This is a genomic window from Aminobacter ciceronei, assembly GCF_014138625.1.
In the GTDB taxonomy this organism is placed as follows: Bacteria; Pseudomonadota; Alphaproteobacteria; order Rhizobiales; family Rhizobiaceae; genus Aminobacter; species Aminobacter ciceronei.
The window spans coordinates 1-54,741 of sequence record NZ_JACJHY010000034.1; the positions used below are offsets into that span (position 1 = coordinate 1).

Sequence of the window (54,741 nt, forward strand, 5' to 3'; positions counted from 1 at the left end):
GAGGGTTCGCCCGACAGGCCGCGTCATGGCAAGGAGGCGGCGTGCGGACTCTGTCGATCCCCGCGGTGCTGGTACATGATCGCCGATCCATTTGCCCGGGTCAGGAGATGGCATGGACAGGAATGATCTTGCCGACGCACCAAGGCAGATCAGCAGCACCCCGGCAGCAGCCATATCCTTCACTACGCGAATTTCGGGGTGTATTTCCGGGTGCAGGCGATCGACGAGTGTTTCAAGGGCGGAATTGAACAGTTCCGCACCCAAGACAAGTGCAATTGCTAGCCCCACGATGGCCAGCCAAATACTGGAAGCACCGAGGAGCACTACACTCAAGGCAATGATTAGGCCGATCATCACCTGGGCCCGGAAGCTGTATTCACGTTGCCACCCCTCTCGCAAGCCCTGTATGGCAAAACCAAGTCGATTGAGAAAAGGTCTGTTCTTCATGTTCGTGTGCTTATTGGGGACCCTGACATAGTGTCCGGTCGGATGTGTCGGCGATAGCGGGCAAAGTGGGCGTGGGCCGACTTGAATCTGTCAGCCACGGTGACCGCTATTATACACCGTTAGCCTGGAACCGCCTCAGTGATCTTGCCACCGACAAGTTTGATACGACAGTTCATCCGCGCTGCCATGTCGAGATTATGCGTCGCGGCCACGACGGATTTGCCGCCTTAAAACGTGCTCTGACTGTTGCTGTCCTGGCTCCGGTAGCCAACACTATTTCCGTGGGCGGCATCCTCTTGACGACGGCCTATTCGACCTGTCGCCTTCAATCCGATGCGCCGCCCCCGGACACCATTGGCCGCAATTGCTCAATAACTACCTTTGCCCCCCGAGAGAGCTTGTGGTCGCGACGATACATGACGCCAAACGGCACGGTGTGGCTTGTCATGCTTGGGAGAACGCGAGTCAGTTCCTTTGTGTCTTCCCATCTTCTCGCAAAATGGTCAGGGAGGAAGCCAATGTACTTTCCACTGAGAATTAACATCGCTGCTGCCTCCATTGAATGCACGATTGCAGCTGTCCTCAAGTTGTCAATGTAACTTGGCTGCTGGGACTCTCTCAGATAGCCCCTAGATACAAAATCAAAGGTCGCCCCCGAGCGAATAAGCCTCTCTTGTTGGGTTTCCGGCTCAGATAACTCATGATTCTTTGCACAATAAAGCGTAATCTTTTCGCGAAAAATCTCTTGGCAAACGACAGCCTTTGATACGATAGACGTTGGGCCAATCGCTAGATCTATGTCTCCCTCAGCTAGACTGCTTTTCAATTTGTTCGGAGGCATAATATCCATCCGAATTAAGACGTTACGTTCTTGCAAAGACAGAGATTGAATCGCTTTCTGTATTGAGAATTGACGTTCTGAAATTAACCCGTCGATGATACCCAAACACAATTCCTTGCCGATATGGGTTTTGGTGCACCAGGCCTTGTTTTGGAATTGATCTATTGATTGGAAAAGTTCCTCCACTGAAGCGTAGAGCTCTGTTCCGCCAGGCGTGAGCTTAAAACCTGATCTTCCGCGATTGCAGATCTTGAATCCGACCCTCTTCTCGAGGTTCGCCATGTGCGTACTGATGTTGGAGAGGCTCATGTCGAGAGCCGACTGGGAGGTGGAGAGCCCCCCACACTCCACCACCGTCTTGAAGACCGTCAAAAGGCGAAGATCGAAGTCGGACACGGCCCTCATGTGCATTACCCCCCGAAACGCTGTTTTCGGCCGGCCGGCGGCATCGAAACTTAAAGCGGCCCGGGATGCTCACTTCGGTTTGGCCAGAAGTCAACTTGAGGAGATAGGCATTTGTCCGCTTGGGTCAGCCTGACATCAATGCCGGGTCGACCGAATATTCCAGAAAGGTATTGCAATGGCGGACCGCCGATTTACGCCTGTGACCGGAACACAAATGCCCCGATATGCGGGGGCAGCGACATTGATGCGGCTCCCGCTAATTCTTCCCGGTTCATCCGATTGGGACGACATCCAGATTGGGTTGTTTGGAATCCCGTGGGACGGCGGGACGACCAATCGACCAGGAGCGAGGCAGGGACCGCGGCAGGTGCGAGACGCGTCAACTATGGTTCGCAACGTCAATCGCGCGACTGGTGTGAATCCTTTCGCTCTCTGCCGTTGCGCCGATATGGGCGATACACCTGTTAATCCTGCTGATCTCGCAGATTCGATGCAGCGAATTGAGCGTTTCGTCGACGACGTCTGCTCCTCGGGCATAGTTCCCCTTTTTGTCGGAGGTGATCATCTGAGCACGCTTCCGGTCATGCGCGCGATCAGTAAGCACGTAGGTCCCTTGGGAATGGTCCACATCGACGCCCATACGGACACATGGGATTCGTATTTCGACGGCCAGAAATACACGCACGGGACCCCGTTTCGCCGGGCAATCGAGGAGGGGATTCTCGACCCGAACCGCACTGTGCAAATCGGAATCCGTGGCGCTCTTTATGCTGACGGGGACGATTGCTGGGGACGCGATCAGGGCATCCGCGTGATCGACTTCGACGAATACAAGAGGTTAGGAGTCGAACAGGTACTGCGCGAAACCCGCGCTCGCGTGGGCTCGCAAGCGACCTATGTCAGTTTCGACATTGACGTGCTTGACCCAGCCTACGCACCCGGGACTGGAACGCCGGAAATCGGCGGTATGACGACTTACGAGGCCCAGTGCCTCGTCCGTGGCCTTGAAGGCATTACCTGCGTCGGCGCCGACGTTGTCGAGGTTTCACCGCCATTCGATACCAGCGGCAACACAGCTCTCGCGGCGGCCACGCTGATGTTTGAGATCCTCTGCGTGGCCGCTGGCACTGTCTCAAAAGCCAACAGCTAAACCGACCCGACCACACCGAAAAAAAAGATAAACATTTGAGGAGGAACTGATGAATTTCGCCAGAAATCTAGCGGCAGTCGGTGCAATGGCCTTGTCCGCGTTGTCGTTTGCGGGTCCAGCGTCAGCCGAGCAGAAAATCGTTGATGTGGCATATCAATTGACCACCAGCCCCTGGATCGCCCGTCTGGCGGACGGGGCCTTCGAGACAGAGACCGGGTACACGATCAACTGGCACCAGTTCAACACGGGCGCCGAAATAATAAGCGCCATGGCGTCGGGTTCCATCGACCTAAGTGTGCTTGGCTCGAGCCCGTTGGCGGTTGCGTCTACCGCAGGGCTGGACATCAAACTGTTCTGGGTGCTGGAGGATATAGCCAGCGCCGAAGCGCTTTATGTCCGAAACGACAGCGGCATCAGTTCGCCACAGGATCTGGTCGGCAAGCGGCTGGCAGTGCCTTTTGCGAGCACGAGCCACTACCAACTCATGTACGCGCTGAAGAAATGGGGCGTCGATGATCAGGTCACCGTGCTGAACCTGGATCCGAACAAGGCGGCAGCTGCATGGGAACGCAAAGACATTGACGGTGCCTTCATTTGGGGCGCGGCGATGGCGCGTCTTAAACGGAATGGCACCCCCCTCGTTACGGCCGGCCAAATCTGTGAGATGGGGCGCTGCACATTCGAAGGGATGGCCGTCAGTACTGAATTTGCCCGGGATAACGCTGAATTCATGCAGCAGTTTACGAGCGTAATCGACCAGGCCAACCGCGATTACAGAAACAACCCTGCCGCGTGGGCGATCGACTCTGCCAACATCAAGCTTATTTCAGATCTCTTTGGCGCCGATGCCAGCACCGTTACAGAAGACCTATCACAATACAAATATCCGTCGCTGAAGGAGCAGGCTTCCTGTGCTTGGCTGGGCTGTGGCGCCGAAGGCGGCGCAGCCAAGACGCTGAGGCTGACTGCCGAATTTCTAAAGTCTCAAGGCAGGATCGACAAGGTTCTCGACGACTATTCCGGCTTCGTTGCGGATGACTACCTAGCGGCTTCTCGGTAGCCTCGCGCGCCAAGCACTTCACCGCAGGAACCTAAGACATTCGAGCTCTAGCGCTCGAATGTCTCAATGAAGGCTCTTGCTGCCGCCCGGCGCGGCCCAAGCAGCCGAAATCAGGCCAAATGGGCCGGCAGCGGCACTCCGCACGCTAGCTTTGTGAGGATTGTTCAGCTTAGAACTTGTAGCTGATATCGCAGGCATCGCGTATCTGCAGCCATTTATCGATGGCAACAAGCGGACCGGGCGGCTGCATCGGCATGACGACATTGTACGAACTGGCGGATACAAAATACCCCAGCAAAGCCATCTCCGAAGGCTATGCGATCACAGCGCCGTCCTATCTTGTGGCAGCGACCACCAAGAGAGTACCGCGATCTATCGAAATCAGGATGCGGCGACGCCTTGATGACGCAGACGGTGAATTTCTCAGCAGAGTGGTCGATGCGCCGGCAATGATGCCGAACGACTTCGCGACGGAAGCGTTCGCGGATATCGAGGGAGAAGACTTCGATATTATCGTTCAGTCGTTCTCGGACATCATCGAGTCGATCAGCGAAGTGAACTGTGTGGCATATGGCGTGGAGCCCGACACTGTTAAACGATACCACGAGGTAATGGCCAACGTCGGCGGGCCCGCACATCGCTGATCGCAGTCATGTTGCATAAATCGAAATCGTATATTCCCGAACTGAAACAGTCTTTTGCGGAGACAACCATTCTTGCATGAAAGATGCATTAAATGGTTGAAGCTGGTGGTCTTTGCTACCTAATTCCGCACTTTTGCCGGGGATAGATCGCGCCCGCCGCGAGTGGGGTCAAGGGCGGGCGCTGGGCTCGGAGGGCCGCTTGCGAGGGGATGCTTGCGAATGAGCTTGGCCCAACATCAGCTCACCCTGACGCTACGTCAAGCAACGAGCGCTGGCGCGACGGCTGCTAGTTGCAACCAGCCGTAACAGCGCCTGACATTCGGCTCCGACCTCAGTGAAGGTGCACGCGTTTGTTCAGATACGAAGTGTTGCCGTTCTGGATTTCGTCGAAGGACATAAAAGCCACTCGATCACGCCCGCCATGCTTAGCTTCGTACAGGCTCCGGTCAGCGATTTTGAACATTTCCGCGAAACCGGGAAGAGGCGAAAAGGCTGCGCCGCCCACGCTCACAGTCAACACGTGTTCGTTTCCGTCTGGGCGAAAAGACGTTGCTTTTATCTTGGCACGAATCCTCTCAGCGACTCCTGCAGCATCCGTTTCCGACGTGCCCGGTAGAAACACGCCAAATTCTTCGCCGCCGAGACGCCCAAAAAGATCATCTGAGCGGAGTGCCGATTTTATTGCGGCGGAAATCAACTGGAGCGCCTCGTCACCCTGATCATGTCCGTAACGGTCATTGACCGCCTTGAAGTGATCCGCATCAATGACGAGAAAGGACCCGCGGGAACAAGCTGCCCGGCCGTCGCGGCCCATCCGCGCTTCGACCATGGCGGCAAAAGCAGTGCGGTTCAGGCACATGGTCAGGCGATCAGTTGTGGCAGCGTCTTCAAGCTTGTGGTTAGCGACCGCGAGCTCTCGCAACTTCAGCGTAAGATAGGAAAATAGCGGGACGGCCAGGATAACCGGAATTATTGTCGCCGAAACCATGCTGAGGTGAAGAGATTCGCCCCCCATTCTCATGAATACCATGAAGTTGATGGCGGCCGACACGGCAACGCAACCTAGTGTTCCGAAACCGGTCCAGGCAGCCAACTGCCGCCATCCGTGCTTGGATATTCCCTTCACGTCGACCATTGCGCCTCTGCCTCCCAGCTAAGGCGACACGATGACCCAAAAGGGTTGAAAATTGGGATACGGTGGGAAGAAATATTAGCGCTGCTGCAGGTAGGTGACGCGCGGATGCCGTCGCGACTAGGCCGATGGCGCGGTGTTCTTCCAGCGAAATATTCCGTCCACGCGGGCTGTACAGATAGGCCGCTGCGGACAAGGTCCGCCAACGTTGCTCAATGCCGCGAGGCCTGGGTCCCACTGAAACCGAGCATGCATTGTTCGTTTGCGACGTGACGTCGGACCCCGACAAAGAACGACCGTAGCATGTAACCTGTGGCGTCCCAGTTCACGTCCTTTCGCCCGTGCGCAAGCTTGGTCAGCGTCCTGACTATTTCTTCGGCCGCGGCCCTGTCGCCCTCATGCTCTCGACACATCCGGCACAAGGTTTCGCTCGATGCGTGTGCCTCCGCGAGTCCTGTGGGATACGGAAAGCAGAACAGTTCTTCGATCTCGCATACACGGTCGAGTTCTGGCTTAAGAGATGTCGCAACTGTCCTGCACAGGGCGGGCGTGACATGGCGCGGAAGGGAGTCGGCGATGTTCTCCAGCATGTCGCAGAGCATCAGCAGCCGGGTGTGCCGGCGATTGAGTTCAGCCAGCCATCTGGGGCAGTCCGACTTCGACTTGGACATCTACTGGCCCATCAACAGTATGGCAAAGACTACCAGAGTGCACATGACGGCAGCAATCGTGCCAGTCTTTTGAAGTACCCCCATCCGGTACATGAGGCCAGCGAAACCAACGATGATTGGAGTTGCAACGGCTAGACCAATTTGTGCGTCCGACATATCGGCCCCTTTCGACGAATTGTCGCGAGTCCGGCCAGCTCAGGTGCCGGAGTTTAAGCGGTTGCGAGCATATCCTGCCGCGTGACCGCGTCTTTGCGCGATCACAAAGACATTTGCGCCATGACAAAGAAGCTGCTCGCGGTTCAGCACTAGGTCGCAGGATGGAAGCAGCCACACTTGTAACGCACGCCGCTGAGGAAGCGGACGGCAGCGATGATTTTCTCCTTTGGATATTAGTCTGGAGCGAGTTGGCCGCCTTTGGCCTACTGCTCGGCGCATTCCTTGTCGCGGGCGCCATGCAAATTGACCAGTTCGCGGCCGCGCGGGTACACCTCAACACGTCGCTCGCCGCCATTAACACCGGCGTGCTCCTTACGAGCGGCTGGCAGGCTGCCCTGGCAACGTCGGCCAATGCATCCCGGGACCGGGCGAGGTGGGCACTCATACGCGCCGCCCTCTTGGGCTTCTTGTTCGCGGCCATCAAGATTGCCGAATACAGCGGCGAGATCGGCTTTGCCGGAGACGATGCCTATGGCGTGTTCTTCGAACTCTATTTCCTGCTGACAGGCTTCCACCTGATGCACGTTGTGTTTGGGGCTTTCGTGTTGCTGGTGGTGAGTGTGCGGTTTGCGCCGGCGAACACGCATCTCATCGCAACGCTCTGGCACACTTTCGACCTGATATGGATCGTCATGTTTCCGATCGTGTATCTGGTATGAGCAGCGTGGACCCCAGCAACCCGAGGCGACTGACGTTCGCATGGCTTGCGTTGCTTGCCCTGAGTGGCGCGAGTGCATTTGCAGCACAGCTGTCCTGGCCCGTCATCGGTCTTGTGTTCGTTTTGGGGCTCGCCTTCTTGAAGGTGCGTCTTGTAGCGAGGGATTTCATGGGCCTGCGCGGCAGCAACCCAACAATGCTGCGTGCGTTGCTCTGCTGGTGTCTGGTCCTTGCGCTTGGTGCACTGGCGAGAACGCTCGTCGTCTCCGTCGCGGCAGGCTGAAGCAGTCCGCTTTTGTTTGCCAAAACGCAAAGAACGTCTTCCCCAAACTCATAGAAGGGTTCGGACCGGACGGCATCCGGAGAGCGGTGGCTGGCCCGCCGGGATGAAACCGTTCGAACCATACCGCGCCCGCGGAATTCTGACTGGGAAAGGAACGCGTGATGGCAGAACGCCTCACAAAAACGGGGGCTCGAAACGTCTTTTACGGCGGCTCGATCTTCTTCTTCGCAATCTTCGTCGGGTTAACGGCCCACAGCCATTATTACATCCGCACGACCTCGACGGACGAGAAGACGCTGACGGACTCCGTGGCGCGCGGCAAGCACGTCTGGGAAAAGAACTCCTGCATCAACTGCCACACGATCCTGGGCGAGGGCGCCTATTTCGCGCCCGAGCTGGGCAATGTGTGGAAGCGCTATGGCGGCGAAAGCGACCCCGACGGCGCGCGCGACACGCTCAAGGCCTGGATGGCGGCGCAGCCTTCGGGGATCGAGGGCCGCCGCCAGATGCCGCAGTTCCACCTCAGCGACGAGGAGCTGAACGATCTTGCCGATTTTCTCGAATGGACCAGCCGCATCAAGACCCAGAAGTGGCCCCCGAACGAGGCAGGCTGAGGCGCCAAGGAGAGAGATATGAAATACCAAACGCAAAAGGTCGCGATGACCTATTTCTACGGCGCGCTGGTCCTGTTTTTGGCTCAGGTCGCCTTCGGCGTTCTCGCCGGGACCATCTATGTGCTGCCCAATACGCTGTCCGAGCTTCTGCCGTTCAACATCATCAGGATGATTCACACCAACGCGCTGGTGGTCTGGCTTTTGATGGGCTTCATGGGCGCGACCTACTATCTGCTGCCAGAGGAAACCGAGACCGAGCTCTTCAGCCCGAAGCTGGCGATCATCCAATTCTGGATGTTCTTCATCGCGGCCGGCGTCGCCGTGGTCGGCTACCTGTTCCGCATTCACGAGGGCCGCGAGTTTCTCGAGCAGCCCTTCGTCATCAAGGTCGGCATAGTCGTCGTGGTCCTGATGTTCCTGTTCAACATCACCATGACGGCGCTGAAGGGCCGCAAGACGACGATCACCAACATCCTGCTGTTCGGCCTTTGGGCGCTGGCGATCTTCTTCCTGTTCTCGTTCTACAACCCCTCCAACCTCGCACTCGACAAGATGTACTGGTGGTATGTCATCCATCTCTGGGTCGAGGGGGTGTGGGAACTGATCATGGCGTCGGTGCTGGCGTTCCTGATGATCAAACTCAACGGCGTGGACCGTGAGGTCGTGGAGAAATGGCTCTACATCATCGTCGGCCTGGCGCTGTTCTCCGGCATTCTTGGCACCGGCCACCACTACTACTGGATTGGCGCGCCAGGCTACTGGCAGTGGATCGGTTCGCTGTTTTCGACGCTTGAAGTCGCGCCCTTCTTCTCCATGGTCGCGTTCACCGTCCATATGACCTGGAAGGCGGGCCGGAACCATCCCAACAAGGCGGCATTGCTTTGGTCCATCGGCTGTTCGGTGATGGCATTCTTCGGCGCCGGCGTCTGGGGCTTCCTGCACACACTTTCGTCGGTGAACTACTACACCCACGGCACGCAGGTGACTGCCGCGCATGGACACCTCGCCTTCTTCGGCGCTTACGTGATGCTTAATCTCGCCATGATGGCTTACGCCATCCCCGAGATTAAGGGACGCGCACCTTACAACCAGTGGCTCTCGATCGTCAGCTTCTGGATGATGGTCACGGCCATGTCGGTGATGACCTTTGCGCTGACCTTCGCGGGTGTCGTCCAAGTGCATCTCCAGCGTGTGCTGGGCGAGAGCTTCATGGACGTGCAGGACCAGCTCGCGCTGTTCTACTGGGTGCGCCTCGGTTCCGGCGTTGTCGTGGTCGTCTCCGCGCTGATGTTCATGTGGGCCGTGCTCGTGCCCGGCCGCCAGCGCAGCGAGAAGCCGGCCCGCATCCTGCAGCCAGCCGAATGACTTTCCGTACATGGCCCCGGAGCATTCCGGGGCCATGCACCCCATGCCTGCCTGCCTCCTCCGGAGTTCCTCCCATGACAATCGCATTACCTATCCGTCCCGCCGCCGACGCGCCCGCCTACTACAGCCCCTCGGCCAATGAATGCAGCTTGTTCGAACGCGCCTGGGCACGGCGCTTGCCGCTACTGCTCAAGGGGCCAACTGGCTGCGGGAAGACTCGTTTCGTCAGCCACATGGCGGCGAAGCTTGGGCTGCCACTCTCGACCGTATCCTGCCACGACGACCTGGCCGCTGCCGACCTCACCGGGCGCTACCTGTTGATGGGCGGCGATACCGTCTGGGTAGACGGGCCGCTCACCCGCGCAGTGCGCGAGGGCGGCATCTGCTATCTCGATGAGATCGTCGAGGCACGCAAGGATGTCGCCGTGGTGCTGCATCCCCTGACCGACGATCGCCGCATCCTGCCGCTGGAACGCACGGGTGAGCAATTGGCGGCTCCGGCGAGTTTCATGCTCGTCGTGTCCTACAATCCCGGATACCAGAACCTCCTGAAAAGCCTGAAGCCGAGCACTCGTCAGCGTTTTGTCGCCATCGAGTTCGATTTCCTGCCCAAGTCTGACGAAATCGCCGTGGTGTCGGCCGAAAGCGGCCTCGCTGACGCCCAGGTGGCGCCGCTTGTCGAATTGGCCCGGCGCATTCGCGCGCTGAAAGGACATGACCTCGAGGAGGGCGCGTCGACCCGTCTGCTTGTCTATTGCGCCAGCCTGATCGACGCCGGCGTGCCAGTGCGCGAGGCGGTGCTTGCCGCGATGATCGCGCCGCTGACCGACGAGCCTGACGTCAAGACAGCCCTGACCGAACTGGCCGATTCCCTGATCCGCTGAGGCGCATGTCATGCTGGATTTCCTTGAGCTGGAGGAAACGGTCGGCCGCGCCTGGCACCGCCTGATCGGCCACGTCCAGACCTGGCCGCGCCACCCGGAACATGCGGTGAAGCTGGCTGCAGTGCAGCCTGTGCTGGCGATCTGCTTCCGTGGTTTCGGCGGCGAAGGGGCGGTCCAGGTCGCTGCAGTTCGCGGCAAGACTTCTGGCCACCGCCTCGGTTGGTGGCAGCGCATGGGGCTCGGCGAGGAAAAGCTCGCCCAGCCAGCGCGCGACCGCTCGTCCCTTATGCTGCCTGCATCGATCGACCTGTTTCCGGACAGGGCACTCAACCGCGACCTCTATATCTGGCTGGCTGCCTATATGGCGGTGATGCCGCTGGACTCCATCGTGGAAACGGACCCCTTGCTGCGCGACCTTGCAGTGCTTCGGCGTGCGGAAGAGACGACGGCCAGAGTGGTGGCAGCTCTTCCGGGACTTGGACGGCGCTATAGCCGACTTGCGGCGGCAACGCTTGCTGCCCGCCAGCGCGGTCCGCTTCCCACGGTTGAAGCGCAGGTCGAAGGGCGCGTGACGGGCCTGCTGAGACATCAGGCAGGACTGCTCGACGATACGCTGCCCGTGATCTTTCCCCACCGTGCACCGGCGGGTTACTTGCCGATGCTGCCCATACCGTTATGGCCCGACGCCTTGCTGCGCGCCGAGACCGCGCCGCGCCGTGGCGAAGACGAACCCGTCGCTGGCGGCCGCGAGGCTGATGGCGCCGAAACCGAACGAAAGGTCGCCGTCCGCGAAAACGCGGATGCACGGACCGACGAGCGCAGCCCTTTCATCCTCAATCGCTTCGAGAAGATCCTTGCGATGGCCGAGATGGTCAATATTGACCGTCCGTCCGACGACAGCGACGACGACGCCAAGGCGGCCGAAGACCTTGACGACATGACGTTTGGCGAGCGGAAGGGCCGTCCGGCATCGCGCTTTCGCTTCGACCTCGATTTGCCGCCGGAAGCGCTGGACCGGACGCCGCTGACGGCGGAACGGACCTATCCGGAATGGGATTTCCGCTCGGGCACCTACCTACCCGACCATTGCCGGGTGCTGGCAGCACCTGCTTCGGCGCTAGGTAGCACAGCCGAGCCGGACATCGAAACGAGACGCCTCATTCGACGCGTGCGTCGCCAGTTTGAAGTGTTGCGGCCACGCCGCGAAGTGCTGCGCGCTCAACTCGACGGTGCCGACCTCGACCTCGATGCGGTGGTACGCGCCCGCACCGACCTGGCCGCCGGCGGGCAGGGCAGCGACCGCATCCATCTGATGAGCCGGCCGCAGGTGCACGACCTTGCCGTCACCATCCTCGTCGACGTTTCGCTGTCGACTGACGCCTGGTTCGACAACCGACGCGTGCTCGACGTCGAGAAGGAAGCCTTGCTGATCCTGGCCAACGGGCTCACCGCCTGTGGCGACAATCACTCGATCCTCACCTTTACGTCGCGCCGCCGAGATTGGGTCCGGATCGAGTCGGTGAAGGCTTTTGATGAGCCGATGGGGGCGACGGTAGAGGCTCGCATTGCGGCCTTGAAGCCGGGCTATTACACCCGCATCGGCGCGGCCATCAGGCACGCGAGCGCCGAGCTCGACAAGCAGCCCAACCGGAAGAAGCTGCTTCTGGTGCTGACCGACGGCAAGCCCAACGACATCGATCACTATGAGGGGCGGTTCGCACTTGAGGACAGCCGCCGCGCGGTGATGGAGGCGCGACGCATGGGGCTCGGCGTGTTCGGCGTGACGGTCGACCGCGAGGCGAAATCCTACGTTCCGGCGATGTTCGGCCAGAACGGTTATGCGCTGGTCTCTAACATCGGGCGGCTGCCGGCAGCGCTTCCCGCCATTTATCGCAGCCTTGCAGGCTAGGGGGACAAGGCCGCGATACTGAAAGGCCCGGCGCTCCCACGCCGGGCCTTTTTGTTGGGTCCTCCAGTTGGATGACAGCGGTCGTCAGCCAACTGGATCGCGATGGCATGCCCCGCGGAGCCAGCTGTCCCGGCACAGTCGCTTGGTCAGGAAGCCTGGGAATTGCGCAGAATCGCCTGCGCCTTGTTCCATTTCCGGAGCCGCCTGCGGGCATTGTCATAGGGAGACGAAGTGTTGAACTGGATCATGCGCCCCATGGACCATTTCTCATACCAAACGCCTCCATAAAGCTGTTCGTCGCTGCGCGTTTCGATAAGGGCAACGATCTGGCGCTTGGCAGAATCCAGACGGTCAAGGAGCTGCTGATATGGAATGTCGTCATAGTCGCGATAGAATTTTTGCGCGAGCTTCCCAAGTTCGTTCCACTTGTAGCCCGAATCGGGAAAATCGATCGGTTGTCCGGCTGCGTCTTTGGCGAGCCATTTGAGCACAAGCTCGTTCCAGCCGACTAGATACGCTAACAGGTTGGACACGCTCATCAGCGACCCGGTCACGTGACCGTCGAGCGATCGCTGATCAACCAGGTCCTCCGGAACTGCGTTTAAATCGCCAATAAGATTGCCAAAATTGTGCTCAATAGCCTTGAGAAGCTCACCCTTGTTCTGCGGTACTGGCATCTCTCTCTCGGCTCTATCCGTTCTAATCGGTAGCAGCTTCAGGCTGCCTGGCTGTGCGTCCGCGTCGACTGGTCGATATATGCGTCGAAGGCCGCAGCGACTGCACGGATGACAAAACGATGTTCTTGACTGACGCGGAGCATGCTGCCCGTATAGTGAACCACAGCATCGTCGGCCAGATGCGCCAGCCTTTCGTTGGTGGTAAGCAACGCTGACGCATTGAAACCGTGGGTTCGGCTGACCGCCGCGATGTCGACCTCGAAGTCGCACATCAACCGCTCTATGATCTCGGCTCTCACTTTGTCCTCGTGGGTAAGCCGATAGCCCTTGGCCGTAGCCAGCTTTCCGTCGGCTATATGCTGGGCATATAGTCCTGGCGCCACTTCGTTTTGAACATAGCCGTGCTTCATGCGGCCGATGGCAGAAGCGCCGAAGCCGATGAGCGTCTCGCAATTGTCCGTGGTATAGCCTTGGAAATTGCGCCTCAGATTGCCCGACTCCTGCGCCTGTACCAGGTCGTCTCCGGGCAGGGCGAAATGGTCGAGGCCGATTTGCCGATAGCCGGCGGCGACCAGCGTCGCGGCAATCGCTTCCGCCTGTTCGTTGCGCGCTGCCCCGTCGGGCAGGGCATTTTCGTCGATCATGCGCTGATGCTTCTTGAAGGAGGGGATATGCGCATAGCCGAAAACGGCGAAGCGGTCCGGCAGCATTTCAATTGCTGCATTGGCCGTATCGATGCAGGACTGCACCGTTTGATGGGGAAGCCCGTAGATCAGGTCGAAATTGATCCCCTCAACGCCGGCGCGCCGGAGGTTGTCAGTGGATTCCGCCGTTTCCTTCCGGGTCTGGATTCGGTTGATTGCCTTCTGCACCACCGGATCGAAGCTTTGTACGCCGAGACTGGCGCGGGTGACGCCTGCGTGCCCCAGCGTGTGTGCCATTTCGGGCGTCAGCCGACGCGGATCGATTTCGACAGCGATCCCGGTCGTGTCGGAGAAGGCGTAGCGCTCCCTCAAGAGCCCGATGAGTGCCAGGAATTCCGCGGGCGAGATGATGGTGGGCGTGCCACCGCCGAAATGCACCTCGCCGACTGGCAGGCGGTGCGGGATGCGTTCGGCAACCATTCGGATCTCGTCACGCAGCACGGCGAGGTAGTCGAGGATGGGGCGGTCCTGCCGGGTGATTGTCGTGTGACAGCCGCAATACCAGCACATCGATCGGCAGAACGGGATGTGCAGGTAGAGCGAGACGGGGTCCTTCTTGGCAAGCTGCTCGAGCCAGTCACCATAGGAGTCAACGCCGATCATTGGCGAGAAGCGGGGCGCGGTTGGATAGCTGGTGTAGCGGGGGAGGCGAGCCTCGCCGTACTTTTGCAGGATAGACTGGGACATCGGGCACCTATTGTTTCGCCGATTGTCTTACCCGCCTCGTCGATCTGCCATCGTTGTTCCAACGCAATAAGCGTCGCCTGGACTGCTGTTTCTTCCGGTTGTTTGCGCTTGGACAATCTGCGGCCGCGCATGCCGCATTAAGTTGCCCGCGCCTGTCGAGAATGGAACTGGGCCCCTCTCGGCATGGGTTTAGTTGGAAGGCCGCAGGACAAAGCTACATGGCAGTTGCAGACAACGATTCCATCCCCGTCATCGACGTTCGGGCCATCCCCCGTCCCGAGCGGCATCCCCGGATTTTTGGACAGATCGAATCCTTGGCCGAAGGCAGCTGTTTCGTGCTCATGAACGATCATGACCCGCGTCCGCTGCACTATCAGCTGGAGGTGAGATATCCCGGACTTTTCGATTGGGAATATCTGGAGCAGGGCCCAGAAACCTGGCGCGTCCAAATCGGACGACGCGTTCAGTCGGGCTGCGGGTGCTGCTGCGGCGACGACTGACAGATTGCGGTGCGGGCGCGCAATTGGCCCCGCACCGCTCCACTGCCTACTGCACCGAGACCAGTTCTTCCAGACTACGGCCATTGGGACAAAACTCAGCATAGGTCGCCGCGAACGACGAGTCCTTCAGGCGGGCACTGCAGCGCCGCCGCTCCGGGCAGAGCATGCACGTCCTGCGCATGTCCTGGTTCCATTCCGGGTGGCGGGCCTCGAACTTGTCGTAATCCACACCCACTGACCTGAACGCCTCCGGCAGTAGAATACGTGAAGCAAAGGCATACCGCATTGCGGTTGAGAAATCTGTGGTTGTCAGGCCGACCTCGAGAAGCAATCTGCTGCGCTCGCGTTGATCTAGACCTTCCACTTCGCGCAAGGCCCTTCGACGCTCCCGCCAATCCTGGTAGCGCTCAACGGCCGAACTCCAGATCGCATACGCTTTAACAATCGGAACAGTCATGGAAGCCTTCTCCTCCTTGGGTCACCATGGCAACTCGAATTGCCGTTCCTAGCGCGTCCCAGACATCCTTTCCTTGTGATGAAACAAACACTCATGATTCCGGTCGGCGAAGGCACAAGGGGAAGCATCGCCTATCTGGTCCAGCGCCAGACTTCTCGAAGCCACCAGCGGGCGACGAGGAATCGGATCCTGCTGGAGCGCCGCCTGGTCCTCCGGAGTTTCAAGACCGCCTGTGAGGAGGCGTTCAACATCTAAATTGCTCGCGAGATGTCTGAATGGGCAGGCTGGACAAGATGGATCTCCTTTTTTCCCATCCTACGGGAACAGCCTCCAAGCTCTTTGATGCAGCGCAAGGAAACGCACATCGAATCCTGATGCGGTGGCGACGACAAATGGGAAATCACCATGGGCTTGACGTACGATGTCCGGAAGTTGCCAGCTGCTCTGAAAAAGGCAGCAGTCTTGTCGGCCTTCGACGGGCTGTATCCCGGCCAATCGTGTGTGGTCATCTGCGATTTCGACACTTCCCGGCTCGAAAGTCAGTTCAAGGCTTTCTTCGACGACGAGCATAGTTGGGTGTGCTTGCAGTCCGGGCCACCCCATTGGCATATTCAGATCGGTAAACGCGCCACCGATACGCAGCGCAGCTGACCCTTGTTTTTCGGCAGCCAGCCATTTCGTCCCTTTTTCGCCGTCGCTTCGCTGGATGCGCTTTTCGGAGCCGCGATTTGGACCCCCGCGTTGTCATGGGCACAGCCTTGGCTTGCGGGCCCGTCGGCCGGCGACTGGCATCGCCAAGCTCTGCTGTACGGCACGTTTCCTGCCATGCTCGCGGGCTTCCTCTTGACTGCCCTTCCGCGTTGGACTGGGAAGGCAGGGCCGCGGAACGCGGTGACGAAATTCCTTCTGGCGCTGTGGTTCGCCGCGCGCGGATCTTACGTCCTTGGGCCGCACGGCACCGGGCCAGCTATCGCGGCAGTTTTCCTGTCTGCGCTCACCCTGACGACGGCGGGGTATGTTATCTCCTCGAGGGATCGTCGGAACTACAAGATAGTCCTGCTGCTGTTCGGCTTCTCTGCCAGCGCAGCCATGACCGCGGCATCATATCCAGTTGATCTCACGCTGCGTCTGTCGCTCGCGACGATGACAGGTCTGCTGATGGTCGTGGGCGGTCGGGTCATTCCTGCGTTGACCGCCGCGTATCTCTGCAATTCCGGTGCTCCGTCAGTGCCTGCTCCCTTGGCTGTGATGGAGAAGGGATCGGCGGCAGCTGCGGCATTGGCGCTGTCTTTTTGGATCGCAATGCCCGACGCGCAAGTCACCGCCGTCGCCTGCGCGGCATGTGCCTCGCTCCAGCTGGCGCGGGCGACGCAATGGCGAGGCTGGCAGGTTCGTTTGCCCGCAGCGGTCGCGGCGCTCCATGTGGGATACTGCTGGATCGGGCTGGGCTTCGCCTTGCTGGCCCTGCACATATTGGTGCCGTTGCATGTCAGCACGGCGGCCGCGGTGCATGCCTGGACCGTAGGGGCGTTCGGAACGATGTCGCTGGCCATCATGGGGAGCATGATCCGGAAGCACAGCGGACTCGCTTTCGCCCGGTCAATTCGCGCCACGGTAGCCTACGCGGCGATGACGGGCGCGGCGGTCGCTCGCGTCGGGGGCGAACTCATCGCCAGCCAAGGTTCAGTCCTCCTGGTGTTGTCAGGCGGGCTTTGGCTCGTTGCGTTTCTGCTATTTATCGCAGCGTTCCATCAGCCATTACTCGTCCGCGGATGCCCACCGGGCCGCTAGACGCTGCTTCGTCAAGTTCCTGTGGAACTCTTGGGGGGCTTGACCGTGAACCAGTTTGGCATTGGTTGCCGCGAACGTCCCATTCGACCCCCTGCATCGATCGCATCCTCAAGATCCTGGGTATAGTAGGCTGTCTCTTCGCTACCTCCGGAATAGTTGAGGCGGATTCGTCCGTCCCGCTTGCTCATGAGTATCCCCATGGCGCGAAGGCGTTCCTGGGCTTCGCGATAGTTCATGATTGCCCCCTATGTCTTGCCTGCCCCCAAAATGCGCAGCAATGATCACGCGGCGACGGTGCCTTGAGCGTTGCTGACTGCGGAAAGATCGAGAATTGTCCTGAGCACGTCCCCGTTGTGAACTAGATCGGCGAGAGAGTAGCTGTCGAAGACAGAAAGATAGGCTCCAACCGCTGCGCGAACGACGTTTCGCAACTTGCACTCGGGTGTCAGCACGCAGCCTTCGCCGTCCGCCATGCACGCGACCACAGGGAAGCCGTCTCCCATGGCGCGAACCACAGTGCCGACATTGATTTCGGTGGGCGCGAGCGCCAGGCGAACGCCGCCGGATCGGCCGCGCGCGGTCGACACCAGCCCCAATCTCCGGAGGTTTAGGGTGACTTTAAGCAAGTGGTTGCGCGAAATGCCGTAGCTTTCAGCAATGTCGTTTACCGTGCTGGTCCGGTCGGAATGCACGGCCAGGTAAATCAGCATCCGTAGCGCGTAGTCAGTATGAAGTGTCATGCGCATGGTGTGGTTGCTCTTTCGTCCGCTGCCCCATCTGGGAACGTGGGCAGGAAGTCGCGTATGCCTGCATGGTCACACTTCACCGCGCCCGCAGACGCGCCTCCGCAGCTACGGTTGTTCCGCGACGGCTGGGCTTGGTCGAGGACGGTTGAGTCCACCCTAATGCAGCGCCTTCTAAAGCCCTCATAATGGTATTGCGAATACCACTTTTATGGCTAGTCTGGTGCGATGACAAGAAAGGGCCGTGTGGGAGCACGCAGTCGTGATCGGCAGTTACGTTCCAGACATAAAGACGATCTAAAGATCTTCGGAGAGGTACCAAGGATGTCGGACACGCTCGACGTCTAGGGAGAGGTTTCATGGCTCAAAACACACCCGATGAAGCGCTCGTGCCCGATATGCGGCGCAAGCGACGCAATGAGCTTTTCGCCTTTCTTGTTTTGGCCTTTGGAATCTGGCCCGTTGTGGCCGTCGGCGTGGTTGGCGGCTACGGATTTCTCGTCTGGATGTTTCAGATTATCTTTGGCCCACCCGGGCCGCATGGCGGCTGAGGTGCACAAATGAGCGCCGCCGACATCACCAGACGTTCGTTTCTCGCCGGACGGAAGTCGTCTCCTCCTGAAATTATGGCTCGTCCGCCAGGGGTGGTGGAGCTTGCCCTATGCACGGGGTGCGGAGCATGCGTCGATGCCTGTCCGACGACCATCATTTCGCTCGCAGGAAACGTTCCGTTTCTGGATTTCGCCAGCGGTGAATGCACCTTCTGCGGAAGGTGCGCTGCAGCCTGCCCTGAACCCGTGTTCGGCAGCGAAGTTCCCCGGCGGTTTGCTCATGTGGTCTCGATCGGGTCGTCGTGTTTTGCGAGCAATGGGATCGCGTGCCAATCTTGCAGGGACGCATGCCCGGAAGAAGCCATCCGGTTTCAGCCCCGCGTCGGCGGCCCGTTCCTGCCTGTCCTGAATGAAACCGCTTGCAGCGGCTGCGGAGGATGTATCGGCGTCTGCCCCGCCGGGGCAATCACGATCTCGGAACGAAGCAAGGGGTAAGTCCATGCCGGAACTGCGCATTCGCCATATCTCCAGCGCGGTCGTGACTACGCTTCCCCATAAGGCGGACAGCGTTGCTGTCCTGCTTGCGGCAATGGAAGGGGTCGAGGTCAGGGCCAGGCACCAAGGTAAAATTGTCGTCGTGATTGATGGCGACAGTACCGGAGCAATGGGCGACTGCCTGACGCGGATGGCGTTGCTTGACGGGGTGGTCGCGGCGAACATGGTTTTTGAACACATTGAAGAAGCGGAGGTCACGGGACAATGACGACCGAACTGACACGGCGCGAGGTTCTGAAGGCCCATGCGGCTGGCATCGCGGCTGCCGCAGCCGGAATCTCCTTGCCGGCTGCCGCGCAGCCGGTCCCCGGTGGAGTGAGTGCCCTCGAGATCAAATGGTCGAAAGCGCCATGCCGATTCTGCGGCACCGGGTGCGGGGTCATGGTCGGAGTCAAGGAAGGCCAGGTCGTTGCCACGCATGGCGACATGCAGGCGGAGGTCAACCGTGGCCTGAACTGCGTGAAAGGATATTTCCTTTCCAAGATCATGTACGGGGCCGACAGGCTGACCACGCCGCTGCTTCGCAAGCGGAACGGGGTCTTCGACAAGGAGGGGGAATTCGAGCCAGTCTCCTGGGATGAAGCCTTCGACGTGATGGCCGAGAAGTGCAAGCAGGTGCTGAAGGAGAAGGGGCCTACCGCCGTAGGGATGTTCGGCTCCGGCCAGTGGACGATCTTCGAAGGATATGCAGCGACCAAGCTGATGCGAGCAGGGTTCCGCTCCAACAACCTCGACCCCAATGCGCGGCATTGCATGGCGTCAGCAGCCTACGGATTTATGCGGACGTTCGGCATGGACGAGCCGATGGGCTGCTACGATGACTTCGAGGCCGCCGACGCCTTCGTGCTGTGGGGTTCGAACATGGCCGAGATGCATCCGATCCTGTGGACGCGCCTGGCGGACCGCAGGCTTGGGCATCCGCATGTGAAGGTTGCAGTTCTGTCGACCTTCACCCACCGCAGCATGGATCTGGCCGACATTCCGGTGATCTTCAAGCCAGGGACCGATCTGGCGATCCTGAATTACATCGCGAACCACATCATCGCGACGGGGCGGGTCAACGAGGCGTTCGTGCGCGAACACACGACCTTCATGAAGGGCGCCACGGACATCGGGTACGGTCTCAGGCCTGAACACCCGCTGGAAATCGCGGCGACGGGCGCGGCCGATGCGGGCAAGATGGAGCCGATCGGCTTCGACGAGTTCAAGGCTTTCGTGGCGGAATACACGCTGGAAAAGACTGTCGAACTGACTGGCGTTGAACGCGAGTTTTTGGAGGAACTTGCCGAGCTTTACGCGGATCCGGCCCGGAAAGTCATGTCGCTCTGGACGATGGGGTTCAATCAGCACGTCCGCGGCGTGTGGGCCAACCAGATGGTCTACAACATCCACCTGTTGACGGGCAAAATCTCGGAGCCGGGCAACAGCCCGTTTTCGCTGACTGGCCAGCCATCGGCGTGCGGAACCGCCCGCGAGGTCGGGACCTTCGCGCATCGCCTGCCCGCCGACATGGTGGTTACCAATCCCGAGCATCGGGCGCATGCCGAGGAAATATGGAAGCTGCCGCACGGTCTGCTGCCCGACAAACCCGGATACCACGCCGTGCAGCAGGACCGGATGCTCAAGGACGGCAAGCTCAATTTTTACTGGGTGCAGGTTAACAACAACGTTCAGGCGGGGCCAAACAACAGCCAGGAGACCTATCCCGGCTACCGCAATCCCGACAACTTCATCGTCGTGTCGGATGTCTACCCGACCGTGACCGCCTTGAGCGCGGACCTGATCCTGCCGGCTGCCATGTGGGTGGAGAAGGAAGGCGCGTACGGCAATGCCGAGCGCCGAACCCACGTCTGGCACCAATTGGTGCAGGCAAAGGGGGAGGCCCGCTCCGACCTCTGGCAGCTGGTGGAGTTCTCGAAGCGTTTCACGACGGACGAGGTCTGGACTGCGGAGATCCTCGACGCTAACCCGGAATATCGCGGCAAGACGCTCTTCGACGTCCTGTTCCGCAACGGCAATGTCGACAAGTTCCCGGCAGCCGAAATCAACCCTGAATACGAAAACGCCGAGGCCAAGGACTTCGGCTTCTACCTGCAGAAGGGCCTGTTTGAGGAGTACGCCGCGTTCGGCAGAGGCCACGGTCACGACCTGGCGCCCTACGATCGCTACCACGAAGAGCGAGGCCTGCGTTGGCCCGTGGTGGACGGCAAAGAAACGAAGTGGCGGTACCGCGAGGGCTACGACCCTTATGTCAAGCCGGGCGAGGGGGTACGGTTCTACGGCCGTCCGGACGGCAAGGCGGTCATCCTGGCCGTGCCGTACGAGCCGCCAGCGGAATCGCCTGACGACGAATTCGACCTGTGGCTTGTGACTGGCCGCGTTCTCGAGCACTGGCATTCGGGCTCAATGACCATGCGCGTGCCAGAGCTATTCAGAGCGTTCCCCGGGGCGCGGTGTTTCATGAACGCCGACGATGCGCGAAAGCGCGGCCTCAACCAGGGCGCCGAGATTCGCATCATCTCGCGCCGGGGCGAAATTCGGTCGCGGCTGGAAACGCGAGGCCGCAACCGCATGCCCAGCGGAGTGATCTTCGTGCCATGGTTCGACGCTAGCCAGTTGATCAACAAGGTTACGCTCGACGCTACCGATCCCATCTCCAAACAGACGGATTTCAAGAAATGCGCGGTCAAGATCGTATCGGCCGCTTGATCAAGCGGCATAAGCTGGCGGCGGCGCTTGTTGCCGTTGTTTTACTCACGGGAACTGCGGCGATCGCTCAGATGGCCTCGGAACTGACAGGAGCGACTTCGCCCATGGAGTCGCTGCCCGCCGACCCCCTGCCAAAGTGGGTCGTTGACGACATCCGCAAGATGCGAGCCTATCCTGACCAGCCTCCGGTCATCCCGCATTCGATCGAAGGCTATCAGCTCTCGGTCAACACCAACCGCTGCCTGTCGTGCCACAAGCGCGAGTTCACCCAAGGGTCGGGTGCGCCGATGATTAGCGTCACCCACTACCTGACGCGCGAAGGCCAGATGATCGCCGACGTGTCACCGCGGCGGTACTTCTGCACGGCGTGCCACGTGCCGCAGGCAGACATGAAGCCACTGGTGGAAAACTTGTTCAAGGACATGAGCGAGATGGGCGTCGAACCCGCCGGGAGCGAGTAAACGATGCAATGGATCAAGAAACTCGTTCTCTGGGCGTGGGGCATTCTTACCACTCCGGCGGCAACGCTCGGACTGGGCTTTCTGACCCTCGGAGGCTTCGTTGGCGGCGTCATTTTTTGGGGCGCCTTCAACACGGCGCTTGAGGTAACCAACACCGAGCAGTTCTGCACGTCGTGCCACGAGATGAAGAACAACGTGTACGAAGAGCTGACGCGGACAGTGCACTTCTCCAACCGCTCCGGCGTGCGCGCCTCCTGTCCAGACTGCCATGTGCCTCACAAATGGACTGACAAGATCGCACGCAAAATGCAGGCCTCCAAGGAGGTGTGGGGCAAGATATTCGGGACCATCGACACCAGGCGCAAGTTCCTGGATATGCGTCTCGAGCTCGCCCAGCATGAGTGGGCGCGGCTGAAGTCCAACGACAGTCTTGAATGCCGCAACTGCCATTCTTCCGTGGCAATGGACCTGTCGAAACAAACCACGCGCGCGGCCGAAATTCACACCCGTTACCTCCTTTCAGGCGAGGCGACGTGCATCGACTGCCACAAAGGCATCGCTCACGAGCTTCCGAACATGGAAGGCGTCGACCCGGGCTGGAAGGTGCCGCCCGAGCTGGAGGGACAACAGCTGCCGCAATCCACGGCGATCGATGAACTTGAACGCCTGATGACGAGCTATCACCCGGCTTCGCATAGCTTCGCGAAGTGACGACCAGACCCTGGCGTAACGTGATTTCGGTCGAAATTGTCGCACCCTATGGTTGCGGCGGCGATGATTGCGCCAGAACAAAGAGCAGGATCGGGACCAGTCATATCGTTCTCCTTGTCGAAACGACATTCACAAGGAGATTTAAATGTTCACGCGACGCGAAGCCCTCATCGGAGCAGTCGTAGCGGCTGCCGCGGCGGCCGCGATACCTGCCTTTGCGGCCCAGGCACAGACCGCGGACATCGCGGCCCTTCCTCGCCAGAAGGTATCGCTCGTTGCACCGCCCTTCGTCCATGAACACGACCAGGTGGCCAACGGCGGCCCAAAGGTCGTCGAGTTCACGATGAAGATCGAAGAAAAGCCGATCGTGATCGATGACGAAGGCACCACGCTCAGGGGCATGACGTTCAACGGCTCGATCCCCGGACCGATGATGGTCGTGCACGAGGGCGACTACCTGGAACTCACTCTGGTCAATCCGGAGACGAACGAAATGCCCCACAACATCGACTTCCATGCCGCGACGGGCGCGCTTGGCGGCGGGGCGCTTACGCACGTCAATCCAGGCGAGCAGGTAACGCTGCGGTTCAAGGCCACGCGCACCGGGACGTTCGTCTACCACTGCGCGCCGGAAGGCATGATCCCGTGGCACGTGGTTTCGGGCATGAGCGGGACCGTGATGGTCCTGCCGCGTGAAGGACTGAAGAATGAAAAGGGCGAACCCGTTCGCTACGACAAGATCTTCTACGTCGGAGAGAACGAGTTCTACATTCCGCGGGACGAGAATGGCAAATACAAGAAGTATGAGTCCCTCGGCGAAAGCTATGACGACACGCTCAAGGTCATGCGCGGCCTGATCCCGACCCACGTGGTCTTCAACGGCAAGGTCGGCTCCCTCACGGGCAAGAACGCCATGACGGCGAAGGTCGGCGAAACCGTCATGATCGTCCACTCGCAGGCCAATCGCGATACCCGGCCGCACTTGATCGGCGGGCATGGGGACTATGTCTGGGAAGAAGGCAAGTTTGCCAACCCTCCGGCAAAGGACCTTGAGACCTGGTTCATCCGTGGCGGATCCGCAGGTGCTGCGCTGTATACTTTCCTTCAGCCCGGCGTCTACGCGTACGTGAATCACAATCTCATCGAAGCTGTCGAACTGGGTGCGACTGCTCACTTCACTGTCGAAGGCGAGTGGAACGACGACCTGATGAAACAGGTCGACGCGCCCAGACCGATCCCGATGAACTGACAACAGGACCTGAACAATGGAAGCGAGCGCGACCCGTCGGATTGCCCCCGGCGGGTCGCGTTTCGTTGAAGGCCACCACCATGCCAGTCAATACGCTAACATTAATCGGCAGCGCTGCTGCCATCATGACGGCCGGAGCCGTTGCCCTGCTGAATTGGACTGACGGTCCGAAACATAGCCAAGCTCGCACTCCGGCAGCGATCACCGTCGCGGCCGCGCCTGGACTCTTCTCGCACGCCGAGCCTGGCGAATTTCTGATGAACGAGCGCCCTGTTCCAGCACCGCGAAAGCGGGTCGCCATCAGTCAGCCACTAGAAATCATGAAGTATCAAGTGAGCCTGGACGAGTACGAGCGCTGTGTCAGCCTCGGCGCCTGCGAGGCAGCCGATGCTGAAGGAAGCGGCGACGTTCCGGTCACTGGAGTGAGCTACCTCGACGCCGAGGCATATGCTCGCTGGTATTCCGAGGCGACCGGAGAGACATGGCGGTTGCCAACTGATGAGGAATGGGCGCATGCCGCCAGCGAACGGTTTCGGAGCGACATCGAACCGTTGGAACAAGACGCGCAGAATCCCGCTCGCGCCTGGCTGTCGAGCTACCAGCGGGAGGTGGACTTGGAGCGGAAAGCAGACCCTGTGCCGAGGAGCCGCGGCTCTTTTGGGGTGAACTCCAAGGGCGTGGCAGACATCGCGGGCAACGTCTGGGAATGGACGTCGACATGTTATGCTCGTGTCACCATGGCCGCAGACGGCAAGGCCGCCGAAACGTCTATTGAGAATTGCGGTGTTCATGTCGTCGAGGGATTCCACCGGACATACATGTCGAACTTCATCCGTGATGGAAAGAGCGGTGGATGTGCTGTCGGCTTGCCGCCCGACAATCTGGGCTTCCGGCTGGTGCGGGAACGGCCTGCTGCCATGACCATAGCCGATTTCCAGGCGCAGATCCGGAGGCTACGGCGCGAAATGTTCGGCGCCTGACTTCCCATGCCGAACACGTGATCCGGCGCACGCAGGGTGGTTCATTGACAATGCAGCCAGTCAGTTTTTCTATACTCCGGCGGGATTTGGGGGTTTTGGCGTTGGGGGCGTGCTTCCTCAAAGAGAGCGAGCAATACACGAGAGTGGAACTTGTGCATCGGCTACTTGAGAATATGGGAGACACCGCCGAGGCTGCCCGTCAGACCTTCGAGTCTGAGCACGGCTGGAATGGCATTCTTGGAGGCTATGCAGCGGAGGTGCAACGAAAAGCGGCCTGAACTATCCCGTGGAATGGTTGGCCGATACATGATCGGCCACTGCCGTCAGCCTTTCCCGCATTACCAGCGCCGTAATCGCCCCTGAAAGAAAAGTGAGCGCTGCAATCGACCCTATGGCCCAAGGAAGTCCGAAGGTATCGGCGATAAGTCCGGCCGACAGCGCTCCGATGGCGTACCCCAGATCACGCCAGAAGCGGTACACGCTCAGTGACCTGGCGCGCCACGAAGGGTGTGAGGCATCCGAAACAGCCGCAATCAGGCTGGGGTAGACCATTGCCGTTCCCAAGCCGAGCAACAGGCTTGCCACCAGCCACCAGCCACCAGCCGAAGTCCCTGGTGAGAGCTGTCATCATGAGTGCCACTGCCTGCACCCACATTCCAGCAACGATCAGACCCTTCCGCCCCCAACGGTCGCTAAGCGGTCCAGTCAGCACTTGAAACAGTCCCCACACCCCAGGGTACACGGCCTTCAGGATGCCTATCTTCTCCACGCCGAGTCCGTTGGCGGCGAAAAAGAGCGGAAAGATGCCCCAACTCATACCATCATTGAGGTTGTTGACGAGCCCCGCCTGCGAGGCCGCAAAGAGATTGCGGTCGCGGAAGGTCGTCAGGGCGAACACTTCCCGAAAGCTGAGAGGGGATTCTTCCTTTGGATGGTTCGCCATTTCCAGTTGGACATGGGGGCGGGTGTCGCGCACCAGCAGAACCGACAAGGCCAACCCGAGAACCGCGTACACCACGCCAACATAGATCGGAATTGGTCGTAGACCATATCGCCCCGCGAGGTACCCGGAGAGGAATGCGGTCAGGCCAACCGCGAAGTAGCCTGCGAACTCATTGAGGCCGACGGCGAGGCCGCGACCCTTGGGACCGACGAGGTCGACCTTCATTATCACGGTCATCGACCAAGCCAGTCCCTGGCTGACTCCCAGCAATGCATTGGCGGCGATAATCCAGCTCCAACTGGGTGCCCAAAGGATCATGAAGGGCACCGGAAGGCCAAAGAGCCAGCCGAGGATGAGCACGCGCTTGCGCCCCCATCTGTCAGCGAGTTGGCCGGAGAGTAGATTAGCGAAGGCTTTTACCACGCCGAAGCTGACAATGAATGAGACGACTAATGTCGTCGAGGCAATGCCAAATACTTCGGAACCTATGAGTGGCACCACAGTGCGCTCAATGCCCACCATGCCGCCGACAAAGGCATTGATCACCACAAGCAGGGCAAACTGCCGCCAGTTTTGCTTGAGCCCGAGGGCGATCCGCGGAGATGATTGGATCACTGCGCAATCCCGGAGTTCGCAGCCCGCGTCTGAGTGGCGTTGGGCGGAGGTGGGGGGATTTCGACCGTCATTGCCGCTATGAATGCATCCTCGTCCTCAACACGATGCGTCTTATAGCACATCTAGATGTTGAACTCCTCGGATCGCCTAGCTCTTTCGGCTACCTGTCATAAGCTCGAAGCGAGGCGTAGCATTAGTCCTGTTCACCTCAGGGATTTGGGGGGCCAGATGGGCGTGGTGCGGTTTCGTACCAGAGACGCAATCGGGAACCTTTTAGGCTCAGTTGCGGTTGCGACAGCCCTCGTTCTGGCGATCAATCACGACCAGGCGCAAGCCCACGGAGCCGACACCGGTTGGACCTATCCTCCGGCATGCTGCGGGGGTGACCCCATTGAGGGAGATTGCCAGCGAATACCCTACGCTGCGGTCAAGACAAGGCTGAACGGCTTCGTTGTGACCCTCTACCCTGGCGATCATTGCCAGATTACACGAAGGCAGACGTTTCTGATCCCATATGGAAACGAAATTGCGTCGGGAGAACGCGATTATCACATCTGCCTTCATCCCACCAAGAGAGACGCAAACTGCTTCTTCGCACCTCCAGACGGTGCCTGACAATGAGCGCGAACCTCGCTGCCCCGCTGGGAGCGATGCTTGCTGCATCGGCGCTTTATACACCGCAGGCAAATGCTGCTGACGTTGATGCGGCGATTGTGTTCGCGGTCGACGTCTCGGCATCCATCGATCCCGCCACCGCCAACCTGCAACGCGAAGGCCATGCCGCAGCAATCTCTTCGCCCGAGGTCGTCGCAGCCATTACCCGCAACAGCACCGGTTGCATCGCAGTAACCTATGTCGAATGGGCAAGTTCTGGGCATGCGCGTTCGGTGGTGCCGTGGACAAGTGTCTGTGGCCTTAAGGATGCGCAAGCCGTGGCGTCGATCATCCTGAAGGAAGGCGATAGAGGCCTCGGATGTGAACAGACGTGCGCGACCTCCATTTCCTTCGCCATCGATCTCGGCTGTATGCTGCTCGACAGTTACGTTGGATCAGCCGCCAGCAAGGTCATCGATATCTCGGCCAATGGCACCAACAATGACGGCTTGCCCGTTGCAGTGAGCCGACGGCGGGCGATTGCCAAGGGTTACACAATCAACGCAATCGCCATTCCCGAGATGATACTCAGCGTTGTTTACGATCTCACCGAATATTTCGACAACAATGTCATTGGTGGTCCGAGAGCATTTGTCATCGCGCCATCCACGACAACCGACTACGCGGCAGCGCTCCGCCGAAAACTCGTTGCTGAGATCAGTCTGTCGATCCGGCCACCCAGCAAGGAAATGGTCGTCGTCCGAGAGTAACGTCCCGGTCGCGGATCACTCCTCGCACCTCTTCTTTCGAATTCTTGTGGATGAAATTTCCGGCATTCGGTAGCAAAACCACCAGTTCTTACCCTATCCGATCCGTGTACCTGCGGCCGATAAACCATCAAGGATTCGCTCGGAAGCTCGACCAAGGAGAGAACGCTCTCGCCAGATGGAACGAGCTCCAGGCCGATTTCATCGATCTGCTGATCGACCGGAACCACCGTTCAGGGCGCTTCATGGAGGAGTACTACTTTAGCCAGTGTCTGAAGCGGGTGCTCCATTTCGGTGACGACACCCGCGTCACGCTGCTGTAGCGGAACTCTGCACCTGTTACGTTAGTTTGGGTTGCAACAAAGCCTTCCCGAAGAGCGCTGCGAATCCCAGGAACGCGACCGACCATGCCGCTCCTGCGATCTCGATCAGATGGAGTTCCGGGAGAAAGACGGCCGCAATGCGCAAACCTGCAGCCGCGATGATGGCCGCAAACAGGAAAGCTGCTCCGTGTCCTGCCTTTAGCGGCCGCCCGGTGTGACCCAGCGTGGCGCGTACCATGACGGAAAGTGTCATGGCGCCGATGGCTCCGCCGCCAAGGGCATGTATCCCCGCTGCGACAGGCAGGCTCTCGGGAAGCACGATAGAAGCCGCCAGGAGAGTGAAACCCACCGGAATGAATCCATAGGCGAGGTGGAGGACCAGGACCAGTGGATCCTTGATGGTCCGGTCACCGGCCCATCGCGCCAGGCGTACCGACTGCAAAGCGGCCGCCATCCCTAGCGCAACGGCCGTAACTACGCTGGTTGGAGCGAAGCACCATGAGGCGAGCGCAAGCGCGCCGACTGCAAGAGAGACCACGTCGAAGCGATTGAAAGGCACGGGAAGGCGTCCCGGATTCTGCCGGACAAGCCAGTTCCGCGTAAAGCTCGGTATGATCCTTCCGCCGATGATCATGACCAGCAGCACCGCGGCGCTCATGCCAAGCCGTCGGCTCGTGTCGGAAAGGCCGAGATAATGAGCTTCAAGGTGGAAACATACGTTTGCTGCCAGAAGCATAGCCAGCGGCAGCAGCACTTTCAGATTGCGCCAGTTTCGGCCCGCAACGATTTCAATGGTGGCCGCCAGAGCCACTGCGCCAAGGAATGCCGCGTCCACCATCGCCGCCACTTGCCAGCCAATGGCAGACGAGAAAAACACCGCGAGGCGGCCTGCGATCCAGATCACCACGAGACCCAAGAGGGGAAATCCCTGAACGGGCAGGCGGCCCGTCCAGTTCGGAATGGCAGTGAGCAGGAAACCAGTGACGATCGCCGCCAGATAGCCGAACAGCATCTCATGAACATGCCAGTCCAGTGGCGCCAGAAGGCTGTAGGTCTCAAGGTGGCCAGCATAAAGCGGGAGCCAGAACAGGATCGAGAGTCCCGCGTACAACGACCCGAGCAGAAAGAATGGCCTGAACCCGTACGACAGTATTGCTGGTCCTTTGTAGGACCGTAGTCTTGGAATTCCCATTCTTGCGACTTTCAAAAAAAGAACCGGGCGGTCAAGAAATGTCCGCCCGGTCGGCCTCAGCGAGGGTAATTGAGGCCAGGAGGAGAGCGTAATTACTTGGCGGCTACCGCCTGGCCGAAGAGTTCGGCGAACGCTGCCTTGGCCTTCCCGGTCTGCTTGACGGCCTTGGCCGCATCGGCGTTGACTGGCTGGCCGACAACCACGAGGGCGACCATGCCCATGCCGTAGTGGGGAGTGCACTTCACCCCGTAGACGCCTTCCTTGTCGAGGGTCACCGTGATCTCCTCGTTCATCTTACTTTTGAAATCGGCGGCGCCTTCAGGGATCATGCCCTTGATGGACTCGGCGTTGTGCGACTTATCGGTCGGCACGAACTTCACTGTGTCGCCAGGCGCTGCCTGAACGAAGTTCGGCTGAAAGACCATTGCGCCCTTTTCGCCCTTGTTGAGCATTTGGACCACGTGTTCCGCAGCATTGGCGCCGCCAGCGAATACGAAGAGCGAAACGGCAGTCGTGAGGTGGAGGAGGAATTTCATCATATGCCTTTCTAGCGATCTGTGGCTGCGTCAGCAGTTGCCTCTCACTACTCCGATTGCCGTCGAGGGAATTTGCGATTGCGCAAATTCGGCAAGAAAACCTTGGAAGTGGTGCGACCTCGGGATGGCTAACTACCGAAGACGGTTGAAGTTCGATGTTTGTGGGAGGTTTGGCCCCTCGGAGAAGGAATTCGCGGATGGTAGTTCGCGCGACGCGAACCGTCTTTCCCCCAGAGGGTAACGGGCAAGACTCCCGCAAGACGATTGACACAGATCAATCTATTTTTTCTTCTTGGGGTACACAGTGCCGTACGCACGATAGCCACAAAACCGCAGCAGTGGAGGTAGTTTTGTACACGAACATTCTCATAACCACGGATGGCTCGGAACTTGCGCAGAAGGGTGTCGACCACGGCCTGACGTTAGCGAAGAGCCTTGGCAGCAAAGCGACTGTGATAACGGTGGCGGAGCCCTACCCACTGCACAGCCCCGCTACAATCGGGTCATGGACTGAAGCTCAGCAACATCATGCTGATGCTGCCTTGAATTTGGCAAAAGAAGCGGCCGCTAAGATGGGCGTGACCATCGAAGTAGTGCTGGCGTCGCATACATCGCCCGCGGAAGCGATCGTCAAAACAGCACAAGATCGGGGATGCAACCTCATCGTTATCGCATCCCACGGCCGACGTGGTGTGAGCAGGCTTTTGCTCGGAAGCCAAACCGCGGAAGTTGTCCACCTCTCCAAGATTCCGGTGCTTGTCGTACGGTAGAGCCGTGCGAACTACCCAGGCCTGCAGTGCCGCGCCGACGCCAAGCGCCAGCGCGGTCTGCCATTGCACGGAGCGCCGAAAGATAGCTATCGCCTCTCTGAGGAGACGCGTCCAAGCGCTATTGATTTGTCGCCAAGTTTCGAGCTTCGGCGCGGGCAACAATTAGCTGTCGCAGCTGGGCTTCGTCCATCCCGCTCGCCGGAAGTTGGGCGATTATGTCAGCAACGGCCGCAACGACAGAAATTACATTCGGTGGACTGATGAGGTCGAGATAACGGTCGACCGCATCGAGGGCCTCTTTCTCATATTTGTCCATCTTTGGTCCTGTCAGCGGATCGCGCTAAGGCAGTGAACCGTAGCAGCCGCGAACTTCTGGGCGCGATTGCGTTCCGATTCAGTCGGAAGCCGTTCGCCGAAATCGAGATAGCAGTCCAGGAGCAGCTCGCAAAGTGCCGCCATCCCCAGCGAGCCTGCGCTTGGTGTGTTTTGCAGCAGGGGCGAATGGCCAAGCGGCGATCTCGCCAGGCTATCCGCGCGCATCCGTGCTTGGCGCGCAAGCTCCCGCAGCCGTGTTCCCTCGGCGGCAGTTCCGCGGGCAGCTGCGACTTCAAGCTGTTCGGAAAGCCGAAGCTCCATCTCGTCCCAAGCGAAAGCCGTCCTTCTGGATGCGGTCCGCTGCTTGTGAAACGCCAGCCTTCGCTCCCGGCGCAACGTGGCTACGTGCCCCAGCTCCTCCCTCGCCATCGTCTCCGCTGCCTCCCGCAACTCGTTTGTCGGTGCGCGCGCGGCCATGTAGGTCCAGAAGACAAAGGCGCGCTCTTCGTTGCGCACCGCCATCGAGAACGCCCGATAGCCGTTCAGCAGCTCGGGTGCGATGGTTCCCGCTCCCTCATCGTCGAAAACGTCGGAGAGCTGCCAACTGATCCGTGATTGTTCTGGCTGCTTGCCGCTGACCTGGTGGGACCAGTGCGTGACGTTGTCGATGTGTTGCCTTTCCTCCGCGGCCAATCTGTCAAAAACGCCGGCGAGATCGGTCCGGCCTTCCTTGCGCATTCTGGAAGACAGTTCTGAATAGCCCGAGGCGGCCTCCTGCTCCATCGCATAGGCGAGGGCGATTAGCTCGTCCATCGTATCGACGGACACATAGGGCTCCCATTTCAGAACCGACATGAACTTCCTCCCAGCACGAACTTTGGAACAACCTAGAACGGGATGCTGACCTTCAGTTTGCGCTGGATCAAAGACGCGCGGGCTTAAGCCGTCTTTATCGCTCTCGAGCCAGCGACCTGCATGCGGTTGCAGTCTCGTCGCGTGGGCAACCACCCCGTGGGCAAAAGACGAGCCTTGGCGAAGTCGCTAGGCCGAACCGGAATTCGATCGTGACAAGCGCATTTCTCCCCCAAGCCAAGAAGGCAGCCGCCAGAACCTTGATGGCCGCCTTGGCAGTTACTGCAATCGCCTTCGTTATTTTTGGGCAACGGGCTGACGCTTCAGCGGCGAGCCGGGTTGCCGAATTCTTGCCCAAGGCGCAGCCCGGCGAGTTCTTCCAAGGCGCCGAACGGTTCGGCGAACTTGCAGGAGAGCCGCCGCTCGCCCCTGTATATCGAGGCGACGACATCCTGGGGTACGTCTACCTCAATTCGGATTTCACCAGCGCGGTCGGCTATTCCGGCAAGCCGATCCATATCCTGGTCGGCATTGACAAGCACGGCGTTGTCCGTGGGTTCAAGCTCGTTGACCACAAGGAGCCCATCGTCCTCATTGGCATCCCCGAGAAAAAGGTGGTCGCCGCGCTGAACGCGCTCATAGGCAAGGACATGGGGCGGGTAGCAGCGGGCGCTGAGCGACCGCCCCAGGTGGACATCGTCAGCGGCGCAACGGTTACCGTGCTCGTGATGGGCGACAGCATCGTGCGGTCGGCGGTTAAGCTGATCCGAAGCAACAGACTGGGGGAAGCAGGACTGGCGTCCGCTCCCGCCCACGCTGCGACGACGAAGCTCGACCTGTCCAAACGCGAAGTCCACGATTGGGAGGCTCTCGTCGGGGACGGCTCGGTCCGAAAACTGCAGCTGTCGGTGGGCGAAGTTACCGAGGCGTTCAAGCAGGCTGGCTTGGCGCAGGCCGCCGCACGGCCTGAATCGAACACTCCAGGCGACCGTTTCATCGAACTTTACATCGCTCCAGTCAGTGTACCGTCGATAGGCCTCAGCCTGCTCGGCAAGAGCGGGTTCGAGCGGATGCAGTCGATGCTAAAGCCTGGCCAGCAGGCGATCGTTGTTGCCGGGGACGGGCTCTATTCGTTCAAGGGATCCGGATACGTCCGGGGAGGCATTTTCGACCGGATCGAACTCCTCCAGGATGGACAAGGAGTACGCTTCCGCGACCGCAATCACTCCCGCCTCGGCGATCTGGCAGCGGCCGGCGCACCGCGGCTGCGAGAGATCGCATTGTTCGTCGTGCCGCCGGAGTTTTCGCTGGACCTGACCGAGCCTTGGGAACTGCAGTTGCTGGTGCAGCGCAGCTTTGGCGCACGCGAGAAGGCGACGCTTCCCTTCAACGTCGGCTATACGCTGCCGAAACAATACCTGACCGTGAATGAGCCGCCGGCACCGCCGGTGGCTCAGTCACAGCCTTCGACAGCCGCATCGCCCGCAGCCCAGCCTGACGCCAGCGCCGGAACATTTCCAGACGAAGAGCCGCTCTGGGTCAGGATGTGGAAGATGAACACCGTGTCTATCGGCATCACGGTGTTAGGGCTTCTTGTCCTTACCGCCATTTTCTTTTTCCAGGATTGGCTTGTGCGGCGGCCGAAGCTTTTTGGCTGGGTGCGTCGCGGCTTTCTGTTGTTCACGCTCGTTTGGCTCGGCTGGTACGCCAATGCGCAGCTGTCCGTAGTCAATGTGCTGACCTTCACAAACTCCCTGATTACCAACTTCAATTGGGAGTTCTTCCTTTCCGCGCCCCTCGTTTTCGTCTTGTGGGCGTCGGTCGCGGCAGGCCTGCTGTTTTGGGGGCGCGGGCCGTTCTGCGGCTGGCTTTGTCCCTTCGGCGCCTTGCAGGAGCTAACCAACAATCTGGCCCAATGGCTGAAAGTGCCTCAGCTGAAGGTGCCTTTCGGGCTGCATGAGCGGCTGTGGCCTATCAAGTACATTATCTTCCTAGGGCTGTTCGGGCTCTCCTTCTACTCCGTCGCGCTGGCAGAAATGTTCGCGGAGGTCGAGCCGTTCAAGACGGCCATCATCCTTAAATTCGCGCGGGAATGGCCATTCGTGATCTTTGCGCTGACGATCGTGTCACTCGGACTTTTCGTCGAGCGGTTTTACTGCCGCTACCTCTGCCCGCTGGGCGCAGCGCTCGCCATCCCTGGCCGGATCAGGATGTTCGAATGGCTCAAGCGCTATCCGGATTGCGGCTCGCCGTGCCAGCGCTGTGCCAAGGAATGTCCGGTGCAGGCAATTCATCCGGAAGGCCAGATCAACGTCAACGAATGCATCTACTGCATGCATTGCCAGGAACTCTACCACGACGACCATCGCTGCCCGCACATGATCCAGGTGCGGCTGAAGCGCGAAAAGTTCCAGGCGCTTTCGTCGCCTTCCTTGCGCAGCGACAACGATCGCGGACCTGCAAAGCCTGTAATCACCCATCGGGGCGCTCCAATTCCCCCAGCGCCGGGGAAAGCCGAGCCGACGAAACAGCCATGAGCGAAAAAAGGAGGCTCAAATGTCAGACGAGCAAATCAACAGACTGAATAGGCGACAGCTGCTGGGCACTAGCGTAGCCGCGGGCGCAACCGCCGTGAGCGGAGCCCTGACGCTGGCAGGCGGAGCCGTATCGCCCGCCGCCGCTCAGTCCTCTTCTGCTGCGCCGAGCGGCGAAGGCGGAAGTTATGAGGTGAAGCCCGGCGAACTCGACGAATACTACGTCTTCTTTTCCAGCGGCCAATCGGGCGAGGTCCGTATCGTCGGCGCACCCTCGATGCGCGAAATGATGCGCATTCCGGTCTTCAACCGCTGCAGCGCCACCGGATGGGGCCAGACGAACGAGAGCCGCAAGGTGCTGACCGAAGGACTGCTTCCCAACACGAAGGAGTTCCTGAAGGACAAGGGCGGGATCTACCTCAACGGCGACCTGCACCATCCTCACCCCTCCTTCACTGACGGAACCTACGACGGCCGCTATCTGTTCGCCAACGACAAGGCCAACACCCGCGTCTGCCGCATTCGTCTCGACGTGATGAAATGCGACAAGATCATCCAACTCCCGAACCAGCACACCGTCCACGGCCTCCGCGTGCAGAAGTATCCGAAGACCGGATACGTCTTCTGCAACGGCGAAGACCGGGTGCCGATCCCCAACGACGGCAAAGTGCTCGACGACCACAAGCAGTATCACGCGATCTTCACAGCCGTTGACGGCGAGACGATGAAGGTGGCCTGGCAGGTGATGGTCGACGGCAACCTCGACAACGTTGATGCCGACTATCAGGGCAAGTACTGCTTCGCCACTTGCTACAACTCGGAAGAGGGCGTGAACCTCGCCGAGATGATGGAAAAGGAGCAGGACTGGGTCGTCATCTTCAATCTCAAGCGCATCGAGGATGCCGTCGCCAAGGGCGACTACAAGGAGATCAACGGCGTTCCGGTGATCGACGGTCGCAAGGGCTCGCCTTACACCCGCTATGTTCCAGTGCCGAACAGCCCGCATGGCATCAATACCGCGCCCGATGGAATCCATGTCGTCGCCAACGGAAAGCTGTCGCCGACTGTGACGGTCTTCGACGTGCGCAAGTTCGACGAGCTGTTCGACGATAAGATCCAGCCCCGTGACACCGTCGTCGCCGAGCCAGAACTCGGACTCGGGCCGTTGCACACTGCCTACGACGGCAAGGGCAACGCCTACACGACGCTCTTCATCGACAGCCAGGTTTGCAAGTGGAACATCGACGACGCCAAGCGGGCCTTCAAGGGGGAGGCGGTCGACCCCATCCGCCAGAAGCTGGACGTCCACTACCAGCCCGGCCACAACCACACCTCGATGGGACAGACCAAAGAGGCCGATGGCAAGTGGCTGATTTCGCTGAACAAGTTCTCGAAGGATCGCTACCTCAACGTCGGGCCGCTGAAGCCGGAGAACGACCAGCTCATCGACATCTCCGGCGACCAGATGGTCCTGGTGCATGACAACCCGACCTTCGCGGAACCGCATGACGCAACCCTGGTGCACCGCTCCAAGGTCAATCCCGTTCATGTATGGAACCGTGAAGATCCGTTCTTCGCCGATGCGGTCAAACAGGCGAAGGCTGACGGGATCGACCTGATGTCGGCGGCGGAAGTCATCCGCGATGGCAACAAGGTGCGCGTCTACATGACGTCGGCGGCGCCGGCGTTCAGCCTCGAGAGCTTCTCGGTAAAGCAGGGCGACGAGGTCACAGTCTACGTAACCAACATCGACGAAGTGGAGGATCTCACCCACGGGTTCAGCATCATCAACTACGGCATCAATATGGAGGTCGCGCCGCAGGCGACCGCGTCGGTCACCTTCACCGCGAGCCAGCCAGGCGTGTACTGGTATTACTGTTCGTGGTTCTGCCATGCCATGCACATGGAGATGAAGGGCCGCATGTTCGTCGAGCCGCAGGGCGCTTGACGGCCATGACCCGTTCGGGAGCATTCACAGCGATGGGGGCGGCGGCGATTGTCGCCGTCCTCTCTGGCCCAGCCTGGTCGGCCAGCATCGTGGTCCCGGCGGGGAACGGAAACGTACAGGCCATTGTCGACGCGGCGTCGCCGGGCGACGTCGTGACGCTCTTGAGTGGCGAGCACAAGGGACCGATCGAGATCCGGAAGGCGGTGACGCTGGAGGGCGTTCCCGGAGCTGTCTTGATGGGAAGCGGCCACGGCAGCGTCGTGACCTTGCGGGCGCCGAATTCGGCTGTGCGCGGTCTCGAGATAAAAGGTTCGGGCACGGACATGGAAGCGATGGATGCCGGAGTGTTCGTCACCAAGACGGCGAGCGCGGCCATCGTCGAGCGCAATACGATCGTCGGAAATCTCTACGGAATCTATCTCCACGGTTCCCCGGACGCGGTCGCCAAGGGCAACCGTATCGTCGGGATGCGCGAGGGCCGCACGAATGAGGCCGGGAACGGCGTCTCGGTCTGGAACGCGCCTGGAGCCAAAGTCATCGACAATGACATCAGCTTTGGCCGCGACGGCATATTCTCAGTGACAAGCAAGCGAAACGTCTTCAGCGGCAACCGCTTCCGCAGCGTGCGTTTCGCGATCCACTACATGTACACCAACGACAGCGAGATCAGCGGGAACGTCTCGCTGGGCAACGCCGTCGGCTACGCGATCATGTATTCCAGCAGGCTCAAGGTCACCTACAATCTGTCGGACGGCGACCGAGACCGGGGCCTGCTGCTCAACTACGCCAACGGCTCGCAGATATCGGGCAACGTCGTGCGTGGGCGTCCCCAATCGGAGGAACGATGGAGGACGGCTGGACAGCAGACTAGCGAGCATGGCCTGCCGGCCGCTGCCGCCGACGCGCCGTCGTCTTCCGCCATGCGAATCGGCCCGGAGAAATGCGTCTTCATCTACAATGCCAACAAGAACGTCTTCCGCGAGAACTGGTTCGAGGGCTGCGAGATCGGCATCCATTTCACGGCCGGGTCCGAAGGCAACACCATGTCCGGCAACGCCTTCGTCAGGAACCGCAATCAGGTCAAGTATGTCGGGACCCGGGATCTCGACTGGCAGGTTGACGGACGCGGCAACTATTGGAGCGACAATCCGGCCTTCGACCTCGACTCCGACGGCATCGGCGACGCTCTCTATCGTCCCAACGATTTGATCGACAAGGTCCTGTGGACGGCTCCCCAGGCGAAAGTTCTCGTCAACAGCCCGGCGATTCAAGTTATCCGATGGGCTCAGGCGCAGTTTCCGGCGCTGCTTCCGGGCGGCGTGGTGGACAGCCGACCGCTGATGGCGCCTCCAGAACTGCGGGGAGCAGCGCGATGAGCAGCGAAACCGTAAGTGTAGAACGCGTGGCAAAGTCCTATGGCCGCCATGAGGCCGTGAAATCTGTATCGCTCGCGTTGAACGCAGGCGAGACCATAGCGCTGGTGGGGCACAACGGCGCCGGCAAAACCACCCTTATCAAGCTCATGCTGGGCCTTATCCGGCCGAGCGCCGGCAATGTCCGCGTGTTGGGGGAAAACCCGGCGGCAGGCGAATTTGCCGCGCGCAAGAGCTTGGGTTACCTGCCGGAGAACGTTTCGTTCAACATGGCGCTGACAGGGCGCGAGACGCTGGCGTTTTACGCTCGGCTCAAGCGCGCGGCCCTCTGCCAGGTCCCGGAACTGCTGGATCGGGTGGGGCTGAGCGCGGCGATGGACCGACGGGTAGGGACCTACTCCAAGGGCATGCGCCAGCGGCTGGGGTTGGCGCAGGCGCTTCTCGGAAGTCCGCAAGTTCTGCTGCTCGACGAGCCGACGACGGGGCTCGATCCGTCGCTGCGGCGCAGTTTCTACGCAATCATCGATGAGCTGAAATCCCAAGGAACCACCGTCCTGCTGTCGTCGCACGCCCTCACGGAACTCGAGGGAAAGGCCGACCGCGTAATCATCGTCAACCGCGGCATCAAGATCGCGGACGGCACGATAGACGAACTGCGCCATATCGCGCGGCTGCCCACGCGCATCCGCCTGAAGCTCGCAGACCGCGAACCCGGCACGGTCGAGCGCTGGATCAGCGACACGGGCAGGTGGCAACGGGTCAACGGCCACATGCTGGAAATCGACGCGGCCCCGGAAGACAAGATCCAGCTCCTGCGCAGAGCTGCCGCAGAAGGCGCGCCCGTTGCCGATCTCGACCTGATCCCGCCGACCCTTGACGAGCTCTACGCGCATTTCTTGAGCACGCAGGACGCACTGCCATGAAAAACATACTGATCCTCGCCCGGAAAGAGGTGCAGGAGGCCCTTCGCAACCGATGGGTCCTGGCGACAACGCTGTTGCTGGCCGCGCTTGCGCTGACATTGACGTTCCTTGGCAGCGCACCGACGGGCATTGTCGCCGTCGGCGCACTTGACGTGGTCATCGTCAGCCTTTCCAGCCTGACCATCTTCCTCGTGCCGCTAATCGCTCTCCTGATCTCCCACGATGCCATCGTCGGCGAGAAGGAACGGGGCACCATGCTGCTGCTGTTGAGCTATCCGGTTGGCCGCTGGCAGGTGATTATCGGGAAGTTTGTCGGGCATGTGGCGATACTGTCGTTCGCTACCCTTCTCGGCTATGGCGCGGCCGCCGCGGCGCTGGCGGCAACTGGTGCGGCCATCGACGCAGCAAGCTGGTGGGCGTTCCTGTCCATGATCGGCGCCTCGGTAATGCTTGGCGCTGGGTTCATCGCGATCGGCTACCTGGTGAGCGCGCTGGTGCGGGAGCGCGGGACAGCCGGAGGAATAGCGATCGGCGCCTGGCTGCTTTTCGTCCTCATCTACGACATGGGGCTGCTGGGGGTGCTGGTGGTGGATCAAGGCCGCAACCTGAGTGGCGGTCTGTTGGATACGCTGCTCCTGCTCAATCCAACCGATGTCTACCGCCTGCTGAATCTCGGATCCGGCAGCGCAGGATTGCTGTCTGGGATGGGTGGCATTGCACAGAGCAGCGCACTCACGCCCGCCATTTTGGTCGCGGCCCTTGCCGGATGGACGATCATCCCCTTGGCGATGGCCACGGTCGTGTTTTCGAGGAGAGAACTATGAGACTCGCCGCTGTTGCCTGCACGTTCGCTGCGGTCCTTTTTCTGGCAGGCTGCGGTGCCGAAGAACAGGCGGAGACGCCGCAGCCTTTTGCCCTGACGGAAAGCGCCATCGGCCACTATTGCGGCATGAACGTCCTGGAGCACCCAGGACCCAAGGGACAGATCGTGCTGGGTCGCATAGCTGAACCGATCTGGTTCTCGTCTGCGCGCGATGCCGTTGCGTTCACCATGCTGCCAGAAGAGCCAAAGAACGTCGCTGCTATCTTCGTCTCTGACATGGCAGCAGCTCCGACCTGGGAAGAGCCGGGCCCAGAGAACTGGATTGACGCCAGGAAGGCATTCTTTGTTATCCGCAGCTCCAAACGGGGCGGCATGGGTGCCGAAGAAACGATTCCTTTTTCGTCTGAAACCGCAGCCCGGGTTTTCGTGTCGATGCACGGCGGTGAGATCGTAGATTTCGCCAGGATTCCACCCGAATACGTGCTTGGCAAAAGCCAGGCGGGTGGCTGACATGGCCTCGTTCGTGAACCGTCGTCGCGCAATCGGGATATTGGCTGCCGCCTCGGGCTTGAGTCTAGTGCCGTTCGGTTCCGCTGTCGCAGTCCCGGCCCACGCCGTGGATTGGCGCGGGCAGGCGCTGGGTGCGCCCGCTGAATTGAGAATTCACCACCACGACCGCGCGCATGCGCAGGCGTTGGTAGAACAGGTCGCTGCAGAGGTCCGGCGCCTCGAACGAATCTTCAGCCTCTATCGCGAGGACTCGATCCTGGTTTCGCTGAATCGGCAGCACTCGCTGGTAGCTCCGCCTGAGGAACTGGTCGACCTGCTTGCCAAATGCCGCGGTTATTGGACGTTGAGCGAGGGCGCTTTCGATCCGACGATCCAGCCGCTCTGGTCAGCCTACCAAAGACACTTCTCAGTTCCCGATGCCGATGCGACAGGCCCATCGGACCGCGTTCTCCGAGAGGCGCGGAGCAAGGTCGGGTTTGACCGAGTCGTTTTCAGCCGCGACCGCATTGAACTCGCCGCTGGCATGGCGCTCACCCTCAATGGCGTTGCCCAAGGCTACATCACAGACCGCATCGTGACGCTACTGCGGGCTGGAGGCATAGGTTCCTGCCTCGTGGACATGGGCGAGTGCCGTGCCGTCGGCATGCGCCCGGATGGCAACGGCTGGCAGGTCGCGATCGCCGACCCGGATGACGCGGGCCGCCAACTCGCGGTCTTGGATGTCGTCGACCGAGCGGTAGCGACGACGAGTCCCTCTGGGTTCCATTTCGACAGCAATGGCCGCTTCAACCATCTCCTGGACCCGCGAACTGGCCTGCCGGCTCATCGCTACAGGAGCCTGACGGTGGTCGCCGTGGAAGCCGCCGACGCAGATGCCCTGTCAACGGCTTTCAGCCTGATGGACACAGCCTCCATCGCTGCGGCTGCCAAGAAGATTGGAAGGATCGACGTCCGCATCGCGCAAGTCGGCGGTCCCGAACTGGTGATGCAAACATGACGGAGCGGATATTCGAGCATGGGCCCGCCCAGTGCCCGAGATGCGTATCGGAACTTGCAGCGACATCGCTGAAGGTCAACCGCTGTTGCGGAGGTCGCGCGGAAATTTCGGGGATCGTGAGGACGGTTATGGCGTGGCCGCGTCGGATCGCAGCCCGGTCCTGAGGGGAGTTCAATGATCGGCGCATCCCTGTCGCGATGGACAGTGTCGTACTTCGCCGCCGCCTTGTTGGCATTGCTTCTGGCGCTGGCGCTGATGGCTGTCGGTTACGGTTTCCCTCACGTTCCAGTCGAATCGCCGCAGACGCTTGTGGTCGTGCATCTGGCCGTGCTCGGGTGGTTGAGCCTTCTGATGTGCGGCGCGCTTTTTCAGTTCGTGCCCGTGCTGATAGCTCGTCCTCTTTACAGCGATGCTGCACCCTTGTCGGCTCTCGTTTGCTTGGTGTCAGGCTTGGTGGCGCTCTTGCTCGGCTTTCTGGCGCTGGAGGGAAGAATAGCCGCGACGCCATCGTTTTTGGCTGCTGCGAGCCTGCTTCTGGTGATGGGATTTGGGCTGGTGCTTGGGAACCTGCTTGTCACGCTGTTGAAAGGTCGCCCACTACCCATCCCAGCACGCTTCGTGGTTGTCGGACTGGCAAGCCTCGCTCTGACTGCGGCCTTAGGCGTTACGTTCGCCCTCGTGCGGGGAGGCATTGCGGACGAGGAGCATCTCGTCGAACTCGCTTCGGCAGGCATTCCCATTCACGCTATAACCGGACTTGGAGGCTGGCTTGGATTCTGCGCGATGGGCGTGAGCTACAAGTTGCTGGCCATGTTCATGCTGGCGCCCGAGCTCGACAGGCGCGGCAGCCGCGCGGCGCTTTATCTCGGGACATGCGCCCTCCTGATTGGCATGCCTGGAGCTGTCGTTGCCGTCTGGTTTGGCGGGAGTCGCGATCTGGTGCTACTCGCAGCCGGTGCCCCAGGCCTGGGTGCCATGGCGTTCTACGGCCGGGATATTCTCCACGTCTATCGTGCGCGCAAGCGTCGAACAATCGAATTGAACGCTCGCATGGCCACCCTTGCCTTCGTTTCCTTGGCGGCCGCAGTCCTGCTCGCTGTGATCGCCACGCTCCTGTCGGAGATGCAGAGGTATTCCGCCCCGATCGCTTTTCTTTTCGCATTCGGCTGGCTTTCGGGGCTGGGGCTGGCCAAGCTTTACAAGATCGTAGCATTTCTGACGTGGCTCGAATGCTACGGCCCCGTTCTAGGCAAGATGCCGACGCCTCGTGTGCAGGATCTCGTCGTTGAACCACGGGCCGGGAAGTGGTTTCTGCTGTACTTTATTGCGGTATGGTTGGGCGCTGCGGCGCTTGTATTTGGGTACCCTGGGGCATTTCAAGCGGCTGCGGCGGCCATGCTCGTCGCGACCCTTGGCATTGTAGGCGAGCTCGTGCGCGTCAGGTATTTGGCCGACGTGCCCAAAGCTGGAATGCCATCAGGTGTTCGCAGGCCGCCCATGCTGTGGTCCGCGGCACAATGAGAGAAGGTTGACATTTATGACCACGACATTCGTAGACCTCGATGTACGGCCGCTGCTTGCGGCGGGCGACGAACCATTCGGCAAGATAATGGAGACGGTGGCATCGCTCGGGCCCGACGTTGGCCTCAGGCTTGTCGCGCCCTTCAAGCCCATTCCGCTGTTACAGGTGCTTGCTTCAAGAGGGTTCGACTACGAAGCAAGAGAGATCGGCGACGGGGACTGGGAGGTCCTGTTCAGGCCGTCTGGCGAACACGGGCCTGTCGGTTCCGCCGAGGAGGTGTCGTCGGAAAGGTGGCCGGAGCCAGTTCGTCACTTGGACAATCGCGATCTGGAGCCGCCAGAGCCGATGGTGCGCATCCTGGCCGAGGTTGAGCAAATGGCGCCAGGAGAGGTCATGTCGGCCCTGCTCGGACGTGAGCCAGTCTTCCTGTTTCCCGAGTTGGAGAAGCGGGGGCATCGTTGGAAGGGAGGCTTCGATTCCGGCGGTACTACCTATCGTCTCCTGGTTTGGATCAATGCGAAGGAGCGGGTTGGATGACGGTCGAAGCGACCGACGCGCTTGCCGGCCGGGTGAAGCAGGCGCTTCGTTTGGTGATAGATCCGGAGCTCGGTGACAATATCGTCGATCTGGGGCTTGTCTATTACGTGGCGGTTCACGAAGGAGGTGCGGCTTACATCGTGATGACGACCACCACGCGCGGATGTCCGGCGGCCGCCTACCTCAAGAACGGGGCTCGAGACAGCGCCAAAAGCGTCCCCGGCATTGGGTCGGTCGAAGTGTCTCTGACATACGAACCGGAGTGGAGTCCGTCGATGATGACCGCCGGCACAATGAGTCGGCTCGGCATTGCAGGCTAACGACCGCAGTACCTAAGGCGTAATCTCGATGCTCCCTTCGAGCTTCTCGAGCTCGAAGTCCGAGATCAGCACTTCGACCTGCACGACCCAGATTCCAGGAACGGGCAAGACCAGCCCGTCTACGCACCACTGGTCCTGGCACCTTCTCGCCCGGCGGCGCATAGGTCCGATTCCGGCTTCCGAATGTGTGGCTACGAGCTCGACTTGCCGCGGTTCAACCGGACCTGCCGCAAGAGCGATCGATACGCTGACCTGACCCGCGTGGCCGGGCGAAACGGTGACATCGGCCATGGCCGTCCCTGTGTGGACGTGCACCATCGCGATGTCCGCCGCGGCCATCGACAGTGTTCGCGGTGGCGGCGTAAAGCGCCAGACGGCGGCCACGGCAAAGATCAGAACGACAACAAGCGTCTCTGCCGCAATGGACCGTACCAGTTGGCGCGTGGCTGGCGGGACAGTCAGTTTCCAGCGATTTAGGATGGCAAGGCCGAAGAGGGCCGTAAGCAACGACAATTTGACCAAGAGCACGCGCCCATAGGCCGTGTTGACCAGTGCTGCAAGTTGCTCCAGCTGCACGCTGGCCATGACGATGCCAGACACGAGAATGGCCGCAACCAGGTACGGAATTGTCCTTGAGAACCGCAGGAGCGCATTGGCTGCCTCCGGGCGGCGACGGGCCAGCACAAGCCCGAGCGGCATGAGCGCGCCCGTCCAATACGCGATGCCGACGCCGTGCGTGAACACCATCGACCGCATGAGCCATCGGGGCTCCGCCGATGCGGCGTGGCCGCTTTGCGAAAGCGCAATTCCCACGCTAATTAACGCAGCGAGTGAAAGCACCCGCGCCTGCAGTCCAATTGACAGTACGCTGCCGAGGGCCATAGCCAAAACAATGACCGCGATGATGATTGTCGGTCCAAAAGCCGTGTTCATCGCAGCATGCCACGTGTCCGCCTCCAGCACGCGAAACATCGGGGCGCCGAGGGCATCGAGCCCCTGTGAGCCAGCGGATAGCCCGCACCCCGCGATGCCGAAGGCCGCCAGCATAACGACAGGAATGCGGCCTGACGGATCGCCTCTCGTGATCCACGATATTGCGAACGCACCTCCAGCCCCGAGAAACAGGGCTAGGTACATCACCACCTTCCCAATCCAGATGGATATACGGACGGAACGGCCACTGTCTTCGAAATTGGGCATTGAGGCAGTGCTTGGAATGCCTACCGAAAAGACAACCGAGCCTCCTATCGGGTGCCCGTCGGAGGAGACGACACGCCACGACAAGACGTAGGTGCCGTCAATAGGCGATGAAGGAAAGAAGATTCTCAAGCTTCGGTCAGTAACCTCGAAATCCGCAAGGTTGAGCGAAGTGCGATCTGGCTTGATGAGGTTGAGCAAGAGCGGCGAGACTGGTTCGCTGAACCTCAACGTCAGGAGCTCGGGCGGCCGCTCGATCACGGCGCCGTCGGACGGATTCGTCCCTACCAGGGACGCGTGAGCGAATGCAGGGACTGCGGACATGAACCCGATCAGGACGGCCAGCGTCAGAGAACGAAGCCGGCCGCTTGATATGGCCTTCCAAGCGCTGAGTGTGTGTCGGGTCATGATCGGTTTCCCGACGAAGCGAGGCGCGCCGAGCGCGCCTCGCTTTGCGTCATCAATGTCCGCCGACTTCGTGCAGCAGCTTAATGGCGGGAGCCGGCCGCTCGAGGTCGTCGGCTTTCTGCCCTGCCGCAGGAATCTCGATCCAGCGTTCAGCGGCGCCCTCAGGGCACTCTTGGACGACAGGGAAATAGAGTGGCTCGCCGGCCGCGAGGTCCGTCGTGAGGAAGGCCCGCAACGTGAATTCATCGTACTCGTCGTCAGCCAGGCTGCCGTCTGTCCAGACGACTTCCGTGATTCCTTCGCTGGTCGCTGTCCCGTGAAGGTCATACGACTTTGCGTAGGAACTTTTCACTTTCTCCAGCGTCCAGCCGGCCTTCGGCATCGGCTTGACCGCAATGACCCCCTCCGGGATCTTCACCCGTACGACATTCGTTGGCTTTCCTTCGCAGCCGTGGGGTACGCGAAGCACGGCCTTGTACGTCGAGCCGACAGCGGCCTCCTTGGTTTCGAGGCTCACGTGAGCAAGAGCATTGCATGCACCAATCGATGCCACCGCAGCGGCGACCAGAATTTGTTTCAACATCGGTTTTCTCCAGATTGCCGGGTTTCCGGCCGAGTTTCAGTAAAGGTGTTGTGTTGTGACGTATGGGGGTCGTGCGAGCGGGCTGACCTCGGAGGAGCTATCCGCCTCGGTCTGCGTGCGTCGGCCGCACGAAGGATTGACAGGGACGTAGGCTCCGTTGCCGCGTCAGTTGCGGTGCTCGCCAACCCCTTTGGCCATCGCCTCTACGAAAGATTGCTTGTTTCGTAGACTTGCCTGCAACGGCGTGCCGTTGTCGTTGCCGACGCTCTTTGCGGTAATGATTGCCGCTTCCCAACGGTTGGTACCGATCCCTCGGCCCTCCGACACGCAAAGCGAATGCGCCATCGCGAAAATCAGCGCGGCTGCAAAGCCGATGATGCCGATCCGCTCTTCCAGGCTACGGAGTCGTGAGGCTCGAGGGAGGTTGACCGGCGAACTCTTGATGGAACGGAATGGCTTGTTCATGGGCGTCTCCTCGGACACGAACACGCGGATCCATGGCCACGCCAAGGTTGTCAGGCGTGGAGGCGACATCGCAAATCGAGAGGATTGTCCGCGGCGATCAGGTCCGCAGCGGGGGCGCGCGTGGATGAACGGCTCCGTCAGCCGACAGCCGCGCCGGGCGGTACAGCCAAGGTCGGGTACCTGTGGAAACGCTGACATGTGGCTCGAAGAAAATCCAACCGCTGTCCGTCGGCACACCCGTTGGCTGCACCGACATGTTGCAGCTGATCGTGCAGCATTCCGGCCGCTGCGAATTCTCTCCGTCTGAGCCGCCCGAATGAATTCCGCCATCGCTTGTGACGCAAATCGAGTTTCCGAATGCGTCGAGCTGAGGATGCGGCCCAGCGGAGCCGATCGCGAACGCGCTGCCTATCGACTGCAGAATGAGCACGCAGGCCGCTGCTATCGCGACCCTGCAGCTCGTTTTTCTGCCCCGATGCTTCACGCTGTTTCCTTCAGGATCTTCGAGTGGCTCGTGGCCATCGATCGAACATGCGGCTGATATAGCCCGTCTCCCGTTCGCGATGTTTGTCCCCGGTCAAATTGGTGAGCGAATTGAGCTGCACACGGGTGCTCAGGCAGCGGACACGCCGCGGTATCGGCCAGGCTTGTGATTGATAGCCAAGATCATGTTGACGATCGTGGCGCCGAGAACCGAGAGCGCAAGATGGGTTGTCGTTAGGACAAAGCATGCTGCCGTCAGAATCGCCAGATCGATGGCTAGTTGGACATAGCCAGCCCTCACGCCCCAAGTCTCCTGAAGAAAGATCGCCAGGATGTTGACCCCGCCAAGTCCAGTTTTGTGACGAAACAGCATGAGAAGTCCGGTGCCGGAAAGCGCGCTTCCGATAACCGTTGCATACACCGGATCGAGGAGGGAGAAGTCGACCCATGACGTCGTAAAGCGTGAAAACACGGAAACAAGCAGCACAGCAACGAAAGTTCGTAGCGTGAATCGCCAGCCCATGCGCCTGAGCGCGAGCGCATAGAACGGTACGTTGATGAGGAAGAAAATGAGCCAAAAGCCCGTGTTGGTGACGTACTGCAAAAGCAGCGCCATGCCTGCCATTCCACCGACAAGCAGCATGGTCTTGCCGTAGATCATCATGCCCAATGCGACAAAGAGCGTGCCCAGGATCATCGCCAGCGCATCTTCGTAGAGCTTGTGCGGTTCGGCTCCTTCATCCATCGCTTCGTACCCGGGCTCTGTTGATTTCACCGTTTCCCAGAACCGGAGGCACGGTATCGCCCATCGAAGCAGGCAAATCACGTTGGCGGGAACGGTTCGTTGTGCTGGCGCAAACAGCACCGACGGGGAATGAGAGGCGCGATCTCTCCTAGGGAGTTGATATAGCGCAAAGTAATTGGCCGGGTTCTGTGGCCTCGTGTTGCCTTGGAAACAACCGCGGCGCCCATGCAGACATCCCAGGACGGATCAGTGACACAAGCGGTTCGAGGCGATCGATCTGTGTCGATGTCTCGGATATCGGCCAATGGCCCCTGTCAAAAGCCAGGCAGTCTCGCGCGCGAAGTAGCCTTGGCCGTCACCAATGCCATCCTGGACCATTCTCTGAAGCCAGGCACCAAGCTCTGCGAACAAGCGCTGGCGGAAGTATTCGGTGTCAGCCGAACGGTCGTCCGCCAGGCCATCATTCTGCTCGGGACCGAAGGACTCGTCGTGATTGAACGTTACCGAGGCGCGTTCGTTTCCAAGCCCGACTTCAACGAGGCGTTGGAAGTCTGCGAGTCCTTGGTCATGATCGAACAGGCGGCAGCAGCCTATCTTGTCAGGCATCTGGGCGAGGCCGAATGGTCCGAGATCAAGCGCCGGGTTGCCGAAGCTCGGCGACCCGAGGAACCGGGCACGAGTGAGCCGTCATGTGACCAGGATTTTCATTCGCTGCTCATTGAATGGACGGGAAATGAGGTCGCTCGATCCATTCACGCCCGGCTTTTTCGCCGGATGGAGATTGTCAGATCCTTGGCTCGCCCTGATGCCGATTACCGAGTGCAGGCGGAGCAAAACTGCAAGATGGTGGATCTATTGGCGCGGGGCCAGTTCCGCCAAGCTGCCATCATGATAGAGCGGCGCCGCATGGCGCCCATCCGGAGCGGATATGCCGAACGCCTTTACGAGATGCGCCCAGACGATGCGCGGATCTGCCTCGCGGATTGGCAAAGTCGGAGCCTATCGACACCTACAATGTTGGCCGAGCGTGCCGGACCAAATCGGAACAATGCGTGACTTGCTGGCGTTCAGTATCCATCAGGCATCTCCCAACGACATCTCATTTCAAGTTCATCAGAAATTGCGCCTCGAGAGGAGCGCAACTAAAACTCAGATACTGCTGTCAGGGGAGGGGACAATGACGGAGCTAAAGTACGGTGGATTTTCGCTGGGCCGTATCAACGCGAAACGCAATCACCGCAAGGCCGAGGCCTATTGGCTAGGCTTCTTAGAAGGTGTCTTGGCAAGCGAGTCGATCGAGAACCTGGAAATCGACTCCATTCGAGCCGAAGCGGCGCAACTGCTCTGCCTGTTCGGTGACGAAGATGCCGCTGATCTCATTCAGGATCTGGACACCGCCTACAACGACTACCACGGCGAAATCTACGGCGTGATCTCCGGCATTGTCGACTATCGCTCGAGGCCTTTCGACCAAGCACCAGAGCCTAAGGACCACTGTAACCGCTTCTTTGGCTTCTGCGCGGGTATTGCCTGCGACGGCCGCCTCAAGGTCAACGAGGTCGAGAAGCTGATTGGCATGATTGACCAGGACACCGAGTTCTTGGACGACGCCAGGATAGCGGGTTTGCGGAAAGTTGCTGCCGAAGCAATCTCCGACAGGCAGCTGTCGGCGGAGGAAGAAGAAGACATCAGCGAATGGATTGCCCGGCTGGTCGGCGACAGTTGCGCCGACACGGGGCTGCCAACCTATGGAAACAGTCCATCGATTGACGGAGTTCTCAGGGACCCGGCCACGGTTGTGTTCGAGAACGCAGCATTCGTGGTGACCGGGGCGTTCAGCATGGCCCCACGCAAGGTCATCGAGAGTTGGATCGCCAGCAGGGGAGGAGTCGTCACCAAGAGCATCTCCCGCAGCACTGACTATTTGATCGTCGCTGCTGTCGCTTCGCGTGACTGGCTTCACAGCCACCAAGGAACGAAAATCATCGAGGCGAGGAAGCTCCACGAGCAGGGAGGCCGCCCTCATTTTGTCGACGAGCTGACGTTCCGAAAAGCTCTGGAGCTTTGCGGCATTCGGTAGCAAAAACCACCAAGTTTGCGGATCGAGCACCTTGCGGGCCTCAACTTCCTCGATCAGAGCTTGGAACTGGTCGAGCAAATGGGGCTGCGCGTAATTCGACTATCCGTTGATAGCGAGAGGAGCCTTAGATCGCTCGTCTCGTCTCGTCTCATTCGTCGTCGGCAGCCAGGGTTGCCTCAAGATCAACATCGACATCCCCGACCAGTGCTTGCATCCGATCATGCAGCGCCCCGTCGAACGCCTTCAGCCGCTCCGGGTGCGCTTGAATATCTGCTTCGAGAAGATTCAGAGATGCGCCCCGAGCGCCGGATCGGCGGCCTCGGGCAGCCCCTCGTCGCCCTTCCCAAGCTTCAGATGCTTTGCATCGGTGCACTCCTGGCTTCTTTTCCGGTGATTTGGGCCAACGCCTATCCCTGGCCCAGGTTTGTTATGCGGACTATGCGGGTTTGGCACTGCACCTGCAGTTTTGAGGCTCGAACAGAAATCGCGTCACAATGCACTCACACGTGTCAAAAATCCAGATTCATTGACTAGGGCCGCGGATTACCTAATGCCGAACCTTTATCCATGGAGGTGGCTTGTCGGCTGCTGCTTGATCCGGAGGCGGCCGCTCAAGCGCCCGAATCTGGCAGAGTTTCCGCTATCTTCTTGGCCCCGATCAGTTCAAGACAGTAGGGAACCGCCGGAAATACGGCGGCAAGGCAGATGCTGATCGAGGCAGGCTTGCCCGGCAGATTTATGATCAGGGAACGCCCTCGAACGCCCGCCGTTTGACGCGACAAGATGGCGGTCGGCACTTGCTCCAGACTTACCCGTCGCATCAATTCGCCGAAGCCGGGCAACTCTTTCGTCAAGACCTGCTGAGTAGCTTCCACTGTCAGGTCGCGCGGGGCAGGGCCCGTGCCGCCAGTAGTCAGGACGAGGTCGACGCCGTCTGTGTCGCATAGTTCGAGAAGCACATTTCTGACACTTTCGACCCCATCCGGAACGATCCTTCGGACGAACTCACATGGACGTGCCATCGAACGCCACAGCCATTGCTCCACGGCCGGACCGCTCAAATCTTCGTACTCGCCGCGGCTTGCCCGGTCGGAGACAGTGACGATCGCGATCCGCGCAAGGGCGTTTTCTGAATTCAACGTCATCAGGTGCTTTGGCCTTCACTGTGAAAACCCGGCTTGCCGCTGAGGTACCCGTCTACCATCCCTCCCGGAAGATCGAGGCACGACAAGGCAAATCTCGTCGAGGCCGGCGATTGGGCGCCGTCAAGCAGGCCGCGATAGGCTTCGGCGACCGCCACCATGTCGGCAGTATGGGGAGATAGGCGCAAGCGCCGGATGCCCTGCGCGCGCAAGTCCTCAGGTGTAGGACAGAAAGCCTGCACCTGGTTGGAGAGTGTCTGAACGCCGTTGACGGCAAGAAATTCCTGTCCGCCGATCGTATCGACCGCAAGGCCGTCAGGGTCCTGTTCACACGTAAACTGGCAGGAATCCTTGTGAAGATTGTTCAGCCTCGCGTGATAGCAGCGACCAGAAAGGGCCAGCGGCAGTCTCCCGAATGCGAAGATCTCAAAATCGACGTCGGAACAGTTGCGGGCAATGCTGCCGATGGCATCCAACGAAAGTTCGACCGGGGGGCAAATGGTGCGTGCGCCACGCGCAGCGAAAAACCGGGCAGTGGATTCGTTGTAGACATTCACGAACGGCCCAATCACGAAGGCCTGTCCGGAACGGGCTGGGATGGCCGTCACGTCGTTGATTTCGACTAGCCGCCCCTCGCTGCACCAATCGTTTACGGCCCTGCGCTCCCGAACCGTGGCAGGTGCGGCAAGCGTGGAGAGCACGACTTCCTTGCCGCCGCGCTCGAGCCGCTCGATTACTTCGGGCCAAATCGAATCGGAGAACGGCATTCTCTTTCCGCAGACGACTTCGCCGACATGCACCCTGTCGACGGCAGCCTGATCCGCGATCCGCCTGTAGAAATCCGCCAACCGATCGGCTGGCCAGTGGAAAAAGACCGGGCCAAGGGTCAATGCAATTCTTGGCATTACGCTCATCTCCACGTCTTCTTGTAGGCGCCTTCGGTCTGCCGTCCTCCCTCGGACATGCCAGCCAGGATCCGGTCGATCTCGGCCGCATCGCCCCCTGCCTCGACCGCGTCGACGGCCCTCCGGAAAGCACGGACCACCTCGGTGACGTATGCTTTGCCGCGCTGGCGACCCTCGATCTTCAAGGCTGTGACTCCGGCCGCTTTCAGTCCCGCAAGCACTCCGCCAGCGTTCAGGCTGACTGGGTCTTCGAACAGGTAGGATGTCTTGCCGCCGGCCGTGAAGCGGCCCTTGCACAGGGTTGGATATCCGGTCGGCTGACTCTGGGCATAGCGATCGATAGTAAAGCCGGCGAGCCGCGCCGCAGTCCCCTCGGCGTCATCCTCATAGGTGACGTGTTCCGGCGGCGAACAGACGCCGCTCAGATTGGGGGACTTTCCGGTGGCGTAGGAAGACAGGTAGCAGCGGCCTTCGACCATGACGCAAAGGCCTCCGAACACGAACGCCTCGGTCTCCACGTCGATCATGCGATTGAGCGCGGCTATCTCCTGGACTGAAAGCACTCGCGGAAGGACAACGCGCCTGACACGGAACGCGTCGACATAGAACTTGACGGCCTCTGGGGTCGATGCGGCCGCCTGCACGGACAGGTGAAGGCGTAGCCCTGGATGGCAATTCGCGGCATGGTCCAGGACAGCCAAATCCGCCGCGATGACTGCGTCCGCTCCGCATTGAGCGGCCTCGTCCACGGCCTTGTGCCATAGGTCCACGCGGCCAGGCTGAGCGAATGTGTTTATCGCGACGAGTACCTTTTTCCCGTGATCGTGGGCAAATCGCACGCCTTCTGCCAACTCGGCGGTCGAGAAGTTCAAGCCGGGAAAATTCCGGGCATTGGTCTCGTTGCGGAACCCGCAGTACACGGCATCGGCGCCTGCGACGACTGCTGCACGCAAGGTGGCTGGCGTGCCGGCTGGACAGATCAATTCCATTGGCTGATTGCTCATGGTCAGGAACGCTCCCCTTGGTCCAATCCCCGACACGCAAGCCGCCTGGCGGCACGAAGGCTGCCGAGTATGGCGTTGTCCGCGAGGCGCCCCAGGGCACCGTGGAGACCCAGCAGGTCCGCTGGCCGCAACTCGGCATCGTCAATGGCATTTCTAAGCGCCAGCACAGCTTCCGTACGGCCGCCGATTGAGACGATGCGCCTGAAGAAAAGAGCGTCGCCATCAAGACTGCCATCGAGCAACCCCAACAGCATCAAGATGGGGCCACTGATAAAGACGGCTGCGGACGATGTCTCCGACTTGCCGACGACACGGACAAGAGAGCGCTCCCCGTCCGGCACGACAAGAAAGGCAAAGGAAAGATCGGTTGGATCGACGAAGAAGCACGCGGACTTATGCTCGCCTAGTCGATCGAAGAGGTTTGGCTGCCTTTTGGCAAGGTCGCGGAGGGCCTTCGTTAGAAGGGTTCCGAGCGGCAGAGCGCCGATTTTGGGAAACAGGATTCGGGCGAGCGGCAAGGAGCCGTCCCTTTGTTCGTCGGCCATGCTGTCTCCCTCGGTGAATCCGCTTTGCTGGCGGTCTTAGGGACGAAAGCCACGGCGCTGTTTGTCGAATCTCAAAGAACAAACAGATTCCTCCTTGGTCCGCGCGATCGAGCTTAGAAGTCTCCCAAGCGAGGACGCGCAAGGAAGCCGTCTTCGATGCAGTCTGGAGCTAGGCTGCGGACATCCGCCTCGTCTCTCGGAATGAACTGAAGATCGAAACCAGTTCCCGCAATCGCCGCCGGAAGGAGGTCGGAGGCCGCCAAAGGGTGCTGCAAGGCACAAAGCAGTTCGGCCCGTGCAAAATCCCTCTCGCCCGCCCGATCAAGCCGCGGCTTCTCGAACGGCAGTCGTCCTCGCTGAATGCTTCCTTGAAAGCAAGTCGACCGCAGGGAGACGATTGCCGCTTCCAACAGTCGTGCGCAGTGCGCTCCAATGTGCATTCGCCACCCATGCTCCGTTGCAGGAAGGCATGGATACCGCCCCTCGACCGCGCGCGCTTTGTGCCAACGCAAAGAGCGTCGCCGGATGTTTGTGAAAGGTCAAAGACGGGAGCCAGTCACCGTGGCAAACGTGCGCCGTCGCCCGCGTCGCGCGACGGGATTTGTACTTATGCATCATAGATCGCTGCCGCTTTTCAATGACCTCTCCTCGTTCCTGTCGCACCTGGACGAGCGAGGAGACGTACGGCATGTCCAGGCACCTGTTTCGATGCACCTCGAAGCAACCGAGGTGCATCGGCGCACGATCGCCAAGGGCGGGCCAGTGCTGAGGTTGGAGAAGCCGATCGATGCGCAGGGAAGGGTATCGACCTTTCCTGTCGTGACGAACTTGTTTGGGACGCGAGCGCGCGTCGCCGCCGGGTTGGGCACCGACCTCAATGGCCTGGACTCGTTCGGGAAGCTTCTCGCCTGGATGAGGTCCCCGCAGGCGCCAAGGACACTGGGCGAAGCGCGAGACTTACTCCCGGCGGCTCGCAGCGCGCTCCTGGCACGGCCAAGGATCGTAAAAGCGCCTCCCAGTTGGAGCGAAATCCCGCCCGACCTGTCCCTCCTTCCAGTCCAGACATGCTGGCCAGGTGACGCGGGCCCGCTGATTACCTGGCCCGTAGTCGTGACCCGCGCACCTGGAGCTGACGATCCAGGAACGTACAACCTGGGCATTTACCGAATGCAGGTGATCGATAAGGATCGCGCAATAGTCCGTTGGTTGCCGATGCGCGGCGGTGCGGCGCACCACCGTATGTGGGCGGCCCGCTGCATCGACATGCCTGTCGCAGTGGTTATCGGCGCCGATCCAGCAACGCTGCTCGCTGCCGTAATGCCGGTGCCCGAGGGCGTGACCGAACTTGCGTTGTCCGGCATGATCGGAAACAAGCGACCACGGCTGACCGCGTGCGGCAGTATCCCGCTACACGTTCCTGCAACAGCCGAGATTGTGCTGGAAGGCACCGTATCCGCCAAGGAAACTGCTCTGGAGGGCCCGTTTGGCGACCATACCGGATACTACAATGGCGCTGAGCAATATCCGGTGTTTCGCCTCAACAGAATCCGGGTCCGTGACCAGGCCTGTTATCTGACCACCTACACCGGAAGGGCTCCTGACGAGCCCTCGGTATTGGGCGACGCTCTTACTGACGTGTTCAAGCCACTTCTTCGGCAACAGATCCCAGAAATCCGTGACGTCTGGCTTCCGCCGGAAGCCAGCTCCTACAGGATCGCCGTTCTGTCCATCGCCAAG

The 54,741-nt window shown here is 60.2% G+C and carries 60 protein-coding genes (1 of these 60 only partly in view); 36 read left to right on the plus strand and 24 right to left on the minus strand.

All coding sequences use genetic code 11. The features are described 5' to 3' along the window. Together HNQ95_RS26955 and HNQ95_RS26960 are read right to left on the minus strand one after the other, a co-directional pair. Positions 1-447: diacylglycerol kinase (locus tag HNQ95_RS26955; RefSeq protein ID WP_182575675.1), on the minus strand; the 447-nt coding region annotated here is incomplete at its 3' end. Between the two features lie 325 nt (positions 448-772). Then, positions 773-1,684 carry a LysR family transcriptional regulator gene (locus tag HNQ95_RS26960; protein ID WP_169808362.1) on the minus strand — a complete coding sequence of 304 codons (912 nt, stop codon included), beginning with the start codon at positions 1,682-1,684 and terminating at the stop codon, positions 773-775. A gap of 253 nt (positions 1,685-1,937) precedes the next feature. On the opposite strand from HNQ95_RS26960, the gene speB reads away from it, so the two are divergent. From speB to HNQ95_RS26980, 3 genes are all read left to right on the plus strand, one after another. After that, positions 1,938-2,843, plus strand: a complete 906-nt coding sequence (gene speB, locus HNQ95_RS26965) for an agmatinase (protein WP_312874168.1) — start codon at positions 1,938-1,940, stop codon at positions 2,841-2,843. Positions 2,844-2,892: 49 nt separating this feature from the next. Then, positions 2,893-3,903 carry a taurine ABC transporter substrate-binding protein gene (gene tauA, locus HNQ95_RS26970; RefSeq protein ID WP_083948678.1) on the plus strand — a complete coding sequence of 337 codons (1,011 nt, stop codon included), beginning with the start codon at positions 2,893-2,895 and terminating at the stop codon, positions 3,901-3,903. A 254-nt stretch (positions 3,904-4,157) separates the two neighbouring features. Beyond that, entirely contained in the window at positions 4,158-4,547 is a 390-nt protein-coding gene (locus HNQ95_RS26980) for a hypothetical protein (RefSeq protein ID WP_067965012.1), read from the plus strand. A 331-nt stretch (positions 4,548-4,878) separates the two neighbouring features. Here the strand turns inward: HNQ95_RS26980 and HNQ95_RS26985 are convergent, their stop codons facing one another. Together HNQ95_RS26985 and HNQ95_RS26990 are read right to left on the minus strand one after the other, a co-directional pair. Continuing rightward, a complete protein-coding gene (locus HNQ95_RS26985; protein WP_154386980.1) occupies positions 4,879-5,682 on the minus strand; it encodes a GGDEF domain-containing protein in 804 nt (267 codons plus the stop codon). 209 nt (positions 5,683-5,891) lie between these two features. Further along, on the minus strand, positions 5,892-6,350 hold the full coding sequence (locus HNQ95_RS26990; protein WP_067965009.1) for a hemerythrin domain-containing protein: 459 nt from the start codon (positions 6,348-6,350) through the stop codon (positions 5,892-5,894). A 317-nt stretch (positions 6,351-6,667) separates the two neighbouring features. Here HNQ95_RS26990 and HNQ95_RS26995 point away from each other — a divergent pair, with 317 nt between their 5' ends. The 6 genes from HNQ95_RS26995 (at position 6,668) to HNQ95_RS27020 (ending at position 12,278) form a co-directional block, all read left to right on the plus strand. Then, positions 6,668-7,225, plus strand: coding sequence for a cytochrome c oxidase subunit 3 (locus HNQ95_RS26995; protein WP_067965007.1), 558 nt, complete (start codon positions 6,668-6,670; stop codon positions 7,223-7,225). Then, entirely contained in the window at positions 7,222-7,506 is a 285-nt protein-coding gene (locus HNQ95_RS27000; RefSeq protein WP_067965006.1) for a cytochrome C oxidase subunit IV family protein, read from the plus strand. The genes HNQ95_RS26995 and HNQ95_RS27000 overlap by 4 nt, the downstream gene beginning before the upstream one ends. Before the next feature lie 161 nt (positions 7,507-7,667). Further along, entirely contained in the window at positions 7,668-8,120 is a 453-nt protein-coding gene (locus tag HNQ95_RS27005) for a c-type cytochrome (protein ID WP_067965004.1), read from the plus strand. Between the two features lie 18 nt (positions 8,121-8,138). After that, entirely contained in the window at positions 8,139-9,485 is a 1,347-nt protein-coding gene (locus tag HNQ95_RS27010; protein ID WP_067965002.1) for a cbb3-type cytochrome c oxidase subunit I, read from the plus strand. Positions 9,486-9,559: 74 nt separating this feature from the next. Continuing rightward, entirely contained in the window at positions 9,560-10,369 is an 810-nt protein-coding gene (locus HNQ95_RS27015) for a CbbQ/NirQ/NorQ/GpvN family protein (protein WP_067965000.1), read from the plus strand. A 10-nt stretch (positions 10,370-10,379) separates the two neighbouring features. Further along, a complete protein-coding gene (locus HNQ95_RS27020; RefSeq protein ID WP_067964998.1) occupies positions 10,380-12,278 on the plus strand; it encodes a nitric oxide reductase activation protein NorD in 1,899 nt (632 codons plus the stop codon). A gap of 146 nt (positions 12,279-12,424) precedes the next feature. Here the strand turns inward: HNQ95_RS27020 and HNQ95_RS27025 are convergent, their stop codons facing one another. Then, positions 12,425-12,955 carry a ClbS/DfsB family four-helix bundle protein gene (locus tag HNQ95_RS27025; RefSeq protein WP_067964996.1) on the minus strand — a complete coding sequence of 177 codons (531 nt, stop codon included), beginning with the start codon at positions 12,953-12,955 and terminating at the stop codon, positions 12,425-12,427. Between the two features lie 38 nt (positions 12,956-12,993). Further along, positions 12,994-14,346 (minus strand): oxygen-independent coproporphyrinogen III oxidase, encoded by a 1,353-nt coding sequence (gene hemN, locus HNQ95_RS27030; protein WP_067964994.1) that lies wholly within the window; start codon positions 14,344-14,346, stop codon positions 12,994-12,996. A gap of 218 nt (positions 14,347-14,564) precedes the next feature. On the opposite strand from hemN, the gene HNQ95_RS27035 reads away from it, so the two are divergent. Continuing rightward, positions 14,565-14,846, plus strand: a complete 282-nt coding sequence (locus HNQ95_RS27035; RefSeq protein ID WP_067964992.1) for a DUF2249 domain-containing protein — start codon at positions 14,565-14,567, stop codon at positions 14,844-14,846. 46 nt (positions 14,847-14,892) lie between these two features. Here HNQ95_RS27035 and HNQ95_RS27040 read toward each other — a convergent pair whose 3' ends face one another. Further along, positions 14,893-15,303, minus strand: coding sequence for a hypothetical protein (locus HNQ95_RS27040; RefSeq protein WP_067964990.1), 411 nt, complete (start codon positions 15,301-15,303; stop codon positions 14,893-14,895). A 405-nt stretch (positions 15,304-15,708) separates the two neighbouring features. Here HNQ95_RS27040 and HNQ95_RS27050 point away from each other — a divergent pair, with 405 nt between their 5' ends. Then, positions 15,709-15,954, plus strand: coding sequence for a DUF2249 domain-containing protein (locus tag HNQ95_RS27050; RefSeq protein WP_067964988.1), 246 nt, complete (start codon positions 15,709-15,711; stop codon positions 15,952-15,954). 3 nt (positions 15,955-15,957) lie between these two features. Beyond that, positions 15,958-17,094, plus strand: coding sequence for an NnrS family protein (locus HNQ95_RS27055; RefSeq protein ID WP_083948677.1), 1,137 nt, complete (start codon positions 15,958-15,960; stop codon positions 17,092-17,094). Positions 17,095-17,105: 11 nt separating this feature from the next. On the opposite strand, the gene HNQ95_RS27060 is transcribed toward HNQ95_RS27055, so the two are convergent. Together HNQ95_RS27060 and HNQ95_RS27065 are read right to left on the minus strand one after the other, a co-directional pair. After that, positions 17,106-17,330 (minus strand): hypothetical protein, encoded by a 225-nt coding sequence (locus HNQ95_RS27060; protein ID WP_182575674.1) that lies wholly within the window; start codon positions 17,328-17,330, stop codon positions 17,106-17,108. Positions 17,331-17,375: 45 nt separating this feature from the next. Then, positions 17,376-17,840, minus strand: coding sequence for an RrF2 family transcriptional regulator (locus HNQ95_RS27065; RefSeq protein WP_067964985.1), 465 nt, complete (start codon positions 17,838-17,840; stop codon positions 17,376-17,378). A gap of 395 nt (positions 17,841-18,235) precedes the next feature. On the opposite strand from HNQ95_RS27065, the gene napE reads away from it, so the two are divergent. From napE to HNQ95_RS27105, 8 genes are all read left to right on the plus strand, one after another. Further along, a complete protein-coding gene (gene napE / locus HNQ95_RS27070) occupies positions 18,236-18,388 on the plus strand; it encodes a periplasmic nitrate reductase, NapE protein (RefSeq protein WP_154386989.1) in 153 nt (50 codons plus the stop codon). Between the two features lie 9 nt (positions 18,389-18,397). Further along, positions 18,398-18,883, plus strand: a complete 486-nt coding sequence (locus HNQ95_RS27075) for a ferredoxin-type protein NapF (RefSeq protein ID WP_083948676.1) — start codon at positions 18,398-18,400, stop codon at positions 18,881-18,883. Positions 18,884-18,887: 4 nt separating this feature from the next. Then, on the plus strand, positions 18,888-19,151 hold the full coding sequence (locus HNQ95_RS27080) for a chaperone NapD (protein WP_067964980.1): 264 nt from the start codon (positions 18,888-18,890) through the stop codon (positions 19,149-19,151). Then, positions 19,148-21,652 carry a periplasmic nitrate reductase subunit alpha gene (gene napA, locus HNQ95_RS27085; RefSeq protein WP_067964978.1) on the plus strand — a complete coding sequence of 835 codons (2,505 nt, stop codon included), beginning with the start codon at positions 19,148-19,150 and terminating at the stop codon, positions 21,650-21,652. Before HNQ95_RS27080 ends, napA begins: the two co-directional genes overlap by 4 nt. Then, the gene (locus tag HNQ95_RS27090; protein WP_067964975.1) at positions 21,622-22,113 is read left to right on the plus strand and encodes a nitrate reductase cytochrome c-type subunit; all 492 of its coding nucleotides are present in this window, start codon (positions 21,622-21,624) and stop codon (positions 22,111-22,113) included. Before napA ends, HNQ95_RS27090 begins: the two co-directional genes overlap by 31 nt. Positions 22,114-22,116: 3 nt before the next feature. Beyond that, positions 22,117-22,824, plus strand: a complete 708-nt coding sequence (locus HNQ95_RS27095; RefSeq protein WP_067964973.1) for a NapC/NirT family cytochrome c — start codon at positions 22,117-22,119, stop codon at positions 22,822-22,824. Positions 22,825-22,969: 145 nt separating this feature from the next. Next, complete coding sequence (gene nirK / locus HNQ95_RS27100) at positions 22,970-24,073, plus strand: copper-containing nitrite reductase (protein WP_067964971.1); 1,104 nt, start codon at positions 22,970-22,972, stop codon at positions 24,071-24,073. A gap of 65 nt (positions 24,074-24,138) precedes the next feature. Continuing rightward, on the plus strand, positions 24,139-25,053 hold the full coding sequence (locus HNQ95_RS27105; protein ID WP_310327998.1) for a formylglycine-generating enzyme family protein: 915 nt from the start codon (positions 24,139-24,141) through the stop codon (positions 25,051-25,053). Positions 25,054-25,332: 279 nt separating this feature from the next. Here the strand turns inward: HNQ95_RS27105 and HNQ95_RS34245 are convergent, their stop codons facing one another. Further along, complete coding sequence (locus HNQ95_RS34245) at positions 25,333-25,605, minus strand: MFS transporter (protein ID WP_246340997.1); 273 nt, start codon at positions 25,603-25,605, stop codon at positions 25,333-25,335. Next, positions 25,514-26,611, minus strand: coding sequence for an MFS transporter (locus tag HNQ95_RS27110; RefSeq protein ID WP_246787003.1), 1,098 nt, complete (start codon positions 26,609-26,611; stop codon positions 25,514-25,516). Before HNQ95_RS27110 ends, HNQ95_RS34245 begins: the two co-directional genes overlap by 92 nt. Positions 26,612-27,228: 617 nt before the next feature. On the opposite strand from HNQ95_RS27110, the gene HNQ95_RS27115 reads away from it, so the two are divergent. Further along, positions 27,229-27,975, plus strand: a complete 747-nt coding sequence (locus HNQ95_RS27115; protein WP_067964967.1) for a DUF1194 domain-containing protein — start codon at positions 27,229-27,231, stop codon at positions 27,973-27,975. A gap of 50 nt (positions 27,976-28,025) precedes the next feature. Then, entirely contained in the window at positions 28,026-28,295 is a 270-nt protein-coding gene (locus HNQ95_RS27120; RefSeq protein ID WP_067964965.1) for a hypothetical protein, read from the plus strand. A 16-nt stretch (positions 28,296-28,311) separates the two neighbouring features. Here the strand turns inward: HNQ95_RS27120 and HNQ95_RS27125 are convergent, their stop codons facing one another. Both HNQ95_RS27125 and HNQ95_RS27130 read right to left on the minus strand, forming a co-directional pair. Further along, the gene (locus tag HNQ95_RS27125; protein WP_067964963.1) at positions 28,312-29,487 is read right to left on the minus strand and encodes an NnrS family protein; all 1,176 of its coding nucleotides are present in this window, start codon (positions 29,485-29,487) and stop codon (positions 28,312-28,314) included. 92 nt (positions 29,488-29,579) lie between these two features. Beyond that, the gene (locus HNQ95_RS27130; RefSeq protein WP_067967011.1) at positions 29,580-30,023 is read right to left on the minus strand and encodes a pseudoazurin; all 444 of its coding nucleotides are present in this window, start codon (positions 30,021-30,023) and stop codon (positions 29,580-29,582) included. Between the two features lie 350 nt (positions 30,024-30,373). Between HNQ95_RS27130 and HNQ95_RS27135 the strand changes: the two genes are divergently transcribed. Further along, positions 30,374-30,793: a universal stress protein gene (locus HNQ95_RS27135; protein ID WP_067967008.1), complete on the plus strand. Its 420-nt coding sequence runs from the start codon at positions 30,374-30,376 to the stop codon at positions 30,791-30,793. Between the two features lie 118 nt (positions 30,794-30,911). Here the strand turns inward: HNQ95_RS27135 and HNQ95_RS27140 are convergent, their stop codons facing one another. Both HNQ95_RS27140 and HNQ95_RS27145 read right to left on the minus strand, forming a co-directional pair. Next, the gene (locus HNQ95_RS27140) at positions 30,912-31,109 is read right to left on the minus strand and encodes a hypothetical protein (protein WP_067964961.1); all 198 of its coding nucleotides are present in this window, start codon (positions 31,107-31,109) and stop codon (positions 30,912-30,914) included. A gap of 11 nt (positions 31,110-31,120) precedes the next feature. Beyond that, on the minus strand, positions 31,121-31,963 hold the full coding sequence (locus tag HNQ95_RS27145) for a ferritin-like domain-containing protein (protein ID WP_067964959.1): 843 nt from the start codon (positions 31,961-31,963) through the stop codon (positions 31,121-31,123). Between the two features lie 260 nt (positions 31,964-32,223). On the opposite strand from HNQ95_RS27145, the gene HNQ95_RS27150 reads away from it, so the two are divergent. From HNQ95_RS27150 to HNQ95_RS27195, 10 genes are all read left to right on the plus strand, one after another. Next, positions 32,224-34,497, plus strand: coding sequence for a NosR/NirI family protein (locus tag HNQ95_RS27150; RefSeq protein WP_067967006.1), 2,274 nt, complete (start codon positions 32,224-32,226; stop codon positions 34,495-34,497). Between the two features lie 19 nt (positions 34,498-34,516). Next, complete coding sequence (gene nosZ, locus HNQ95_RS27155) at positions 34,517-36,442, plus strand: TAT-dependent nitrous-oxide reductase (protein WP_067964956.1); 1,926 nt, start codon at positions 34,517-34,519, stop codon at positions 36,440-36,442. Between the two features lie 5 nt (positions 36,443-36,447). Continuing rightward, complete coding sequence (locus tag HNQ95_RS27160) at positions 36,448-37,818, plus strand: nitrous oxide reductase family maturation protein NosD (RefSeq protein WP_154386983.1); 1,371 nt, start codon at positions 36,448-36,450, stop codon at positions 37,816-37,818. Beyond that, the gene (locus HNQ95_RS27165; RefSeq protein ID WP_067964953.1) at positions 37,815-38,738 is read left to right on the plus strand and encodes an ABC transporter ATP-binding protein; all 924 of its coding nucleotides are present in this window, start codon (positions 37,815-37,817) and stop codon (positions 38,736-38,738) included. The genes HNQ95_RS27160 and HNQ95_RS27165 overlap by 4 nt, the downstream gene beginning before the upstream one ends. Further along, entirely contained in the window at positions 38,735-39,562 is an 828-nt protein-coding gene (locus HNQ95_RS27170; protein WP_182575673.1) for an ABC transporter permease, read from the plus strand. The genes HNQ95_RS27165 and HNQ95_RS27170 overlap by 4 nt, the downstream gene beginning before the upstream one ends. Next, entirely contained in the window at positions 39,559-40,071 is a 513-nt protein-coding gene (locus HNQ95_RS27175; RefSeq protein WP_067964949.1) for a nitrous oxide reductase accessory protein NosL, read from the plus strand. The genes HNQ95_RS27170 and HNQ95_RS27175 overlap by 4 nt, the downstream gene beginning before the upstream one ends. 1 nt (position 40,072) lies before the next feature. Next, complete coding sequence (locus tag HNQ95_RS27180; RefSeq protein WP_067964947.1) at positions 40,073-41,068, plus strand: FAD:protein FMN transferase; 996 nt, start codon at positions 40,073-40,075, stop codon at positions 41,066-41,068. Between the two features lie 174 nt (positions 41,069-41,242). Next, positions 41,243-42,589: a hypothetical protein gene (locus HNQ95_RS27185; protein ID WP_067964944.1), complete on the plus strand. Its 1,347-nt coding sequence runs from the start codon at positions 41,243-41,245 to the stop codon at positions 42,587-42,589. A gap of 16 nt (positions 42,590-42,605) precedes the next feature. Further along, entirely contained in the window at positions 42,606-43,127 is a 522-nt protein-coding gene (locus HNQ95_RS27190; RefSeq protein WP_067964942.1) for a DUF2249 domain-containing protein, read from the plus strand. After that, positions 43,124-43,447: a metal-sulfur cluster assembly factor gene (locus HNQ95_RS27195; protein WP_067964940.1), complete on the plus strand. Its 324-nt coding sequence runs from the start codon at positions 43,124-43,126 to the stop codon at positions 43,445-43,447. Before HNQ95_RS27190 ends, HNQ95_RS27195 begins: the two co-directional genes overlap by 4 nt. A 12-nt stretch (positions 43,448-43,459) precedes the next feature. Here the strand turns inward: HNQ95_RS27195 and HNQ95_RS27200 are convergent, their stop codons facing one another. The 4 genes from HNQ95_RS27200 to HNQ95_RS27215 all read right to left on the minus strand — a co-directional run bounded on the left by HNQ95_RS27200 (position 43,460) and on the right by HNQ95_RS27215 (position 47,328). After that, positions 43,460-45,052, minus strand: coding sequence for a copper resistance CopC/CopD family protein (locus tag HNQ95_RS27200; protein ID WP_083948675.1), 1,593 nt, complete (start codon positions 45,050-45,052; stop codon positions 43,460-43,462). A gap of 52 nt (positions 45,053-45,104) precedes the next feature. Beyond that, the gene (locus tag HNQ95_RS27205) at positions 45,105-45,635 is read right to left on the minus strand and encodes a YcnI family copper-binding membrane protein (RefSeq protein WP_067964939.1); all 531 of its coding nucleotides are present in this window, start codon (positions 45,633-45,635) and stop codon (positions 45,105-45,107) included. A 165-nt stretch (positions 45,636-45,800) separates the two neighbouring features. Further along, entirely contained in the window at positions 45,801-46,100 is a 300-nt protein-coding gene (locus tag HNQ95_RS27210; RefSeq protein WP_154386985.1) for a hypothetical protein, read from the minus strand. Positions 46,101-46,713: 613 nt separating this feature from the next. Beyond that, on the minus strand, positions 46,714-47,328 hold the full coding sequence (locus tag HNQ95_RS27215; protein WP_067964934.1) for a YitT family protein: 615 nt from the start codon (positions 47,326-47,328) through the stop codon (positions 46,714-46,716). Between the two features lie 285 nt (positions 47,329-47,613). On the opposite strand from HNQ95_RS27215, the gene HNQ95_RS27220 reads away from it, so the two are divergent. Beyond that, positions 47,614-48,384 carry a GntR family transcriptional regulator gene (locus HNQ95_RS27220; protein ID WP_263007977.1) on the plus strand — a complete coding sequence of 257 codons (771 nt, stop codon included), beginning with the start codon at positions 47,614-47,616 and terminating at the stop codon, positions 48,382-48,384. 121 nt (positions 48,385-48,505) lie between these two features. Beyond that, positions 48,506-49,408, plus strand: coding sequence for a BRCT domain-containing protein (locus HNQ95_RS27225; RefSeq protein ID WP_169808361.1), 903 nt, complete (start codon positions 48,506-48,508; stop codon positions 49,406-49,408). 148 nt (positions 49,409-49,556) lie between these two features. Here the strand turns inward: HNQ95_RS27225 and HNQ95_RS34120 are convergent, their stop codons facing one another. The 5 genes from HNQ95_RS34120 to ubiT all read right to left on the minus strand — a co-directional run bounded on the left by HNQ95_RS34120 (position 49,557) and on the right by ubiT (position 53,004). Beyond that, positions 49,557-49,781, minus strand: coding sequence for a type II toxin-antitoxin system PrlF family antitoxin (locus HNQ95_RS34120; RefSeq protein ID WP_246787002.1), 225 nt, complete (start codon positions 49,779-49,781; stop codon positions 49,557-49,559). Between the two features lie 238 nt (positions 49,782-50,019). Beyond that, a complete protein-coding gene (mog, locus tag HNQ95_RS27230; RefSeq protein ID WP_067964925.1) occupies positions 50,020-50,553 on the minus strand; it encodes a molybdopterin adenylyltransferase in 534 nt (177 codons plus the stop codon). Continuing rightward, on the minus strand, positions 50,553-51,455 hold the full coding sequence (ubiV, locus tag HNQ95_RS27235; protein WP_154386990.1) for a ubiquinone anaerobic biosynthesis protein UbiV: 903 nt from the start codon (positions 51,453-51,455) through the stop codon (positions 50,553-50,555). Before ubiV ends, mog begins: the two co-directional genes overlap by 1 nt. Positions 51,456-51,460: 5 nt before the next feature. Continuing rightward, the gene (ubiU, locus tag HNQ95_RS27240; protein WP_208993701.1) at positions 51,461-52,444 is read right to left on the minus strand and encodes a ubiquinone anaerobic biosynthesis protein UbiU; all 984 of its coding nucleotides are present in this window, start codon (positions 52,442-52,444) and stop codon (positions 51,461-51,463) included. A gap of 17 nt (positions 52,445-52,461) precedes the next feature. Next, positions 52,462-53,004, minus strand: a complete 543-nt coding sequence (gene ubiT / locus HNQ95_RS27245) for a ubiquinone anaerobic biosynthesis accessory factor UbiT (RefSeq protein ID WP_067964920.1) — start codon at positions 53,002-53,004, stop codon at positions 52,462-52,464. A 609-nt stretch (positions 53,005-53,613) separates the two neighbouring features. Between ubiT and HNQ95_RS27250 the strand changes: the two genes are divergently transcribed. Next, on the plus strand, positions 53,614-54,741 hold the 5' portion of the coding sequence (locus tag HNQ95_RS27250; protein ID WP_067964916.1) for a UbiD family decarboxylase. The gene runs 366 nt beyond the window's last position; the window shows 1,128 of its 1,494 coding nt (coding positions 1-1,128); the start codon lies at positions 53,614-53,616; its stop codon lies off the right edge, out of view.

Bases quoted from the DNA above. Each gene is read 5' to 3' on its own strand.
- HNQ95_RS27160 (WP_154386983.1), top strand. From the start codon at position 36,448: ATGACCCGTTCGGGAGCATTCACAGCGATGGGGGCGGCGGCGATTGTC.
- HNQ95_RS27020 (WP_067964998.1), top strand. From the start codon at position 10,380: ATGCTGGATTTCCTTGAGCTGGAGGAAACGGTCGGCCGCGCCTGGCAC.
- HNQ95_RS27080 (WP_067964980.1), top strand. From the start codon at position 18,888: ATGCCGGAACTGCGCATTCGCCATATCTCCAGCGCGGTCGTGACTACG.
- HNQ95_RS27025 (WP_067964996.1), bottom strand. From the start codon at position 12,955: ATGCCAGTACCGCAGAACAAGGGTGAGCTTCTCAAGGCTATTGAGCAC.
- HNQ95_RS27050 (WP_067964988.1), top strand. From the start codon at position 15,709: ATGGGCTTGACGTACGATGTCCGGAAGTTGCCAGCTGCTCTGAAAAAG.
- ubiU (WP_208993701.1), bottom strand. From the start codon at position 52,444: ATGGAATTGATCTGTCCAGCCGGCACGCCAGCCACCTTGCGTGCAGCA.
- HNQ95_RS27225 (WP_169808361.1), top strand. From the start codon at position 48,506: ATGACGGAGCTAAAGTACGGTGGATTTTCGCTGGGCCGTATCAACGCG.
- HNQ95_RS27120 (WP_067964965.1), top strand. From the start codon at position 28,026: ATGAAATTTCCGGCATTCGGTAGCAAAACCACCAGTTCTTACCCTATC.
- HNQ95_RS27095 (WP_067964973.1), top strand. From the start codon at position 22,117: ATGCAATGGATCAAGAAACTCGTTCTCTGGGCGTGGGGCATTCTTACC.
- HNQ95_RS26985 (WP_154386980.1), bottom strand. From the start codon at position 5,682: ATGGTCGACGTGAAGGGAATATCCAAGCACGGATGGCGGCAGTTGGCT.
- nirK (WP_067964971.1), top strand. From the start codon at position 22,970: ATGTTCACGCGACGCGAAGCCCTCATCGGAGCAGTCGTAGCGGCTGCC.
- napE (WP_154386989.1), top strand. From the start codon at position 18,236: ATGCGGCGCAAGCGACGCAATGAGCTTTTCGCCTTTCTTGTTTTGGCC.
- HNQ95_RS27015 (WP_067965000.1), top strand. From the start codon at position 9,560: ATGACAATCGCATTACCTATCCGTCCCGCCGCCGACGCGCCCGCCTAC.
- HNQ95_RS27035 (WP_067964992.1), top strand. From the start codon at position 14,565: ATGGCAGTTGCAGACAACGATTCCATCCCCGTCATCGACGTTCGGGCC.
- HNQ95_RS27210 (WP_154386985.1), bottom strand. From the start codon at position 46,100: ATGAACAAGCCATTCCGTTCCATCAAGAGTTCGCCGGTCAACCTCCCT.
- HNQ95_RS27220 (WP_263007977.1), top strand. From the start codon at position 47,614: ATGTCTCGGATATCGGCCAATGGCCCCTGTCAAAAGCCAGGCAGTCTC.
- mog (WP_067964925.1), bottom strand. From the start codon at position 50,553: ATGACGTTGAATTCAGAAAACGCCCTTGCGCGGATCGCGATCGTCACT.
- nosZ (WP_067964956.1), top strand. From the start codon at position 34,517: ATGTCAGACGAGCAAATCAACAGACTGAATAGGCGACAGCTGCTGGGC.
- hemN (WP_067964994.1), bottom strand. From the start codon at position 14,346: ATGTCCCAGTCTATCCTGCAAAAGTACGGCGAGGCTCGCCTCCCCCGC.
- HNQ95_RS27205 (WP_067964939.1), bottom strand. From the start codon at position 45,635: ATGTTGAAACAAATTCTGGTCGCCGCTGCGGTGGCATCGATTGGTGCA.
- HNQ95_RS27040 (WP_067964990.1), bottom strand. From the start codon at position 15,303: ATGACTGTTCCGATTGTTAAAGCGTATGCGATCTGGAGTTCGGCCGTT.
- HNQ95_RS27180 (WP_067964947.1), top strand. From the start codon at position 40,073: ATGGCCTCGTTCGTGAACCGTCGTCGCGCAATCGGGATATTGGCTGCC.
- HNQ95_RS27175 (WP_067964949.1), top strand. From the start codon at position 39,559: ATGAGACTCGCCGCTGTTGCCTGCACGTTCGCTGCGGTCCTTTTTCTG.
- HNQ95_RS27165 (WP_067964953.1), top strand. From the start codon at position 37,815: ATGAGCAGCGAAACCGTAAGTGTAGAACGCGTGGCAAAGTCCTATGGC.
- HNQ95_RS27060 (WP_182575674.1), bottom strand. From the start codon at position 17,330: ATGAACTATCGCGAAGCCCAGGAACGCCTTCGCGCCATGGGGATACTC.
- HNQ95_RS27145 (WP_067964959.1), bottom strand. From the start codon at position 31,963: ATGTCGGTTCTGAAATGGGAGCCCTATGTGTCCGTCGATACGATGGAC.
- ubiT (WP_067964920.1), bottom strand. From the start codon at position 53,004: ATGGCCGACGAACAAAGGGACGGCTCCTTGCCGCTCGCCCGAATCCTG.
- HNQ95_RS26995 (WP_067965007.1), top strand. From the start codon at position 6,668: ATGGAAGCAGCCACACTTGTAACGCACGCCGCTGAGGAAGCGGACGGC.
- HNQ95_RS27125 (WP_067964963.1), bottom strand. From the start codon at position 29,487: ATGGGAATTCCAAGACTACGGTCCTACAAAGGACCAGCAATACTGTCG.
- HNQ95_RS27065 (WP_067964985.1), bottom strand. From the start codon at position 17,840: ATGCGCATGACACTTCATACTGACTACGCGCTACGGATGCTGATTTAC.
- HNQ95_RS27130 (WP_067967011.1), bottom strand. From the start codon at position 30,023: ATGAAATTCCTCCTCCACCTCACGACTGCCGTTTCGCTCTTCGTATTC.
- HNQ95_RS27185 (WP_067964944.1), top strand. From the start codon at position 41,243: ATGATCGGCGCATCCCTGTCGCGATGGACAGTGTCGTACTTCGCCGCC.
- HNQ95_RS27170 (WP_182575673.1), top strand. From the start codon at position 38,735: ATGAAAAACATACTGATCCTCGCCCGGAAAGAGGTGCAGGAGGCCCTT.
- HNQ95_RS26990 (WP_067965009.1), bottom strand. From the start codon at position 6,350: ATGTCCAAGTCGAAGTCGGACTGCCCCAGATGGCTGGCTGAACTCAAT.
- HNQ95_RS27000 (WP_067965006.1), top strand. From the start codon at position 7,222: ATGAGCAGCGTGGACCCCAGCAACCCGAGGCGACTGACGTTCGCATGG.
- HNQ95_RS27195 (WP_067964940.1), top strand. From the start codon at position 43,124: ATGACGGTCGAAGCGACCGACGCGCTTGCCGGCCGGGTGAAGCAGGCG.
- HNQ95_RS27090 (WP_067964975.1), top strand. From the start codon at position 21,622: ATGCGCGGTCAAGATCGTATCGGCCGCTTGATCAAGCGGCATAAGCTG.
- ubiV (WP_154386990.1), bottom strand. From the start codon at position 51,455: ATGCCAAGAATTGCATTGACCCTTGGCCCGGTCTTTTTCCACTGGCCA.
- HNQ95_RS27005 (WP_067965004.1), top strand. From the start codon at position 7,668: ATGGCAGAACGCCTCACAAAAACGGGGGCTCGAAACGTCTTTTACGGC.
- tauA (WP_083948678.1), top strand. From the start codon at position 2,893: ATGAATTTCGCCAGAAATCTAGCGGCAGTCGGTGCAATGGCCTTGTCC.
- HNQ95_RS34245 (WP_246340997.1), bottom strand. From the start codon at position 25,605: ATGGTCTACCCCAGCCTGATTGCGGCTGTTTCGGATGCCTCACACCCT.
- HNQ95_RS27075 (WP_083948676.1), top strand. From the start codon at position 18,398: ATGAGCGCCGCCGACATCACCAGACGTTCGTTTCTCGCCGGACGGAAG.
- HNQ95_RS27140 (WP_067964961.1), bottom strand. From the start codon at position 31,109: ATGGACAAATATGAGAAAGAGGCCCTCGATGCGGTCGACCGTTATCTC.
- speB (WP_312874168.1), top strand. From the start codon at position 1,938: ATGCGGCTCCCGCTAATTCTTCCCGGTTCATCCGATTGGGACGACATC.
- napA (WP_067964978.1), top strand. From the start codon at position 19,148: ATGACGACCGAACTGACACGGCGCGAGGTTCTGAAGGCCCATGCGGCT.
- HNQ95_RS27150 (WP_067967006.1), top strand. From the start codon at position 32,224: ATGGCCGCCTTGGCAGTTACTGCAATCGCCTTCGTTATTTTTGGGCAA.
- HNQ95_RS27200 (WP_083948675.1), bottom strand. From the start codon at position 45,052: ATGACCCGACACACACTCAGCGCTTGGAAGGCCATATCAAGCGGCCGG.
- HNQ95_RS26980 (WP_067965012.1), top strand. From the start codon at position 4,158: ATGACGACATTGTACGAACTGGCGGATACAAAATACCCCAGCAAAGCC.
- HNQ95_RS27190 (WP_067964942.1), top strand. From the start codon at position 42,606: ATGACCACGACATTCGTAGACCTCGATGTACGGCCGCTGCTTGCGGCG.
- HNQ95_RS27215 (WP_067964934.1), bottom strand. From the start codon at position 47,328: ATGGATGAAGGAGCCGAACCGCACAAGCTCTACGAAGATGCGCTGGCG.
- HNQ95_RS27115 (WP_067964967.1), top strand. From the start codon at position 27,229: ATGAGCGCGAACCTCGCTGCCCCGCTGGGAGCGATGCTTGCTGCATCG.
- HNQ95_RS27010 (WP_067965002.1), top strand. From the start codon at position 8,139: ATGAAATACCAAACGCAAAAGGTCGCGATGACCTATTTCTACGGCGCG.